The sequence below is a fragment of the Actinokineospora auranticolor genome (assembly GCF_002934265.1).
In the GTDB taxonomy this organism is placed as follows: domain Bacteria; phylum Actinomycetota; class Actinomycetes; order Mycobacteriales; family Pseudonocardiaceae; genus Actinokineospora; species Actinokineospora auranticolor.
The window spans coordinates 114,012-168,758 of the sequence record NZ_PTIX01000017.1 but is presented as its reverse complement, the minus strand read 5'-3'; the positions used below and the strand labels follow the sequence as shown (position 1 = coordinate 168,758).

At 72.2% G+C, this 54,747-nt stretch carries 49 protein-coding genes (1 of these 49 cut by a window edge); 36 read left to right on the top strand and 13 right to left on the bottom strand.

The genetic code is table 11. From position 1 onward, the window contains the following. Positions 1-324 precede the first annotated feature (324 nt). Positions 325-1,446, bottom strand: a complete 1,122-nt coding sequence (locus tag CLV40_RS26405) for a cytochrome P450 (RefSeq protein WP_104481677.1) — start codon at positions 1,444-1,446, stop codon at positions 325-327. A gap of 81 nt (positions 1,447-1,527) precedes the next feature. Between CLV40_RS26405 and CLV40_RS26400 the strand changes: the two genes are divergently transcribed. Next, entirely contained in the window at positions 1,528-2,574 is a 1,047-nt protein-coding gene (locus CLV40_RS26400) for a TetR/AcrR family transcriptional regulator (RefSeq protein ID WP_104481676.1), read from the top strand. An 82-nt stretch (positions 2,575-2,656) separates the two neighbouring features. Here the strand turns inward: CLV40_RS26400 and CLV40_RS26395 are convergent, their stop codons facing one another. Together CLV40_RS26395 and CLV40_RS26390 are read right to left on the bottom strand one after the other, a co-directional pair. After that, complete coding sequence (locus CLV40_RS26395; RefSeq protein ID WP_104481675.1) at positions 2,657-3,868, bottom strand: cytochrome P450; 1,212 nt, start codon at positions 3,866-3,868, stop codon at positions 2,657-2,659. Continuing rightward, entirely contained in the window at positions 3,865-5,130 is a 1,266-nt protein-coding gene (locus tag CLV40_RS26390) for a cytochrome P450 (protein ID WP_104481674.1), read from the bottom strand. The genes CLV40_RS26395 and CLV40_RS26390 overlap by 4 nt, the downstream gene beginning before the upstream one ends. Positions 5,131-5,343: 213 nt before the next feature. Between CLV40_RS26390 and CLV40_RS26385 the strand changes: the two genes are divergently transcribed. The 8 genes from CLV40_RS26385 (at position 5,344) to CLV40_RS26350 (ending at position 12,787) form a co-directional block, all read left to right on the top strand. Next, entirely contained in the window at positions 5,344-6,585 is a 1,242-nt protein-coding gene (locus tag CLV40_RS26385) for a cytochrome P450 (RefSeq protein ID WP_104481673.1), read from the top strand. Between the two features lie 10 nt (positions 6,586-6,595). Next, positions 6,596-7,789, top strand: coding sequence for a cytochrome P450 (locus CLV40_RS26380; RefSeq protein ID WP_104481672.1), 1,194 nt, complete (start codon positions 6,596-6,598; stop codon positions 7,787-7,789). Between the two features lie 124 nt (positions 7,790-7,913). Beyond that, the gene (locus CLV40_RS26375; RefSeq protein WP_104481671.1) at positions 7,914-9,545 is read left to right on the top strand and encodes an AMP-binding protein; all 1,632 of its coding nucleotides are present in this window, start codon (positions 7,914-7,916) and stop codon (positions 9,543-9,545) included. 16 nt (positions 9,546-9,561) lie between these two features. After that, entirely contained in the window at positions 9,562-10,353 is a 792-nt protein-coding gene (locus CLV40_RS26370; protein ID WP_104481670.1) for a ferritin-like domain-containing protein, read from the top strand. Further along, positions 10,350-10,853, top strand: coding sequence for a PaaI family thioesterase (locus CLV40_RS26365; protein ID WP_104481669.1), 504 nt, complete (start codon positions 10,350-10,352; stop codon positions 10,851-10,853). The genes CLV40_RS26370 and CLV40_RS26365 overlap by 4 nt, the downstream gene beginning before the upstream one ends. 10 nt (positions 10,854-10,863) lie before the next feature. After that, positions 10,864-11,118: an acyl carrier protein gene (locus tag CLV40_RS26360; protein WP_104481668.1), complete on the top strand. Its 255-nt coding sequence runs from the start codon at positions 10,864-10,866 to the stop codon at positions 11,116-11,118. After that, a complete protein-coding gene (locus tag CLV40_RS26355) occupies positions 11,115-11,957 on the top strand; it encodes an SAM-dependent methyltransferase (protein ID WP_104481667.1) in 843 nt (280 codons plus the stop codon). The genes CLV40_RS26360 and CLV40_RS26355 overlap by 4 nt, the downstream gene beginning before the upstream one ends. Continuing rightward, positions 11,954-12,787, top strand: a complete 834-nt coding sequence (locus tag CLV40_RS26350) for an acyl-ACP desaturase (protein ID WP_104481666.1) — start codon at positions 11,954-11,956, stop codon at positions 12,785-12,787. Before CLV40_RS26355 ends, CLV40_RS26350 begins: the two co-directional genes overlap by 4 nt. A 452-nt stretch (positions 12,788-13,239) precedes the next feature. Here the strand turns inward: CLV40_RS26350 and CLV40_RS26345 are convergent, their stop codons facing one another. Next, entirely contained in the window at positions 13,240-13,680 is a 441-nt protein-coding gene (locus CLV40_RS26345) for a PaaI family thioesterase (RefSeq protein ID WP_104481665.1), read from the bottom strand. A 222-nt stretch (positions 13,681-13,902) separates the two neighbouring features. Between CLV40_RS26345 and CLV40_RS26340 the strand changes: the two genes are divergently transcribed. The 3 genes from CLV40_RS26340 to CLV40_RS26330 are packed head-to-tail and all read left to right on the top strand — an operon-like array spanning position 13,903 to position 17,566. Beyond that, the gene (locus tag CLV40_RS26340; protein ID WP_104481664.1) at positions 13,903-14,832 is read left to right on the top strand and encodes a LysR family transcriptional regulator; all 930 of its coding nucleotides are present in this window, start codon (positions 13,903-13,905) and stop codon (positions 14,830-14,832) included. Between the two features lie 29 nt (positions 14,833-14,861). Beyond that, complete coding sequence (locus CLV40_RS26335; RefSeq protein WP_104481663.1) at positions 14,862-15,872, top strand: LysR family transcriptional regulator; 1,011 nt, start codon at positions 14,862-14,864, stop codon at positions 15,870-15,872. A gap of 2 nt (positions 15,873-15,874) precedes the next feature. Beyond that, a complete protein-coding gene (locus CLV40_RS26330) occupies positions 15,875-17,566 on the top strand; it encodes an AMP-dependent synthetase/ligase (RefSeq protein WP_104481662.1) in 1,692 nt (563 codons plus the stop codon). Between the two features lie 74 nt (positions 17,567-17,640). Here the strand turns inward: CLV40_RS26330 and CLV40_RS26325 are convergent, their stop codons facing one another. Beyond that, positions 17,641-18,171 (bottom strand): PaaI family thioesterase, encoded by a 531-nt coding sequence (locus CLV40_RS26325; protein ID WP_104481661.1) that lies wholly within the window; start codon positions 18,169-18,171, stop codon positions 17,641-17,643. Between the two features lie 200 nt (positions 18,172-18,371). On the opposite strand from CLV40_RS26325, the gene CLV40_RS26320 reads away from it, so the two are divergent. The 3 genes from CLV40_RS26320 to CLV40_RS26310 are packed head-to-tail and all read left to right on the top strand — an operon-like array spanning position 18,372 to position 27,470. Continuing rightward, on the top strand, positions 18,372-19,568 hold the full coding sequence (locus CLV40_RS26320; protein ID WP_104481660.1) for an NAD(P)/FAD-dependent oxidoreductase: 1,197 nt from the start codon (positions 18,372-18,374) through the stop codon (positions 19,566-19,568). Continuing rightward, the gene (locus tag CLV40_RS26315; protein ID WP_104481659.1) at positions 19,568-20,149 is read left to right on the top strand and encodes an SGNH/GDSL hydrolase family protein; all 582 of its coding nucleotides are present in this window, start codon (positions 19,568-19,570) and stop codon (positions 20,147-20,149) included. The genes CLV40_RS26320 and CLV40_RS26315 overlap by 1 nt, the downstream gene beginning before the upstream one ends. Positions 20,150-20,204: 55 nt before the next feature. Further along, positions 20,205-27,470: a type I polyketide synthase gene (locus CLV40_RS26310; protein ID WP_219824120.1), complete on the top strand. Its 7,266-nt coding sequence runs from the start codon at positions 20,205-20,207 to the stop codon at positions 27,468-27,470. Here CLV40_RS26310 and CLV40_RS26305 read toward each other — a convergent pair. Further along, a complete protein-coding gene (locus CLV40_RS26305; protein ID WP_104481658.1) occupies positions 27,439-27,741 on the bottom strand; it encodes a hypothetical protein in 303 nt (100 codons plus the stop codon). The genes CLV40_RS26310 and CLV40_RS26305 overlap by 32 nt on opposite strands. Positions 27,742-27,979: 238 nt before the next feature. Between CLV40_RS26305 and CLV40_RS40425 the strand changes: the two genes are divergently transcribed. The 6 genes from CLV40_RS40425 to CLV40_RS26275 are packed head-to-tail and all read left to right on the top strand — an operon-like array spanning position 27,980 to position 36,046. Continuing rightward, positions 27,980-30,046 (top strand): beta-hydroxydecanoyl-ACP dehydratase, encoded by a 2,067-nt coding sequence (locus CLV40_RS40425; protein WP_219824119.1) that lies wholly within the window; start codon positions 27,980-27,982, stop codon positions 30,044-30,046. After that, positions 30,043-31,584, top strand: coding sequence for a PfaD family polyunsaturated fatty acid/polyketide biosynthesis protein (locus tag CLV40_RS26295; RefSeq protein WP_104481657.1), 1,542 nt, complete (start codon positions 30,043-30,045; stop codon positions 31,582-31,584). Before CLV40_RS40425 ends, CLV40_RS26295 begins: the two co-directional genes overlap by 4 nt. Before the next feature lie 10 nt (positions 31,585-31,594). Next, the gene (gene accA, locus CLV40_RS26290; RefSeq protein WP_104481656.1) at positions 31,595-33,286 is read left to right on the top strand and encodes an acetyl-CoA carboxylase carboxyl transferase subunit alpha; all 1,692 of its coding nucleotides are present in this window, start codon (positions 31,595-31,597) and stop codon (positions 33,284-33,286) included. Then, positions 33,286-33,789 carry an acetyl-CoA carboxylase biotin carboxyl carrier protein gene (locus tag CLV40_RS26285; protein ID WP_181043748.1) on the top strand — a complete coding sequence of 168 codons (504 nt, stop codon included), beginning with the start codon at positions 33,286-33,288 and terminating at the stop codon, positions 33,787-33,789. The genes accA and CLV40_RS26285 overlap by 1 nt, the downstream gene beginning before the upstream one ends. Beyond that, entirely contained in the window at positions 33,789-35,147 is a 1,359-nt protein-coding gene (gene accC / locus CLV40_RS26280; RefSeq protein WP_104481655.1) for an acetyl-CoA carboxylase biotin carboxylase subunit, read from the top strand. The genes CLV40_RS26285 and accC overlap by 1 nt, the downstream gene beginning before the upstream one ends. Further along, positions 35,138-36,046 carry a PDR/VanB family oxidoreductase gene (locus CLV40_RS26275; RefSeq protein WP_104481694.1) on the top strand — a complete coding sequence of 303 codons (909 nt, stop codon included), beginning with the start codon at positions 35,138-35,140 and terminating at the stop codon, positions 36,044-36,046. The genes accC and CLV40_RS26275 overlap by 10 nt, the downstream gene beginning before the upstream one ends. A gap of 12 nt (positions 36,047-36,058) precedes the next feature. Here the strand turns inward: CLV40_RS26275 and CLV40_RS26270 are convergent, their stop codons facing one another. Next, entirely contained in the window at positions 36,059-36,433 is a 375-nt protein-coding gene (locus CLV40_RS26270; RefSeq protein WP_104481654.1) for a hypothetical protein, read from the bottom strand. Between the two features lie 399 nt (positions 36,434-36,832). Between CLV40_RS26270 and CLV40_RS26265 the strand changes: the two genes are divergently transcribed. The 3 genes from CLV40_RS26265 to CLV40_RS26255 are packed head-to-tail and all read left to right on the top strand — an operon-like array spanning position 36,833 to position 38,591. After that, positions 36,833-37,387: an RNA polymerase sigma factor gene (locus CLV40_RS26265; protein WP_104481653.1), complete on the top strand. Its 555-nt coding sequence runs from the start codon at positions 36,833-36,835 to the stop codon at positions 37,385-37,387. After that, entirely contained in the window at positions 37,384-38,142 is a 759-nt protein-coding gene (locus tag CLV40_RS26260; protein WP_245931580.1) for a methylated-DNA--[protein]-cysteine S-methyltransferase, read from the top strand. The genes CLV40_RS26265 and CLV40_RS26260 overlap by 4 nt, the downstream gene beginning before the upstream one ends. Continuing rightward, positions 38,139-38,591: a hypothetical protein gene (locus CLV40_RS26255; protein ID WP_181043747.1), complete on the top strand. Its 453-nt coding sequence runs from the start codon at positions 38,139-38,141 to the stop codon at positions 38,589-38,591. The genes CLV40_RS26260 and CLV40_RS26255 overlap by 4 nt, the downstream gene beginning before the upstream one ends. On the opposite strand, the gene CLV40_RS26250 is transcribed toward CLV40_RS26255, so the two are convergent. Continuing rightward, entirely contained in the window at positions 38,557-39,162 is a 606-nt protein-coding gene (locus tag CLV40_RS26250; RefSeq protein WP_104481651.1) for a hypothetical protein, read from the bottom strand. The genes CLV40_RS26255 and CLV40_RS26250 overlap by 35 nt on opposite strands. Beyond that, positions 39,159-40,190, bottom strand: coding sequence for a TRM11 family SAM-dependent methyltransferase (locus CLV40_RS26245; protein WP_104481693.1), 1,032 nt, complete (start codon positions 40,188-40,190; stop codon positions 39,159-39,161). Before CLV40_RS26245 ends, CLV40_RS26250 begins: the two co-directional genes overlap by 4 nt. 111 nt (positions 40,191-40,301) lie before the next feature. Here CLV40_RS26245 and CLV40_RS26240 point away from each other — a divergent pair, with 111 nt between their 5' ends. From CLV40_RS26240 to CLV40_RS26220, 3 genes are all read left to right on the top strand, one after another. Continuing rightward, entirely contained in the window at positions 40,302-40,883 is a 582-nt protein-coding gene (locus CLV40_RS26240; RefSeq protein WP_104481650.1) for an ArsR/SmtB family transcription factor, read from the top strand. A gap of 14 nt (positions 40,884-40,897) precedes the next feature. Then, the gene (locus CLV40_RS26235; RefSeq protein WP_104481649.1) at positions 40,898-41,596 is read left to right on the top strand and encodes an SRPBCC family protein; all 699 of its coding nucleotides are present in this window, start codon (positions 40,898-40,900) and stop codon (positions 41,594-41,596) included. A 1,466-nt stretch (positions 41,597-43,062) separates the two neighbouring features. Then, the gene (locus tag CLV40_RS26220; RefSeq protein ID WP_245931582.1) at positions 43,063-43,461 is read left to right on the top strand and encodes a DoxX family protein; all 399 of its coding nucleotides are present in this window, start codon (positions 43,063-43,065) and stop codon (positions 43,459-43,461) included. Between the two features lie 281 nt (positions 43,462-43,742). Here CLV40_RS26220 and CLV40_RS26215 read toward each other — a convergent pair whose 3' ends face one another. After that, complete coding sequence (locus CLV40_RS26215) at positions 43,743-44,093, bottom strand: hypothetical protein (RefSeq protein ID WP_104481647.1); 351 nt, start codon at positions 44,091-44,093, stop codon at positions 43,743-43,745. Positions 44,094-44,244: 151 nt separating this feature from the next. On the opposite strand from CLV40_RS26215, the gene CLV40_RS26210 reads away from it, so the two are divergent. The 9 genes from CLV40_RS26210 to CLV40_RS26170 all read left to right on the top strand — a co-directional run bounded on the left by CLV40_RS26210 (position 44,245) and on the right by CLV40_RS26170 (position 52,631). Then, a complete protein-coding gene (locus CLV40_RS26210) occupies positions 44,245-45,102 on the top strand; it encodes a helix-turn-helix domain-containing protein (protein WP_104481646.1) in 858 nt (285 codons plus the stop codon). A gap of 215 nt (positions 45,103-45,317) precedes the next feature. Further along, positions 45,318-45,872, top strand: a complete 555-nt coding sequence (locus tag CLV40_RS26205; RefSeq protein ID WP_146108252.1) for a hypothetical protein — start codon at positions 45,318-45,320, stop codon at positions 45,870-45,872. 70 nt (positions 45,873-45,942) lie between these two features. Beyond that, positions 45,943-46,404 carry a hypothetical protein gene (locus tag CLV40_RS26200; protein ID WP_146108251.1) on the top strand — a complete coding sequence of 154 codons (462 nt, stop codon included), beginning with the start codon at positions 45,943-45,945 and terminating at the stop codon, positions 46,402-46,404. A gap of 430 nt (positions 46,405-46,834) precedes the next feature. Further along, positions 46,835-47,977: an efflux RND transporter periplasmic adaptor subunit gene (locus tag CLV40_RS26195; RefSeq protein ID WP_104481643.1), complete on the top strand. Its 1,143-nt coding sequence runs from the start codon at positions 46,835-46,837 to the stop codon at positions 47,975-47,977. Further along, positions 47,974-48,669, top strand: a complete 696-nt coding sequence (locus CLV40_RS26190) for an ABC transporter ATP-binding protein (protein ID WP_104481642.1) — start codon at positions 47,974-47,976, stop codon at positions 48,667-48,669. The genes CLV40_RS26195 and CLV40_RS26190 overlap by 4 nt, the downstream gene beginning before the upstream one ends. Continuing rightward, entirely contained in the window at positions 48,666-49,865 is a 1,200-nt protein-coding gene (locus CLV40_RS26185; protein ID WP_104481641.1) for an ABC transporter permease, read from the top strand. Before CLV40_RS26190 ends, CLV40_RS26185 begins: the two co-directional genes overlap by 4 nt. A gap of 23 nt (positions 49,866-49,888) precedes the next feature. After that, positions 49,889-50,437, top strand: coding sequence for a hypothetical protein (locus CLV40_RS26180; protein ID WP_104481640.1), 549 nt, complete (start codon positions 49,889-49,891; stop codon positions 50,435-50,437). Next, entirely contained in the window at positions 50,434-51,129 is a 696-nt protein-coding gene (locus CLV40_RS26175; RefSeq protein ID WP_104481639.1) for a response regulator transcription factor, read from the top strand. Before CLV40_RS26180 ends, CLV40_RS26175 begins: the two co-directional genes overlap by 4 nt. Continuing rightward, complete coding sequence (locus CLV40_RS26170) at positions 51,126-52,631, top strand: sensor histidine kinase (RefSeq protein ID WP_219824118.1); 1,506 nt, start codon at positions 51,126-51,128, stop codon at positions 52,629-52,631. The genes CLV40_RS26175 and CLV40_RS26170 overlap by 4 nt, the downstream gene beginning before the upstream one ends. Before the next feature lie 45 nt (positions 52,632-52,676). On the opposite strand, the gene CLV40_RS26165 is transcribed toward CLV40_RS26170, so the two are convergent. The 3 genes in view from CLV40_RS26165 to modA are tightly spaced (at most 17 nt apart) and all read right to left on the bottom strand, a layout consistent with a single transcriptional unit that may run on beyond the window. Next, positions 52,677-53,726 carry an ABC transporter ATP-binding protein gene (locus CLV40_RS26165; protein ID WP_104481638.1) on the bottom strand — a complete coding sequence of 350 codons (1,050 nt, stop codon included), beginning with the start codon at positions 53,724-53,726 and terminating at the stop codon, positions 52,677-52,679. Next, positions 53,723-54,490, bottom strand: coding sequence for a molybdate ABC transporter permease subunit (gene modB / locus CLV40_RS26160; RefSeq protein ID WP_104481689.1), 768 nt, complete (start codon positions 54,488-54,490; stop codon positions 53,723-53,725). Before modB ends, CLV40_RS26165 begins: the two co-directional genes overlap by 4 nt. A gap of 17 nt (positions 54,491-54,507) precedes the next feature. Beyond that, positions 54,508-54,747, bottom strand: partial view of a molybdate ABC transporter substrate-binding protein gene (modA, locus tag CLV40_RS26155; protein ID WP_104481637.1) — the 3' portion only. 540 nt of this gene lie beyond the right edge of the window; 240 of the gene's 780 nt are visible here — the last part of the coding sequence; its start codon lies beyond the right edge, outside the window; the stop codon is at positions 54,508-54,510.

The window sequence follows — 54,747 nt, the reverse complement described above, 5'->3', positions numbered from 1 at the left end:
GCGGATTTTTCCCCCTGAACGCCAAGCGAGAGCGTTATCGGAGACCCGCGCGGAAATCAACGAGAGACACCTCGCGGCCCGAAGGCACCGAACGTGCCCCCGTGTGGCCAAACGTGGACGCCATAAACGCTACCCCACCAAAAAGGGCAAACATCAAGGCGTTCGACATCAGGGTCCGGCCACCATCAGAATCCTCGCACCTAGCTTAAGTTAGTGGCATTGCCCCTCCGGCCCGTCCGCCGGTGTTTCGCCGGAGACGCCGGTGACGTTATCGCCCAACCCCCGCCGCTTCGCTCGAACGGCCGGGATAACGGCTGTTTCCCGCTATCGGTCGCCGATTACCGCGGGCAACGAACTCAAGCGCCAGGTTCCGCCATCCGGCGCCCGGACGCCGGTGCCGACTTTCAGGCCGGGGAATTCGCGGAACAGGGAAAGCAGGGCGATTTCGGTCTGCACGCGCGCCAGGGACGCGCCCAGGCAGAAGTGGGGTCCGTGCGCGAAGGAGAGGTGCCCGATGCCGCCCCGGGCGGGGTCGAACTCGTCGGGTCGGGCGAAGAAGCGCGGGTCGCGGCTGGCCGCGCCGATCGCGATCGTGACGGCGGCGCCGTCGGGGATCACCACGCCATCGACCTCGACGTCCCCGACGGCGAACCGGGGGACGGTCAGCAGTTGCGGGCCGCAGAAGCGCAGCACCTCCTCGACCATTCCGGGGCCGATCCGGTCGGGGTGCGCGGCCAGCACCTCGATCGCGTTGGAGATCAGGTTGCCGGGGGTCTGACCGGCCAGGATGAGGTGCCAGGCGAGGGTGATGAGCTCGTCGTCGGTCAATTCGCCCGCGATCAGCGACGAGAGGACGTCGTCGGCCGGGTTGGCCTTCTTGTGGGAAATGAGTTCTCGGGCGCTCTCGATGATTTCCGGGATGGCGTTGATGAAAGCGGGGCCGTATCCTGCGGAAATCGCGGCCCCGTATTCTCGCCACCGTGGGCGGCTTTCCTCGTCGACCCCCATGAGTTCGCAGATGACCTCCATCGGGAGACGGGCGGCGAAATCGGTGACGAGGTCGACCGGGTCGGACAGGTCGGCCAAGAAACCGTCGACGATCCGCTGCACGCGGTCGCGCAGGGCGTCGGCTTGGCGCACGGAGAAGCCGGGGGCGGTCACCCGGCGCTGGCGGGTGTGCTCGGCTCCGTTCATCTCGCCCATGGTCCGCAGGTACCGCAGGCACGAGTCGGGGATGCCGGGCGGGCGCAGGAAGCTCCGTTCGTTCAGCTCGAACCGCGGGTCGGCGAGGACCGCGCGGGCCGGGGCGTGCCTGGTCACCGCCAGCAGGTCGGACATCCCGGGGATCGCCAGGCGGACGACGGGGGACTGCTCGCGGGCCCGGCCGTAGACGGTGAACGGGTCGTGCAGGACGGCGGGGTCGGACAGGTCGATCTCGGGCAGCATGCTCGGGCTCCAGATGTTCAATTCAGATGTTCATATCATCTGGATACCGACAGTATCCTGTCCGTCAAGACCGGAGGTGCCATGACCCGCCTGACCAGGGCGCAGACCCAGGAGCGCAACCGCGCCCGGGTCATCGAGGCCGCCCACGCCGAGTTCGCCGAACGCGGCTTCCGCGACGCGAAGATCGACGCGATCGCCGAGCGCGCCGGCCTGACCAGGGGCGGGGTGTACTCGAACTTCCCGGGCAAGCGCGCCCTGTACTTCGCCGTCCTCGCGGGCATGGCGGAAACGACCCGCCCCTTCGCCCAACCGGGCACCGACCTCGCAACCGCCCTAGGCGCCTTCGCCGCGGGCCGACTCGGGCGGCTGGACGAGACGGGGATCGCGGCCCACCTCGACGCGGAGATCACCGCCGACCCCGCCCTGCGCCTGGCGTACCGCGCGCTGCTGGGCCTGAACGCCCTACTCCTCGGCCTGGCCATGGAACGCCTGGCCCCACCGGAAAAACCCCCGGGCGCCCCCGACCCGCGACGAGTCCGCCAGGCGGAGGCAGTGCTGACCACCTTGCACGGCGCCACCCGACTGGCCACCACGGCCCCGGGCTTCGTCGAACCATTCGACGCAATAGGCGCCTGCGAAAACCTGGCAACCCTGAGTCTCGACGACTGGTGGGCCCCGCCGCAAGAACCGGCGCGGGTCGATGAGGTGGACCTGCCGTGGGCACCGCGTGCGGTGGCGGATCTGGTGAGTGGGTCCTCGGTGGTGGTGGAGGACGGGGTTGTCGCGGTGCTGGGGTTGCACCGGGCGCCGGTGATCGAGGAGTCCGCCCGGGCCGGGCTGCCGGTGACCGCCGTACTGGTCACCAACCAGCCGGATGAGCTACTTCCCTTGGCCCACATGGTGATCGCGGAGACCACGACGTGCGTGCGCCAGGCATTCCCCCGGGAGTCGTGGCCCACCCTCAAGGTCACCTGCGACCCGACGATCGCCCCGGCCGTAGGCCTCACCGCCACCAGCGACGCCACGGAACTGGCGGTCCGCGTGGAAAACGGCCGAATCACCGCCAAAGCAGAAGGCCCCGGCGCCTGCCACGCGGTGAGCGCCCGGAAAACCTGGGTGACCGCGTAGCTTGAGGCGCCGGGCGCCGCGTGAATCCGTTGCCCCCAAGGGGTCCCAGAGGCGCCGGGTCGCCTCTGGGACAGGGGGAGGGTCAGGACAGGCGGACGGGCAGGGACAGGATGCCCCGGTGGATCAGGCTCGGCTGGTACTCCACGGTTTCCGTGGCCAGGGTGAGGTCGGGGGCCCGGTCCAGCAGCGTGCGGAACGCGGCCTCCGCCTCGATCCGCGCCAGCGGCGCGCCGACGCAGTAGTGCAGGCCCAGGCTGAAGCCCAGGTGGCGGCGGGCCGGGTGCTTGCCGTAGTAGCGGGTGATGTCCAGTTCGGCGGCGTTGTCGAAGACCAGGTCGTCGCGGCTGGCGGAGGCCGTCAGGACGACCACGCCGTCCCCCCGCCGGAACTGGCGGTCGCCGACGACCGTGTCGGTGAGCGCGACCCGGATGGTGAACTGCGTCGGCGCGTCGTAGCGGAGCATCTCGTCGATCGCCGACGCCATCAGCTCCGGGCGCGCACGCAGCAGCGCGAGCTGGGCGGGGTTGCGCAGCAGCGCCAGCATGCCGTTGCCGATCAGGTTGATCGACGTCTCCATGCCCGCCACGAGGAGCAGCACGCAGAGACCGAGGATCTCCTGCGAGCTGAGCTGGTCCCCCGACTCCTCCACCGCGATCAGCTCGCTCAGCAGGTCGTCGGTCGGGTTGGCGCGCTTCTGCTCGATGAGCTGGTGGAAGTACCCCAGCGCCTCCCGGGCCGCGAGCCCCCGGGTCTCGATGTCCGATGCGGACAGCAGGTGGTCCGGGTCGCTGCCCCGGGCGATGGCCAGCTGCCAGGACCGGAACAGGGGACCGTCCGACACGGGCGCGCCGAGCAGTCGGCCCGGGATCATCGCCACGGCGAGGGGGACGGCGAGTCCATTGAGGACGTCGAGCTCGCCGGTCTCCATGGCCGCGTCGACCAGCTCGTCGACGACGCTCTGCGCCAGGGGTACCATCTCCGACACGGTGCGGGGCGTGAAAGCCTTGTTCACCAACCCGCGCAGCCGCCCGTGCTCCGGCGGGTCCATGCGCACGAACGAGCCGGGGATGGCCGCCACGGTGTCGCGGAAGGGGCTGATCCCCGCCGAGTAGCCGTGGCCCCAGTCGGCACCGGTCAGCACGGCCGCGCACTCGTCGTACCGGGTGACCAGGGTGACCGGCACGTCGTCGAGCAGGTGCGGGAGCAGGGCGCCCTCGGCGCGCAGGCGGTCGTAGCTCGGGTACGGGTCGCTGTTGTCCTCGACCCAGAAGGCGGGGACGGAGAGCGCGGTCATCGCGTGGGCTCCTCGGGGGTGACGCGGACGAGCAGTTCCGACATACCGCGCACCACCAGGTTCGGCCGGTACGGCGGCGGGTCGTGGGGCAGGTCGAAGGCGGCGACCCGGGTCGCGATGGCGCGCAACGCCATCTCCATCTCCAGTCGGGCCAGCGGGGCGCCGATGCAGTAGTGCAGCCCCAGGCCGAACGACAGGTGCCGGTTGGCGCGGTTGCCCGCCGCGTAGCGGGTGATGTCGAAGCGGTCCGGCTCCGGGAAGGCCCTCGGGTCGCGGTTGGCGGATCCGAAGAGGACGATGACCGCCTCGCCGGGCGCGAACACCTGGTCGGAGACCGTGATCTCCGTGCGCGCCGTGCGGGTCGTCAGGTGCACGGGCGCGTCGTAGCGCAGGACCTCGTCCGCCGCCGCGACCGCCAGGTCCGGGTTGGACTTCAGCAGCGCGAACTGGTCGGGGTCGCGGATCAGCGCCAGCACGCCGTTGCCGATCAGGTTGACCGTCGTCTCGTGCCCGGCCACCACCAGGATCAGCAGCGTGCCGAGCAACTCCGTCGGGCTCATCGTGGCCCCGTCGGCCTCCGCCCGCACCAGCCGCGTGATCAGGTCGTCCTGCGGGGCCTTGCGCCGCTGGGCGATCAGGTCGCCGAAGAAGTCACGGAACCGGTGCACCGCGGCGGTTCGCGCCGCGAGTTCCGCGGGCGACAGCAGCACGTCCGGGTCCAGACCGCGGGCGATCCCCGCCGACATCTGCCGGACCTCGTCGTGCGCCTCGGCGGGCACACCGAGCAGTTCGCACACCATGGTCAGCGGCAGCGGGTAGGCCAGCGCCTCCAGGATGTCCACCGGGTGGTCGCCGCCCTCGGCCAGCAGCTTGTCGAACAGGTCCGCGACGACCTGCTCGGTCCGGCCGCGCAGCCCCTCGATGGTGCGCATGGTGAACGCCTTGCTGACCAGCCCGCGCAACCGGGTGTGGTCCGGCGGCTCCATCCACAGGAACGACCCGGGCAGCTCCACATCGCTGTCGGGGTGCAGCAACTCGGACTCTTCCGCGTGGCTCCAATCCGGGTTCTGCATGATCAGGTTGGCCTCGTGGTACCCGGGCACCAACCGCGTGCCCAGCGGCCCGGGGATGAACGGGCCCGCCTCGCGCAGCACCGCGTAGCTGCGGTACGGGTCGTGCCGCCAGTCCGGGGCGACGGACTGCAAGACGGCCAGTTGCACGGGGGTGAGGGCGGAGGGATCTGCTGCGTGGTCTTCCTGCACCGAACGGCTCCAGTTCGTCGACGTCCCTGGCGGAATGCTCGGTGCCCCCGGCCGACCGGGTCAACGGTCCCCGACCAGCGCCAATCGCGCGATAGCCGATTCGTGATCGCCCGGGGCGATGACGCTATTGGCAGGCCTTATCGAGCGGGTGTGGACGGCGCCCATTCACGTGCGATTCACGCCGATGCCACAGACCGCTGATTCGCTCACGGCGTGATCCCACCGGCCTCGACGTCCCAGGCGGAAGCCTTCGGCAGACTGCTCGACCCGGCCAACCGCGCCGATCCCTACGCGCCCGCCGCCGAACTGCGCGCGCTCGGTCCCGTGCACCGGACCCCGCTGGGCCTGCGGTTGCTGACCCGGCACGCGGATTGCGCCGCCGTGCTGCAGAACTCCGCGTGGAGCCACGCCGCCGAGGCCGCGCAGCTGCACCCGAGCGTGCCCGACGAGGACGCCACGCGCGAGATGCCCACGTCCTTCCTGTGGATGGATCCGCCGGACCACACGCGGCTGCGCACCTTGGTGTCCAAGGCTTTCGTGCCGCGCATGGTGACCAGGCTGCGCCCGCGGATCGAGGCTCTTGCCGAGTCCCTTGTGGACAACGCGCTGGCAGCGGGGGACTTCGACCTGGTCCAGGAGATCGCCTACCCGCTCCCGCTGACCGTCGTCTGCGAGCTGATGGGCATCCCCGCCCAGGCGCACCCCGACGTCCAGCGGTGGGCCCAGGACTTGGCCCGCGGTTTCGACCCCGACCCGCTGATGACCCCCGAGGCGCACGCCGCGCGCAGCGCCGCCGCCCGGGACTTCATGGCCTACCTGCGCGGGCTCGTCGACGAGCGCAAGTCCGACCCGCGCGACGACCTGCTCACCGCGCTGTCCCAGGTGGAGGACCGCGGCGACGTCCTCACCGAGCTGGAACTGCTCAGCACCTGCCTGACCACGGTCGTCGCGGGCCACGAGACCACGGTCAACCTGGTCGGCAGCGGACTGCTCGCCCTGATGCGCAACCCCGACCAGCTGGCACTGCTGCGCGCCCGCCCCGAGCTGATACCGTCCGCGGTGGACGAACTGCTCCGCTACGAACCGCCCGTCCAGCTGACCACCCGCGCGGCCACGCGCCCGATGACCTTGGCGGGCGACGAGTTCGCCCCCGGCGACGGCGTGGTCGTGCTCATCAACTCGGGCAACCGCGACGAGGCGGTGTTCGACGACCCGGACCGCCTCGACGTCACCCGCTACCACGACCGGACCCCGGCACCCGCCCGGCACCTCGCGTTCAGCCTCGGCATCCACTACTGCCTCGGCGCCCCGCTGGCCCAGCTGGAGATGCGGGTCCTGCTGGAAGTGCTGTTGCGCAAGGTGTCCGATCTGGAGCCGCTCACCGACACCCCGCCGTACAAGCCGAACCTGGTCGTGCGCGGCCTCGCCGCGCTGCCGACCCGCTTCACCGCCTAGAGGAGGGGCCATGGTCTCGCCGTTCGACCCCGAGGTGCGCGCCGACCCCGCCGCGGCCTACCGCGCCCTGCGCGAAGCCGGTCGGCTGCACGACTACGTGCCCGGCATCCACCTCGTGCCCCACTACGCCGATTGCGACGTCATCTTCGGCGACCCGGACTGGGGTCACGGTTACTTCTCCGGCATCAACCCGTTCCGCCCCGGGATCGACCCGAAGACGCTGCCCGGCTCCTTCTTGTTGATGGACCCGCCGGACCACACCCGCCTGCGGTCACTGGTCACCAAGGCGTTCACGCCACGGGCCATCGCGGGCCTGCGCACCCGGATCACCGAGATCGCCGACGACCTGCTCGACCACGCGATCGGGTGGGGCGAGGCGGATTTCGTCACCGACATCGCCTACCGGCTGCCGCTGACCACCATCTGCGAGCTGCTGGGCGTCCCGGCCGCCGACCACGCCGTGTTCGGCCAGTGGGCCTCCGCGATCAGCCGCGGCCTCGACCCGGACGCGATGCTCACCGACGAGGAGAAGTCCGCCCGAGCCGCCGCCGTCGCCGCGTTCCACGGGTACTTCACCGAGCTGATCGCCGAACGCGCCCGCACCCCGGGGCCGGACCTGCTCAGCGGGCTGGTCGCGGTCGCCGAGGGCGAGGACCGGCTCAGCACCAAGGAAATCGGCGACATCGGCGCGCTGCTGCTCATCGCGGGCCACGAGACGACCATGAACCTCATCGCCAACGGCGTGCTCGCCCTGGCGCGGGAACCCCGGCAGCGCGAGGTCTTGGCCGACAACCCGGACCTGGTGCCGATCGCGGTCGAGGAGTTCCTGCGGTTCGACACCCCGGTCCCGTTCCCGACCCGGGTCGCCATGCGGGACCTGGAGTTCGCCGGCCGGTCGTTGCCGCGCGGCACCGGGGTGATCCTGCTGGCCGCGTCGGCCAACCGCGACCCCGAGGTGTTCACCGACCCGGACCGCCTCGACGTGCTGCGCTTCGACCCCGCGCGCGGCACCCGCAAGCACCTGGCGTTCAGCCACGGCCCGCACTTCTGCCTCGGCGCCCCGCTGGCCCGGCTGGAGGCCACCGTGCTGTTCGACCGCCTCCTGCGCCGCGCCCCCGACTACGAGCTGCTCGACACCGCGCCCCGCTACCGGTCCAGCGTGTCCATGCGCGGCCCCGAATCCCTCCCGGTCCGCTTCCGCTGACCGGGCGAGTCCACCGAGAAGTCCGCCAGACCCGGGCGCCCGCCGTTCCCGCCCGACCTGGGGCACCCGCCGATCCCGCCCGATCGGGGCACCCGCTGATCCCGACCCGCGAAGGAGTCCCGCCGTGACCACCACGCTGCACGCGATCCTCGACGGCGTCGCCGCCGACCACCCGCACGTGCGGGCCACCTTCCCGGCCGAGCGCGAGTCGATCACCTACACCGACCTCGCCGCGTCCGCCCGCGCCATGGCGGCCGGGCTCGTAGCGCGCGGTGTCGAGCGGAACGAACCCGTCGGCATCCTCTGCCCCAACGCCCCCGAGTTCCTCCAGTCCCTCTTCGCCGTGAGCGCGGCGGGTGGCGCCGCGACCCCGTTGCCCCTCCCGCTCGGTATGCGGCACGCGGGCGCCTACCCGGCCCGGCTCGCCGCCATCGCCGAGGTCGCGGGGATGCGCCGAATCCTGGTGTCGCACCGGTTCGGCGCGCTCGCCGACGGACTCCGGGAAGCCGTGCCGGGCCTGGAGATCATCAGCACCGCCGACGCCGCGGGTCCGGGCGAGCTGCCCGAGGTCGGCCCCGACGACCTGGCCATCGTCCAGTTCACCTCCGGCAGCACGTCGCTGCCCAAGGGCGTGCGCCTCACCCACGCCAACGTGGTCGCCGGGCTGCTCGCCATCCGCGAGGGAATCCAACTGGGGCAGGGCGACGGCGGCGGCTTCTGGCTGCCGCTCTTCCACGACATGGGCCTGTTCGGCACCCTCTCCGCCGTCCTCATCGGCATCCCGGCCCACGTCTGGTCCCCGCTGTCGTTCATCAAGGACCCGGCCCGCTGGCTGCGCGAGTTCCTCGACAGCGGCGCCACGATCACCGCGATGCCCAACTTCGGCTACGACCAGCTCGCCGCCATCTCCGACGACGACCTGGCGGGCCTGCGCATGGACCACTGGCGCGTCGCGTTCAACGGCGCCGAGCCGATCTCCGAGGCCACCGTGCGCGCGTTCGTCGAGCGGTTCGCCCCCGCCGGGTTCCGCCCGTCCACCATGTTCGGCGTCTACGGCATGGCGGAGGCGACCCTGGCCGTCACCTTCCCGCCGCTGGGCCGCGCGCCGCTGTTCGAGCACGTCGACCGCGACAAGCTCGCCGACGGCGGACGGGCGGTCCAGGTCGAGCACGACGCCCCCGGTGCCCGCGCCGTCGCGGGTGTGGGCGAGCCGGTGCGCGGTGTGCGGCTGCGGATCGTCGACCCCGAGGCGGGTGCCGAACTGCCCGAGGGCCAGGTCGGCGAGATCCTGATCCAGGGCGATCCGGTCACCCCCGGCTACCTCGGCCTCGAGCAGTCCCTTGTGGACGGCTGGCTGCCGACCGGCGACCTCGGCTACCGGCGCGGCGCTGAGGTGTTCGTCACCGGCAGGCGCAAGGAGATGATCACCGTGCGCGGCGCCAACTTCTACCCGCAGGACGTCGAGGCCGTCGCCCGCGCCGTGCCCGGGATCTTCAAGGGCCGCTGCGTCGCCGTCGCCGCCCCCGGTGGCGCCGAGGTCATGTGGCTCATCGCCGAGTGCGGCCGCAAGGGCGACGAGGCCGCCGCCGTGGCCACCGCGCTGCGCACCGCCGTGTCCACCGAACTGGGCCTGGCTGCCGTCGAGGTGCACCTCGTCGCGCCCCGAGCGCTCCCGCGCACCAGCAGCGGCAAGTTCCAGCGGCTCGCCGCCCGCGATCTCGTGACCTCCGTGACCTCCGTGACCGAAACCGCTTAACCCCCTTGGAGTGCCCGTGCACAGCTACGACGTCTTCCGCCACTACGAGCGCCTGCACTGGAAGCTCAGCGACCTCCAGGTCGACTCGATCGACCGCGACCTGGTCAAGCCGGCGTACATCACCCTGGCCAAGAGCGCGACCATGGGTGAGTCCAACGTGATCGCCGCCGTGCACGGCTTCCTCAACGAGTTCGTCGACGACTACGACTTCTCCACCTTCGCCGTGGTGTGGGGCTACCAGGAGGTCCAGCACCACTACGCGTTCCGCTCGTGGCTGGCGGGCGTCGGCGAGTCCGTGGACGACCGGGCCGTCGACGCCATGCGCGCGCCGTACGCGCCGGGCACCAGCCCGTCCGCGACGCTGGCCACCAACATCATCTCCGAGCTGACCGTGAACCACGTCTACCGCGCGGTCGCCGCGTGGGTCGAGGAGCCGGTGCTCAAGGGCCTGCTGCTCAGCGCCAGCCGGGACGAGGCCGGGCACGCCCGCGAGTTCATCCACTACACCACGAAGCGGCTGGAGCGCAAGCCCGAGGAGCTGCCCTCGGTGCTGGAGACGCTGTACGTGTACAGCTCCGAAGCGAAGATCAAGCACCCGGTGAGCACCTTCAAGTCCGGCATCGGCGAGGGCCTGGAAGAGCACGAGACCATCGACACCGGCTTCGAGCTGTTCCTGGAGAAGGTCGCCGCCGACGGCGAGCTGGACGTGCTCCAGGACAAGATCCGCCGCACCTTCGGCAGCATGACCGGCCTCGACCTGAGCAGCAACGCCAAGGTGCGCCGGGCGCTGGCCGAGGCGCTGGCGTGAGCGTGCAGGTGCCGTGGTCGGTGCTGCCGGACTACCGCTGCTTCGGCTGCTCCCCGCACAACCCGCACGGCCTGCGGCTGGCCTTCCACCCGCGCCCCGACGGCCTGCTGGCCCGCTTCACCCTCGACCGGGGCTTCGAGTCCTACCCCGGTGTCGTGCACGGCGGCCTGGTCGGCGTCATCTGCGACGAGACGATCGGCAACCTCATCGTGCTGGAGCGGCACAAGCCCGCGTTCACGGTGTCGATGCGGACCCGGTTCGTCACCCCGCTGCTCGTCGGCCGCGAGTACCGCTGCGTCGCGACGCTGCGCGCGGACGGGGAGGAGCTGTTCCACGGCTCCGCCGAGGTGCTCGACGCCGACGGCGGCGTGTGCGCGACCGCGTCCGCCGTCTACCAGCCCTTCGCCCTCGACCAGGTGCGCCACCAGCTGACGCTGGACGACGCCGAGGTCGACCTGCTTTCCCGCGCCATCAACCCCACCGCCATCAACCCCCGGTAGGAGCACCGAGATGACCACCAGCCTCACCGAGATCACCGCCACCGTGACCGGCATCGCCGCCGCCGAGATCGGTGTCCCGGCCGCCGAGCTGGCCCCCGAGACCGACCTGCGCGGGGTGGAGGGCGTCGACTCGGTCAAGGTGCTGCGGATGATCGCCAAGATCGAGCGCGAGTTCGACATCGAGCTGGAGGACGAGGACGTCTTCGGCGTGTCCACCGTCGCGGAGGTCGCCGCGGTCGTGGAGAAGGCGCTGGGCGCCAAGTGACCGCCGCGCCCGCCCACGCCGAGACCAACCAGCACTACGACCTCGACCCGGAGGTTTTCGGCCAGTTCCTGGACCCGCTGCGCAAGTACAGCTCCGCGCTCTACGCGTCCCCGGAGCAGCCGCTCGCCGAGGCGCAGGAGAGCAAGCTGCGCTACGTCGCCAACCACCTCGGATTGCGCGGCGGTGAACGGATCCTGGACATCGGGTGCGGCTGGGGCTCGCTGATCCTGTTCATGGCCAAGGAGTTCGGCACCCGCGCGCTCGGCGTCAGCCCGGCACCGCGCCAGCACGAGTACATCGCGCGCCGCGCCGCCGAACTGGGCGTGACCGACCTGATCAGCACCCAGGTGGGCCACTTCGAGGTCATGGACCTGCCCGCGCGCTCCTTCGACGCGATCAGCATGCTCGGCTCGATCGTGCACATGCCCGACCTCGACGCCGTGTTCGCCAAGGCCAAGGGGCTGCTGCGCAAGGGCGGACGGCTGTACGTGTCCGAGAGCTGCTTCCGCAGCGACGCCGTGCACGCCGCGTTCGACCGCAAGGCGGGCACGGACTTCGTCCGCGAGGACATCTTCGGCTGGGGCGACATGCGCCCGCTGTCGGAACTCGTCGCGGGCGCCGAGCGCGCCGGGTTCTCCATCGTCGCGGTGGACGACCTGACCGCGCACTACTACCGCACCATCGAGGCGTGGATCGCCAACGTGGCCGCCGCAGCCGACAAGCTCGACGCGCACGAGCCGGGCCTGGCCGCCAAGCTGAGCCACTACCTGGAGGTCGCCAACGCCGGGTGGGGCTACACGACCAAGCACTACGCGCTCGTCTGCGGGAACCACCGATGAGCCTGCTGCCCGCGCGCGAGGTCGCCGACGCGGTCGACAGCTTCATGGCCGCCTCCCCTGCGGCCCGGGGCTGGGACGTGGAGACCGCGTTCGACTGGTCCGCCGCCGACGCCAACCGGCTGTCCGAGGGGGAGGTGTCCGCGGTCCGGTTCATCACGCTGATCGAGGACCACCTGCCGGGCTACTTCGACATCTACCACAAGCACTTCCCGGTCGACGGCGAAGTGGACCCGTCGGTGTTCGTGCACAACCGCGAGCTGTACCACTTCACCATCCGGTGGGCGTTCGAAGAGGACACCCACGCCCGCGCGCTGACCAGGTACCAGGTGGCGTCGGGGATCGCGGAGCGCGAGGCGCTGTGGGCGGAGCTGGCCGAGGAGGGGCGCAAGGAGTTCGCGCTGCCCCTGGCGCACCCGGTCCAGTTCTTCGCCTACGCGCTGGTGCAGGAGAAGGCCACGCAGATGTACTACCAGCACCTGCGCGACGTGGTCGCCGACCCGGTGCTCAAGGCGGTGCTGACCAGGCTGTCCCGCGACGAGGCCCGGCACTTCACGTTCATGGCCGATGTGGTCACCCGCTACCTCAGGGCCTACGGCGACGACGTGGTCGACCCGATCCGGGACGTGATCGCGGGTTTCCGGATGCCGCTGGCCGACACCCTGCGGGGCTACTGGCGGTGGGCGCTGAAGATCGCCGACGTGGCGAAGTACGACCACACGGAGGCCTACGAGCACCTCATCAAGGTGATCGACCGGGCGGTGGACACCAAGTCCGACCGCCAGGCCGAGCTGACGCGGTTCATCGCCAGTTGCACATCCCTCCCGGCGTGATAACCGGGAGTTCACGCAATTGTCGAGGAAATGTCGAAAATGGTCCGGGACCCCGCCCGTGGTTGACCCCGCGGGGCCCCGGACCATTTTCGCTCCGTCAGCCGAGGCCGCCGGTCAAACCGCCGAGCAGGCTCGTGACCAGGCCGAGCACCGTGTTCAGCAGACCCGTGACGATACCGAGCAGATCACCCATGATGTGAACTCCTTCCCGGTTTTCCCTCGTCGGAGATGCCACCCCGACACCATTGTTTGTACGGTTTGGACCGACTTGTCCGCGAGGAAATACCCACTCTGGAGTGTCACCCGATAGGGTGGACTAACGAAACGCGATCATGACCTGATCAGGGGTAACTACACCCACCTGCGGTTTGTCAAATAATGACGAACCCTCGTCTGTGGACTAAGATCCACCCGTCCGATACGGAGCGGGTCACGCTGTGCGGCCGTGTGGGTTAAGCCTTGGGCTGGAAGAGCATGCACGTGCAGGAGCCGTGGGCGACCAGCTTCCCGTCGCCGTCGTGCACCCGCGCCTCGGCCGTCGCGGTGCTCCTGCCGACGTGGATGGTGGTGGCCGTGCAGGTGAGCCGGGAACCGTCCATTCGGACCGTCCGGATGAAGTTCACCTTCAGCTCCAGCGTCGTGTAGAGCACCCCGTCGGGAAGGCGGGTGAACACCGCGCTGCCCATCGCGGTGTCCATCAGGGTCGTGATCACACCGCCGTGCACGACGTACATCGCGTTGATCGTCGCCGGGTTCGGGTCCAGGAAGTAGACCGCCCGGCCCTCCTCCAGCTCCTGCACGGTGACGCCCAGCGACACCCCCACGCCCTGGCCGCTGGTGACGCCGTGCGCCAGGACGGTCCGCAGTTCCTCGATCCGGGTGGACGCGCTCATTCGAACCCAAGCCTCTCCGCAGGTTGTGGACCCGCCGAGTCGACCAGCGCCGGGTGTCGCCCGCGTGAACGGCGCGTGGCCGGTCGCGGAGTCCGATCGCGTGATCGGCCGCCGTGATCGCCCGCCCCGAATCGGTGGGTCGGGATTCACCGACCGTTCGCCGAAGACCGTCCCGGCGTTACCGAACCTCGTTCACTGTGGGACGGGAGGAGGGAGCGCCCGATGGAGTTCAGGTACCTGGTGTCCTTCCTCGCCATCGCCGACGAGCTGCACTTCGGCCGGGCCGCGGCCCGCGTGCACCTCACGCAACCCTCGCTGAGCCAACAACTCCAGCGCCTGGAGCGCACCCTCGGCGTCACGCTCGTGGTGCGCAGCTCGCACGAGGTCCGCCTGACCCCGGCGGGGGAGGCGCTGCGCGAACACGCCGACGTGATCGTGCGCCTGCTCGACCGCGCGGGCCGGGCCGCGCGCGAGGCCGCCCAGGGGCGGGTGGGCCAGGTCCGGGTCGGCTACAACTTCACCGGCTGGCAGGAACTGCTGCCCGCCGCGCTGGCCCGGATGCACCAGCGGTTCCCGGACGTCGCGGTGGAACTGCGCGAGCAGCGCTCCGGCCCGCAGCAGGCCGCGGTGGCCGGTGGCGAGCTGGATGTGGCGTTCCTGCACGGATCCCCGAACACCGCCGACCTCGCGCACCGGTTCCTGATGTCGGTCCCGATCGTCGCGCTCGTCGGCACCGCGCACCCCTGGGCCGCCCGCGCGTCGGTGCGCTTCGCCGAACTCGCCGGGCAGCGCTGCATCCTGTTCGGCCGCGACCAGAGCCCGGCCATGCACGACGCGATCCAGGCCGCCGCGGAGCGCACCGGCACCCGGCTACGGGTCGAGGATCACGTTGATGACCTCGCCGCCACCGCTATCGTGGTGGCGACCCAACCGGTCGTCGGGTTCGTCTCCGCGCACCGCGGCGACCACGCCCGCGCCAGCGGGCTGGGCTCGGTGCCGGTGCCGCTGACCGATCCCACTCCGAAGGTCGACCTGCACGCGGTGTGGCGCGCGGGCGACCAGTCCAGGGCCGTCCGGGCCTTCCTCGGCTGCGTCCTCAACGATAGTGCGGGAATCGAGTTCCACGACAACGGCGTCGAACTGTCCTGTTAGGAAGGCTTGTCCCCCGAGGAGCCCCTGCCATGCAGTTCCAGCAACTGGTGTCGTTCCTGGCCATCGCCGAGGAGCACAACTTCGGTCGGGCGGCGCGCAGGCTGCACCTGGCCCAGTCCTCGATCAGCCTGCACCTCAAGCGGCTGGAGCGCGAGGTCGGCGTCGAGCTGGTCGCGCGGTCCTCGCACCGGGTCAGCCTCACGCCCGCGGGCGAGGTGTTCCTCGACGAGGTGCGGCAGGTGCTCGACCTGGCCGACAGCGCCGTGGCGGCGGCCCGCGCGGTCGCCTCCGGACGCGCGGGCACGCTGCGCGTCGGGTTCAACTTCGCCGCGGGCAGGCTGGTGCTGCCGCCCGCGCTGGTCCGGATGCACGCCGAGCACCCGGACCTGCGCGTCGACCTCACCGAGAAGCGCAGCGGACCGCAGCTGCGCGCGCTGGCCGACGGCGAGCTCGACGTCGCGCTGGTCTTCGGCGCGCCGACCGCCCCCGGCCTGGTGTCCGCGCAGGTGTCCCGCGTGGACCTCGTGGCCCTGGTCACCGAGTCGCACCCGTGGGCCCGCCGCGACCGGGTCCGGTTCCGGGAGCTGGCCGGGCAGCCGTGCGTCCTCTTCGGACGCGAGCAGTGCCCGGCGATGTACGACGAGCTGCGGGCCATCGCCGGGCGCACCGGCACCGAACTGGCCGTGGTCGCCGAGATCGACGACCCGCTGGCCACCGCCGCCACCGTGCGCGCCCGCCGGGTCGTCGGCTTCGCCTCGGCCCCGCGCTGGGACCAGAACGGGCTCGCGGGCCTGGTGACCGTGCCCATCGTGGACCCCGTGCCGAGCCTGGCCATCCACGCGGTGTGGCGGCGCGACGCCGAGACGCTGCCGGTGCGGGCGCTGCTGCGCTGCCTGGCGGCGGGTGATCACGCTGACCTATCGACCGTTCGCCCCTTGGTCGTTGCCCAGCGGGCCGCCGGGGCTCGAGGATCGGAGCCGCGTCGGACGACGCGAGCCCGTGCCATGGCCGGGGCCCGCCCCGGCCGCAGAATGGAGTGACCGTGCGCGAGACAACCGCCCCCACAGTCGCAGCGGAGTGGTCGGTCCCGGCCCTGGTCGAGATCGCCGACCACGACACCCTCACCGCCGCGGTGTTCCACCGCGCGGTCGACGACCCCGCGCGCCCGGTGTTCAGCACCCGGGTCGCGGGTGACTGGGTCGACGTCGGCCACGGCGAGTTCGTCGACCGGGTGCGCGAGGTGGCGGGCGCGCTGCTGGCCGCCGGTGTCGCGGCGGGTGACCGGGTCGCGATCCTCGGACCGACCGGCGTGGACTGGGCGGTCGCCGACTTCGCCGCGCTGGCGATCGGCGCGGTCGTCGTGCCGATCTACCCGACCGCGTCCGCCGAGCAGGTCCGGCACGTGCTGGCCGACGCCACCCCGTCGGTCGTCTTCGTCGTCGAGCGCGCGCGGGACGTGGTGCTCGACCTCGTCGACGACCTGAAGCGCGTGTGGACACTGGGGGAGCGCCCCGAGGGCACCGCCGACCCGGCCCTGTTCGAGCAGCGCCGCGCGGCCGTGCGCGCCGACGACGTGGCCACGATCGTCTACACCAGCGGCACCACCGGCACGCCCAAGGGCTGCGTGCTCACGCACCGCAACATCCTGCACGCGGCCGTGAACGTCGTGCGGCTGCTGCCCGAGCTGTTCCTCGCCGAGGGCGCCTCGACGCTGCTGTTCCTCCCACTGGCCCACGTCTACGGTCGGGTGGTGCAGTTCGGCTGCGCCTGGGCGGGCACCCGCACCGGCCTGGTCGGCGACGCGGCCGAACTGGTCGGGCAGCTCCCGGTGTTCCGGCCCAGCTTCCTGGTCGGCGTGCCGTACGTGCTGGAGAAGATCCGCAAGGCGGTCCGGCAGCGCCCCGGGTTCGCCGACGTCGAGGCCGAGCTGGTCGCGTACGGCGCCGCGGTCCGCGCGGGGGTCGACCTGCCCGCGCCGACCGGTCCGGCGGTCGACGGGTTGACCGCGCTGCTCGGTGGCCGGCTGCGGCACATGATCTGCGGCGGCGCCTCGCTCGACACGTCCACTTTGGACTTCTTCACCGGGGTCGGCCTCGAGGTGATCGGCGCCTACGGCCTCACCGAGACCACCTCGACCGTGACCATGAGCGCCCCCACCGCGAACCGGCTCGGCGCGGTCGGCCGCCCCGTGCCGGGGACGACGGTCGCGGTGGCCGAGGACGGCGAGATCCTCGTGCGCGGCCCGCACGTCTCGCCCGGCTACTGGCCCGACGCCACGGGCGCGCCGGACTGGGTGCACACCGGTGACCTCGGTGCGCTCGACGCCGACGGGTACCTGCGGATCACCGGGCGCCGCAAGGAGATCATCGTCACCAGCGGCGGCAAGAACGTGGCCCCGGCGCCGCTGGAGGACCGGCTGCGGCTGCACCCGCTGGTGTCCAACTGCATGGTCGTCGGCGAGGGCCGGTCGTACGTCACCGCGCTGATCAGCGTGGACCCCGCGGTCGCCGAGAAGTGGACCGGTGATGTCGAGGCCGCGCTCCAGGAGGCGGTGGACGCGGCCAACGAGCTGGTGTCGCGCGCGGAGTCCATCCGCCGCTTCCACGTCATCACCGGGGACTTCACCATCGCCCGCGGCCACCTGACCCCGTCGCTGCGGCTGCGCCGAGCGGCCGTGGAGGCCGATTTCGCCGCCGAGATCGCGTCGCTCTACGCGGCCGAACGCCCCGCGTGATCATTCCCATATTTGTTCGACCGCTGTGAATGACGATCGGCCGACCGCGTATTCGCGGTCGGCCGATCGTGCTATCAGTTGGCTTTCATCCAGCACACGTAGTCGAAATCGACCTTGCCGACCAAAGTGCCACTACCGTCGTGCAGGAGAGCTTTTCCGGTCATTTCGTACCGCTCGGCGGTGGTCTCCGCCACGATTCGGGAGCAGACCGCGGCCTCGACGGTCCCGGTGGCCCGCACCCGACCGGTCGCGGGCCGCAGGAAGCTGACCTTGCTCTCGCGCAGCACGAAGCTCTGCACGGCCGCGATGCGCGTCGCGACGGCCCCGGAGAAGGCGGCGGCGCAGGCCACCTCGGCGGCCAGCCACATCGCACCGGCGTGCACGGTGCCCAGGTGGTTGCGCATGGTGGGCAGGTCGGCGACCTCGGCGACGGCCTCGGTCGGGCCCAACTCGGTGACCCGCACGCCCACGTGGTTGTTGAACGGCACCACGGCGTCCACCATCTGGCGGATCCGCTCGTAGTCGGGTCGGCCGTCCACGACGGCGGCGGCCAGCGCGGACTGCGCGGCGTTCACTTCGGCGGAGAACTTGCTCTTGGGAGGCATGTCGTGGAAGTAGACTACGCGATTCTGGACACCGGGTTAACCGATGCCGTGCGGGGCGGTAAATAACGCCGGTCGAAAATGGGCTCGATCGTCGCGATAGATGGCGTGATAGCGATGCCCGATGAGCGTTGACCGGCCTCGGACGGCTTGCGTAGAAATGTCGGTGAATGCAATCGAAGCCCAGCTCGGGAGTCAAACCCATGTATGACGCGATCGTGGTCGGCGCCCGCTGCGCGGGCTCGCCGGTGGCCATGCTGCTCGCCCGGCGCGGCTACCGGGTGCTGCTGGTGGACCGCGCCACCCAGCCCGCGGACACCGTGTCCACCCACTACCTCCAGCAGTACGGCCTGGCCAAGCTCAAGCAGTGGGGGCTGCTGGACACCCTGGTGGCCGCCGATGTCACCCCGATCACCCGGATGGTCATCTCCTACCGCGAGAACGTCATCGCGGGCTTCGCCGACCCGTACGAGGGCATCGAGGCCACCTACGCCCCGCGCCGCACCTTGCTCGACCCGATCCTGCTCGACGGCGCCCGCGCCGCGGGCGTCGAGGTCCGCGAGGGCTACACCGTGCGCGAACTGCTCTTCGAGGGCGACCGCGTGGTCGGCGTCAAGGGCTCGACCGGCGGCGGCGAGCCGACCGAGGAGCGCGCCCGCATCGTGATCGGCGCCGACGGCAGCCAGTCGTTCGTCGGCAAGGCCGTCGGCGCGGAGATCTACCGCACCATCCCGGCCGCGTCGTTCGTCTACTACTCCTACTGGTCCGGTCTCAAGACCGACTTCCACAGCCGCATCGGCGTGGACCAGCAGGTCGGCGTCTGGCCGACCAGCGGTGGCCGCACGCTGCTGGCGATCATGAAGCCGCTGGACCGCTGGGACGAGTTCCGCACCGACGTCGAGGCGAACTTCCTCCAGGTCGTCAAGGACATCGTGCCGGACATCGCCGAGCAGGTCGCCGACGCCGGGCAGCGCGAGGAGCGCTTCACCGGCATGCGCTACCCGGACAACTTCTACCGCCGCTCGCACGGCCCCGGCTGGGCGCTGGTCGGCGACGCCGGCTACCACAAGGACCCGATCACCGGGCAGGGCATCAGCGACGCCTTCGTGCACGCCGAGCTGCTGGCCGACCAGGTCGAGCTGGGCCTGTCCGGGCAGCGGCCGCTGGACGAGGCGGTCGCCGACTACGTCGCGGCCCGCGACGAGCGCACCGCGTCGGCCTTCCAGTTCGCCGCCACCGTCGGCGAGCTGGCGCTGCCCGCGCAGCTGGAGGTCATCTTCGGCGCGCTGGCCGCGCACCCGGACAACGCCAAGGCGTTCTTCAACCTCATCGCGGGCGCGACCACCGGGGAGCAGTTCTTCCACCCCGACCACGTCGCCACGATGCTCGGCCGCGCCTGATGCCGGTCCGCCTGCTGACCCTCGGCGACAGCTTCGCCGAGGGTCGGGGCGACCCCAGGCCGGACGGCACCTTCGGCGGCTGGGTGCCGCCGCTGGCCGAGTCGCTGGGCATCGCCCCGCACGAGGTGGTCAACACCGGCGCCTACATGGCCACCACCCAGGACGTCATCGACCACCAGCTGGCCCGGGCGCTCAGCGCGGACGCGCCGCTCTACGGGGTCACGGTGGGCGGCAACGACCTGGTGCGCAGCTCGTTCGACGAGGTGGCGTTCCGCCGGAACCTGCGCCACATCCTGGGCGGCCTCGGCCTGCGCGGCGCCCGGGTGTTCACCATCAACTGGCCCGACATCCCGGGCAAGCTCCCGGGACTGGCGCCCGCGCAGCGGCAGGCGCTGCGCGCCCGGTTCGCCGCGGCCAACGACTTCATGGACAAGCTCACCGCCGAGCTGGGTGTCGTGCGCTACGACATGGTCGACACACCGCTGACCCGCGACCCCGCGATGTGGGGACCGGACGGCATGCACCCGAGCCCGGCGGGACACCGGGCCATCGCGGCGGGATTCGCCGAACTGCTCTCCTGACCGGCCACCAGTCCACTCAGGACTTCCCGGCCAGTGCCCAGCCGAAGGGACGCTAGTGACTTCCGACCAGCAGCACCGCACGGCCGACACGCCCATCGCCATCGTCGGCGTGTCCGGTCTGTTCCCGATGGCCAGCGACCACCGGGTCTTCTGGCAGAACGTCGTGGACGCCGCCGACTGCACCGAGGACGTGCCCGCCTCGCGGTGGCGGGTCGAGGACTACTACGACCCCGACCCCACCGTGCCGGACAAGACCTACTGCACCCGCGGCGGGTTCGTGCCGGACGTGGCGTTCAGCCCGCTGGAGTGGGGCCTGCCGCCCAACCAGCTGGAAGTCACCACCGTCGTGCAGATGCTGAGCCTCGGCGTGGCGCGGGACCTGCTGCGCGACGCGGGCGCGGTCGGCTCGGACTGGTACGACCCGTCCCGCACCGGCGTGGTGCTCGGCGTCGCGGGTCCGACCACGCTGTCGCACCCGCTGGCGGCGCGGCTGTCCACCCCGGTGCTGCGCGAGGTCGTGCGCGCGTGCGGTCTGTCCGAACAGGACGCTGAGCAGATCGCCGCGCGCTACGCCGAGGCGTTCCCGCCGTGGGAGGAGAACTCCTTCCCCGGCCTGCTGGGCAACGTGATCGCGGGGCGGGTGGCGAACCGGCTCGACCTGGGCGGGATGAACTGCACGGTCGACGCGGCCTGCGCGTCGTCGCTTTCCGCGGTGCACATCGCGATCGGCGAGCTGGTCTCCGGCCGCGCGGACATGATGATCACCGGCGGCGCCGACACGGAGAACTCCGTGTTCGGCTTCATGTGCTTCTCCAAGACCCAGGCGCTGTCCAAGTCCGGCCGGATCAAGCCGTTCGACGACTCCGCCGACGGCACGCTGGTCGGCGAGGGCATCGGCATGCTGGCGCTCAAGCGCCTCGCCGACGCCGAGCGCGACGGCGACCGGGTGTACGCGGTGATCCGCGGCGTCGGGTCCTCGAGCGACGGTCGGTTCAAGAGCATCTACGCGCCGCGCGCGGAGGGCCAGGTCGTGGCGCTGCGCCGCGCGTACGCCGACGCGGACTGCGCCCCGGACTCCATCGGCCTGTTCGAGGCGCACGCCACCGGCACCCGCGTCGGCGACAAGACCGAGCTGACCGCGCTCAACGACCTGCTGCGGTCGGTGACCGACGAGCGGCACTTCGCCGCGATCGGCAGCGTGAAGTCGCAGATCGGCCACACCAAGGGCGCGGCGGGCGCGGCGAGCCTGATCAAGCTGGCCATGGGCCTCTACCACAAGACGCTGCCGCCGACGATCAACGTCAGCAAGCCGAACACCACGATCGACTTCGACAGCGCGGCCTTCTACCTCAACACCCGCACCCGCCCGTGGATCACCGACCCGCGCCGCCCGGTCCGCCGCGCGGCGGCGTCGGCGATGGGCTTCGGCGGCACCAACTTCCACGTGGTGCTGGAAGAGGCCACCGGTGACCGCTCGGTGACCCGGACCCTGCACGAGACCGCCCGGGCCTGGCTGTGGCACGCGCCGACGCGCGAGGAACTGCTGGCGCTGCTGAAGTCCGGCGCCGCTGCGGCATCCGGCCCGATCCCGGCCGACCACGCGCGGATCGGGTTCGCGGGGTCGCTGGAGGAGCTGCTCCCGGTCGCCGTGGCGCAGCTGTCGTCCTCGGCCGCCGAGCAGTGGACGCACCCGTCCGGTGTGTACTACCGGCGGCGGGCGCTGCCGGTGGTCAAGGTGGGCGCGCTGTTCGCGGGCCAGGGCAGCCAGTACGTCGACATGGGACTGTCGGCGGTGCTGAACAACCCCTTGCTGGGCGGTGCTTTCGACGAGGCCAACGCGGTCTTCGAGTCCGGCCAGCTGCTGTCCGAGGTCGTCTACCCGGCGGCCTCCTTCGACGGCACCACCGACGCCGACCGCGAGTTGGCGCTGCGCCGCACCGAGTACGCGCAGCCCGCCATCGGCGCGCTGTCCGCGGGGCAGTTCCGGTTCCTGGCCGAGTTGGGGCTGGAGTGCGCGGGCTTCCTCGGGCACAGCTTCGGCGAGCTGACCGCGCTGTGGGCGGCGGGCTCGCTGGCCGACGCCGACTTCTTCCGCCTCGCCCGGGCCCGCGGCCTGGCGATGGCGCCGCCGTCGGCCGACTTCGACGCGGGCGCGATGGTCGCCGTCGACGCGACCCGGGAGGCGGTCGAGGAGATCCTCGCCGACCACCCCGAGGTGTCGGTGTGCAACCACAACGCGCCGGACCAGGTCGTTGTGGGCGGCGCGACGATCGCCGTGGCCGACTTCGTCGCCGCGTGCAAGACCCGCGGTGTGACGGCGAAGGTCCTGCCGGTCGCGGCGGCGTTCCACACCTCGCACGTCGGCCACGCCGTGGAGGTGTTCCGGGCCGATCTGTCCGATGTGGACTTGACGGTCCCGTCCGGCCCGGTCTACGCCAACACCGCGGGCGCCTCCTACGGCGAGTCGGTGGAGCAGAACCGGGCGGTCCTCGCGGAGCAGCTGCGCAACCCGGTCGAGTTCGTGGCAGGCCTGCGGGCCCTGGAGGCCGACGGCTGCACCGTCCTGGTCGAGTTCGGCCCCCGGCGGGTGCTGACCGACCTGGCGACCCGGACCCTGGGGTCGGACGTGGTGACCATCGCCGTCGACCAGGGCAGGAAGGTCGACAGCGACCTGTCGCTCAAGCGCGCGGCGGTCCAGCTGGCGGTGGTGGGCGCGCCCGTCACCGACATCAACCGCCACGACGCGGCGCCGCTGGAGGTGGTGGCGCCCAAGGGGATGACGGTCACCCTCACCGGCCGCGACTACGTCCCCGACAGCCGCCACACCGCCTACGCCACCGCCCTCGACGGCTCGTACCAGGTCGTGACCCACGCGGAGCCCACCTCGAACGGCGCCGCCCCCACCTTCACCGCGCCGCTCCCCGCCGCCCCTTCGGCTCCCGCGCACGCGTCCCGATCCGCCGCCGAGCCGCTTCCCGCTGCCTCCGCTTCGGTTCCCGCCCACTCCGCGTCCGCTCTCTCCGCGTCGCTCCCCGCCGCTGCGACGGCTTCGGTTCCCGCCTACGCCGCGTCCGCTGCTGCCGCCGCTCCCACGTCCCCCGCGGCCACCGCGCCGTTCACGCCGGTGCCCGCTTCGTCGAACGGCGCCGCCGCGGCACCGGTCGCCGCCCCGGCCTCGGCGGTCGCCGTGGCCACCGAGACGGCCGTCGTCCCGGTGCCCGACCCGCTCCCCGCCGCGAACGCCTACCACCCGGTCGTGACCGGCTTCGGTGAGGTCGCGGCCCGCCACCTGGACCTGCACACCCGCTACGTCGAGGGCCAGCTCCGGGTCGCCGACGGCCTGGTCTCCGCGCTGCGCACCACCCCGGACCCGAGCCCCGGCCTGCACTCCGCCGTGGACGCGATCACCGACCAGAGCGTCGCGATCGGCGCCGCGCACATCCGGGTCAACGAGATCCTGGCCGCCTTGACCGAACTGGAGTTCTCCCCGAGCCGCGTCGCCCAGCCGGACCCGTCGCTCGCCCAGTTCCCCCCGGTCGCCCTCACCACCCCCACGCCCCCCGCTGCCCCGGCTGTCCCCGCCCCGGCCGCGTCCGCTTCCCCGGCCGTCCCGGCCCCGGAACTCCCCTCACCCGCCCCGGAACCCCGCCATGCAGAACCGGCCGCCTCGACTCCTCCCGCGTTCGAGCAGCCCCCACCCCCGCCCGCCCCGGCTGCCCCCCAACCAGCCACCTCCCGGGCGCAAGCACCCGAACTCCAGTCGGCCCTCCTCGCCATCGTGGCCGACAAGACCGGCTACCCGTCGGACATGGTTGACCTGACCATGGACCTGGAGGCCGACCTCGGCGTCGACTCCATCAAGCGCGTCCAGATCCTCGGTGCCCTGGGCGAGCGTTTCCCCGAACTCCCGGCGGTCGGCCCGGAGCAGGTCGCGGAACTGCGGACCCTGGCCGACGTGGTCGCCCACCTCACCGCCGCCCCGTCCACCGCCACCCAGGCCCCGGACATCAGCGGCGCCCTTGTGGAGATCGTCGCCGACAAGACCGGCTACCCCCCGGACATGGTCGACCTGACCATGGACCTGGAAGCGGACCTGGGTGTCGACTCGATCAAGCGCGTGCAGATCCTCGGCGCCTTGGGCGAGCGTTTCCCCGAGCTCCCGGCGGTCGGCCCGGAGCAGGTCGCGGAACTCCGCACCCTCGCCGACGTCATCACCTACCTCTCCGCAGGCGCACCCACCGGCGCCCCGGCTCCGGACATCAGCGCGGCCCTGGTCGGCATCGTGGCCGACAAGACCGGTTATCCGGTGGAGATGGTCGATCTGACCATGGACCTGGAAGCCGACCTGGGTGTCGACTCGATCAAGCGGGTGCAGATCCTCGGCACTCTCGGCGAGCGCTTCCCGTCGCTGCCCGCGGTGGGCCCGGAGCAGGTGGCGGAACTCCGCACCCTGGCCGACGTCATCGCGCACCTCACCGCTGGAGCGCCCGCCGCCACATCGGCTCCGGACGTCAAGTCGGCCCTGGTGGACATCGTGTCGGAGAAGACCGGTTATCCGGTGGAGATGGTCGATCTGACCATGGACCTGGAAGCCGATCTCGGTGTCGACTCGATCAAGCGCGTGCAGATCCTCGGCGCCTTGGGCGAGCGTTTCCCCGAACTCCCGGCGGTCGGCCCGGAGCAGGTCGCCGAACTGCGCACCCTCGCCGATGTCATCGCGCACCTCGGCGCCGGGCAGGCATCGGACGTCAAGCAGGCGCACCACACCTCGGCGGCGCCCGTGGCCGCACCGGCCCCGGACATCAAGTCGGCCCTGCTCGACATCGTCGCGGAGAAGACCGGCTACCCCGTCGAGATGATCGACCTCACCATGGACCTCGAAGCCGACCTCGGCGTCGACTCCATCAAGCGGGTCCAGATCCTCGGCACCCTCGGCGAGCGCTTCCCGTCGCTGCCCGCCGTCGGCCCCGAGCAGGTCGCCGAGCTCCGCACCCTCGCCGACGTCATCGGCTACTTCGGCGCCGAGGACGACCCCGAGGACGACCCCACCGCGCGCCGGGCGCACCTCGAACTCGTCCGCATCCCCCCGGTCGACGAGGCCGCGGGCGGCTACGCCGAGAACCCCGTCGCCGTCGTCAGCGCGGCCCCGCGGCACGCGGAGGCGTTGCGGGAACGCGGGTGGACGGTCGTCGGACCCGAGGAAGCGTCCACAGTGGACCAGATCGACCTCTGCCTGGTCGGCCTGCCCACCGACGCCACCTGGGCGGGCAACGTCGAGCTGCTCACCAGCCACCTCCTGCTCGCCAAGGACGTCGTCCCCGCGCTCCGGCGGACGATCGACCGCGGCACCCGCGCCGCCTTCGTCTCCGTGACCGCCCTCGACGGTGCGCTCGGCCACGAGGGCGCCGCCGCCCCGGCCGACGCGCTCGCCGGTGGGATCGCCGGGTTGGTCAAGACCCTGCGGCACGAGGTGCCCGGGCTGTTCTGCCGGGCCGTCGACACCAAGCTCGACGACCCCGAACTGGTCTGGCGGGAGATCAACGACGCCGCGGCCGAACCCGTCGAGGTCGGCATCGACAGCCTCGGCAACCGCTGGACCGCGGTGTTCAGCGAGCGGCCGGAGGGGCCCGCCGAACCGACCCTCGCGGACGACGACGTCATCGTCGTCACCGGTGGCGCCCGGGGCGTCACGGCCGCGTGCGTCCAGGCCCTGGCCACCCGGGGGCGCGGCGAGTTCGTCCTCCTCGGCCGCACCGCGCTGACCGAGCTCCCCGACTGGGCGCACGCCGACGACCTCAAGCCCCGGCTCATCGAGCAGATGCGCGCCGCGGGCCCGGTGACCCCCAAGGACGTCGACCGCCGCTACCACGAACTCCTGGCCCAGCGCGAGATCCACCAGACGCTGGCCGCGGTCGCGGAGCACGGTGTCCAGGTCCGCTACCTCGCCGTCGACATCACCGACGCCGACGCGGTCCGCGAAGCCCTCGACGGCATCCGGCCCACCGGGCTGGTGCACGGCGCGGGCGCGCTCGCCGACGCGGTGATCACCGACAAGACCCCCGAGCACCTGGCCAAGGTCCTGGGCCCCAAGCTCACCGGCCTGCGCGCGGTCCTCGACGCCGTCGACGAGTCCCGGCTGCGGCACATCGTCCTGTTCGCCTCCGTCGCGGGCGTCTACGGCAACACCGGCCAGGCCGACTACGCCGTCGCCAACGAGGCGCTCGGCAGGCTCGCCGCCACCTGGAAGCGGTCGGCCCCGCACCGCAGGGTCACCGCGATCAACTGGGGCGCCTGGGACGGCGGCATGGTGACGCCGGAGCTGTCCGAGCTGTTCAAGGCGCGCGGCATCCCGCTGCTGCCGGTCGCGACCGGGTCGGCCATGTTCGCCGAGCAGTTCGCCGACTCGCACCTGGGCGACATCGAGGTGCTCGTCGGCCCGGCCGCGCCGCTGGCCGAGACCGCCGCGCCGCGCCCGACCGCGCCGCTGCGCGCCCGCCGCGACGTGCGGGCCGTGGGCGGCGACCCGGTGATCGACGCGCACCGGATCGGCACGCACCCGGTGCTGCCCGCGTCCGCCGCGCTCGGCTGGATCGCCGGGGCGCTGGAGCGGGCCAACCCGGGCCTGCGGGTCGTCGAGGTGCGCGGCTTCGAGGTGCAGCGCGGCCTGGTGTTCGACGGTTCGCTGGCCCCCGAGTACTGGCTGGAGGCCACGGCGGGCGTCGTGGACGGCGACCGGCTGCTGGTCAACGCGTCGGTGGTGAGCGGCCAGCGGTCGCACTACCGCGGCACGTTCGTCCTGTCCGCCACGGTGGCCACGGCGCCGCGCGGCCGGGCCTACGAGGTCGGCGGCGGCACCCCGACGACGGCCTACGAGGACGCGGACCTCTTCCACGGCCCGCTGCTGCAAGGCGTGCGGCGCGTGCTGGAGCACGACCCGCGCCGCTTGGTCGCCGAGTGCGCCTTGGCGGACGAACCGGTCGGCTTCGGCGCGTACCGGTCGGCGCTGCACAGCCCGGTGCTCGGTGACGTGGTGCTCCAGGCCGCCGCCGTGCTGGGCGTCTGGTTCCTGGACGCGGGCTGCCTGCCGCTGTCGCTGGGCCGCTGGGAGTTCTTCGCCCCGCTGCCCGACACCACCCCGTTCATCGCGGTGGTCGACAACCTCCGCGACACCCAGATGACCGTGACCGTCGACGTGTCCATCCAGAGCCCGGACGGCCAACTCCTCCAGCGCGTGACCGACGTGTCCGTCGTGACGACCCCCGACATGCGCGACAAGTTCACCGAGGCCGTCACCCGCCGCACCACCCCGGAGCCCCGATGACCACCTTGACCTTCGACGGCACCCCCTTCGACTTCCTCCCCGGCGCCGCCACCACTTCCCCGACCACCACTTCCCCGACCACCAGTTCCCCGACCGACACCACGCCGACCGGCTCCGCCGTGACGATCCCCGCCTCGGCCACCCCGACCGGCTCAGCCGCGATGGCCTCCGCCCCGGCCGGCCCGACTGGTTCCGCCACGACGGTCTCCGCCGCGGCCACCCCGACCGCCGCGTCGCCGACCGGCTCCGCCCCGGCGACCGCGTGGACCACCGGCTATCCCCAGCCCACGGCCGCCCCCGCCGGGAAATCCCCCGATCCGGTGACGCCGTCGCCCGCCTCGCGGCCCCACACCCCGGCCCCCGCACCAGCGATTTCCCACGAAATCACCCCCCGGGCCTGGGGGACCCCCGAAATCAACGCTACTCCGGGGGACCGACAGAACCCGGGGTTCGACGACGAGGCCTGTGGACAACTCCGGCCCGCGCCCGGGGACCACGCCGCCCAGGTCGTGGCACGGCTGCGGGAAAGCCTGGTGGCCGCGCACGCCTCCGCGCTGGCCGCGCAGGAGGCCATGCAGTACGCGCGACTGGCCGAGGTGACCCGGTCCGCCGGGCTCCCCGCCCGGTACGCCGCGCCCCAGATCGACTCGCGGTCCAACGGGTCGGGCCCGCACGCCCAGCACGGCACGGCTCGGATCGCTTCCCCGCCCGCCGCGGACCAGCAGACCGCGCTCCCGGCCGCGGTCGTGCCCACCCCGATCCAGGGCCCCGCACGGCACTTCGTCGTCACGATCCAGCCCGACGCCGTCGTCGCCACCGAGATCACCGCCCCCGGCGAGCGCCGCTACCCCGAACCGGCCACCACCGAAGGCGCGTTCAAGGCCCTGGCCCGCACCACCGCCTCCGCCCTCACCCGCCAGGACCTCGACCACCTCCGCGCGGGTGCCATCGCCACCGTCTTCGGCCGCCCCTACGACCAGCAGGGCCTCAACCCCGAGATCCGCCTGCACACCCCCACCCACGGCGCCCTGACCCAGGTCACCCACACCACCCGCCGCGCGGGCGAGTGGAACCACGGGACGCTGCACGCCACCGCGCACCTCACCGACTTCACCGTCACCGCCGTCACCGAGGTCGCGCTGCAAGCCGCGCAGGTCATCGCGCTCAACCTGGGCCTGCACCTGTGCCTGCCCGACGCCGAGTTCACCGCCCAGGGCGCCGAGGTCGAACTGGCCGCCCCGGTCACCGGCGACGTCGACGTCGCCCTCGCACTGTCCGATCTGGACATGATCCCGCGCCCCCGCCTCACCGCCGAGGTCACCCTGCACGCCAACGGGATCACCGTCGCCAAGGTGCACGGCCTCAAGCTCGAGGTCCGCGAACGCCCCGGCGTGCCCATCGGGCCCGAGCAGGGCGGCGCCATCCCGCGCGACTTCGGCAGGCGCAACGCCGACGGGAAACCCGCGCTGCTCAACGAGTTCCACATGATCCACAGCTCGCGCGGCGACCTGGCCATCACCCTCGGCCCCGAGTTCGCGCGCACCGCGGGCCGCCGCGCCACCCGCATGCCCAGCGGCGGGCTCCGGCTCTGCGACCGGGTCATGCACGTCGACGGCGAGCGCCACAAGCTCGCCCGGGCCGCGGGTGACACCGAGTACGACTCGCCCGCCGACTCGTGGTACTACGCCGAGACCGCGAACGCCTCCATGCCCAACGTCATCTACATGGAGACCTCGCTGCAGTCCGCGCTGCTGCTCGGCTACTACCTCGGTGCCACCCTCACCGACCCCAACGACGACTTCAGCCTCCGCAACCTCGACGGCTCCGCCACCGTCCTGCGCGAGGTCGACCTGCGGGACAAGACCATCCAGCAGCACTCCGAGCTGACCAACACCAGCGTCCTCAGTGGAGCGGTGCTGCAGAGCTTCACCTACGAGCTGTCCGTCGACGGCGAGCCGTTCTACCGCGGCGAGTCCCTGTTCGGGTTCTTCAACGAGCGGGCGCTGGCCAACCAGACCGGCCTCGACGGCGGCGCGTACGTGCCCACCTGGTTGGAGCGCCAGGCCTCCGCTCCCCGGGTGCGCACCATCGCGGTGGGGCGGCGCGGGACCGACGGTCCCGCCCGCTCCACCGCGCACCTGCACCTGATCGACGAGGTCCAGGTCGTCGACGGCGGCGGCGACCACGGCCTCGGCTACCTGCGCGCGGTCAAGCCGATCCGCGAGACCGACTGGTTCTTCCGCCGCCACTTCCACCTCGACCCCGTGATGCCCGGCTCGCTCGGCGTCGAGGCGGTCATCCAGGCCATGCAGGAGTGGCTGGTCGACGCGGGCCTGGCCGACGGGCTCGTCGCGCCGGAGTTCGTCCTCCCGGCCGGTCTGCCGCTGTCCTGGCGCTACCGCGGCCAGATCCTGGCCACCGACGGGGAGATGACCCTCGAGGTGCACCTCAAGCGGGTCGAGCGCGGCGACCAGCGGGTCCGCGTCGTCGCCGACGCGAGCGTGTGGAAGCCCGGCATGCGCATCTACCAACTCGACGACGTCGCCGTGGAGTGCCGCGGCGTGGGGGCGAAATGACCGCGCTGACCCAACCCCTGGCCCGCACCGCCGCCGAGGTCTACTCGGTGCTCGCCGACCTGGAACGGCCCTGCTTCGTCGTGGCGCAGGGCGGGGTGGGCGCGACCAACGACGAGCGCGTCGCCCGCTCGTCCGGCACGGTCCTGGCCGCGGTCCCCCCGATGACCCCGGAACGCCTGGGCGCGCCGGACTTCACCCGCGACCACGGCGTCCGCCTGGCCTACATGGCGGGCGCCATGGCCAACGGCATCGCGTCCCCCCGGCTCGTCGCCGCCATGGCCCGCGCGGGCTACCTCGCCTCCTACGGCGCCGCCTCCACGGTCCCCGGACGCGTCGCCGAGGCCCTCCAGGAGATCGCCCGGGAAGCCCCGGGCGCGCCCTTCTCCTGCAACCTCATCCACAGCCCCAGCGAACTCGCCATGGAGCGCTCCACGGTGGACCTGTGCCTCGAGCACAAGGTCCGCTGCGTCGAGGCGTCGGCGTTCCTCGACCTGACACCGCAGATCGTCCGGTACCGGGCCAGCGGCCTGTCCCGCGAGCGCGGCGTCGAGAACCGGGTCATCGCCAAGGTTTCCCGCGCCGAGGTCGCCGAGCGCTTCATCCGCCCCGCCCCCGACTCCATCCTGCGCGGCCTGGTCGAGGCGGGTGACATCACGCACGAGCAGGCCGAGCTGGCCCGGTCCGTGCCGGTCGCCGACGACATCACGGCCGAGGCGGACTCCGGTGGTCACACCGACCGCCGCCCGCTCCCGGTCCTGCTGCCCGAACTCCTGCGCCTGCGCGACTCCCTCCAGTCCGCGCTCGGCTACGCCAAGCAGGTCCGCGTCGGCGCCGCGGGCGGCATCGGCACCCCGTCCGCCGCCTTCGCCGCGTTCGCGATGGGCGCCGCCTACGTGGTCACCGGCTCGGTCAACCAGTCCACCGTGGAGTCCGGCCAGTCGCCCGCGGTCAAGCGCCTGCTGGCCACCGCGGACGTCACCGACTGCGAGATGGCGCCGTCGTCGGACATGTTCGAGCTCGGCGTCGACGTGCAGGTCCTCAAGCGCGGCACGATGTTCGTCGGGCGCGCCAAGAAGCTGTTCGACCTCTACCGCCGCCACGACGGCATCGACTCGATCCCGCCCCGGGACCGGGCCGAGCTGGAGCAGAAGGTCTTCCGCCGCCCGCTGGAGGACGTCTGGGCCGACACGGTCGAGTACTTCAGCGCCCGTGACCCCGAGCAGGTCGCGCGCGCCGAGGGCAACGAGAAGCGCCGCATGGCGCTCATCTTCCGCTGGTACCTGGGCCTCTCCTCCCGGTGGAGCATGTCCGGCGACCCCGAGCGCGCCGCCGACTACCAGGTCTGGTGCGGGCCCGCCATGGGCGCGTTCAACTCCTGGGCCGCCGGGACGTTCCTGGCGCCGGTCGAGAACCGCGCGGTCGCCGACGTGGCCGCGCAGCTCATGCGCGGCGCCGCGTTCGCCGCCCGGGTCTCGGCGCTGACCGGCGCGGGCGTCCGGCTGCCCGCCGCGTGCACGACCTACCGCCCGGCTCCCTGAGGAGGACACGGTGACCGAACCCCGAGGATCGGTGTGGCTGCTCTGCCCGGGCTGCCGCGAGATGGTCTACGGCAGGCGCTTCGCCCGCGCGGCCAAGGTCTGCCCGCACTGCGGCCACCACGCCGTGCTCAACGCCCCCGAACGGCTCTCGCACCTGCTCGACGAGGGCTCGCTGCGGCTGCTCGACCTCGCGGTCGGTGACCACGACCCGCTGCGGTTCGTCGACTCCGTCGCCTACCCCGAGCGGCTGCGCACGGCCCGCTCCGCCACCGGTCTCGACGAGGCCGTGGTCTGCGCGCGCGGCACGATCGGCGGGCACGCGGTCATCGCCGCCGTCATGGACTTCCGCTTCCTGGGCGGCAGCCTGGGCGCGGCCGTCGGCGAGGCGATCACCCAGGCCGCCGAGACCGCGCTGCGCGAGCGCACACCGCTGCTGCTGGTCACCGCGTCCGGCGGGGCGCGGATGCAGGAGGGCGTCATCTCCCTCATGCAGATGGCCAAGACCAGCCAGGCGCTCGGCCAGCTCGACGAGGCGGGCATCCTCACGCTGACCCTGGTCACCGACCCGACCTTCGGCGGTGTCGCCGCGTCCTTCGCCACGCTCAGCGACGTCATCATCGCCGAACCCGGTGCGCGCCTCGGCTTCGCGGGCCCTCGGGTCATCGAGCAGACGATCCGGCAGAAGTTGCCCGAGGGCCTGCAGACTGCGGAGTTCCTGTTGGAGCACGGCATCGTCGACGTCATCCGGACCCGCGACCAGCTCCGCCCAACCATCGCCCGGATCCTCGCGGTCGCGTCTCGGCGCGGTGAGGCGAGTCCGGGCGAGGCCGGTCCCGAGCTGATCACCGATCCGGCCCACCTGCCGGAGCGGCACCCGTGGGAGGTCGTGCGGCTGGCCAGGACCCTCGGACGACCGACCACTGTGGACTACATCAACCTGGTCACGCACGGCTTCGTCGAACTCCACGGCGACCGGCGCGCGGCCGACTGCAAGGCGATCGTCGGCGGACTCGCCTACCTCGACGACATCCCCGTCGTCGTGGTCGGCACGCAGAAGGGCCGCACCGCCGCCGAACTGGCCGAGCGCAACTACGGCATGCCCAGCCCCGCCGGGTACCGGAAGGCCGCGCGGCTCATGCGGATCGCGGCCAAGCTCGGGCTGCCGCTGGTGACGTTCATCGACACGGCGGGCGCGTACCCGGGTGTCGACGCGGAAACCGACGGGCAGGCGGTCGCCATCGCGGAGAACCTGCGGCTCATGGCCGGTCTGCCGGTGCCGTCCGTCGCGGTGGTGACCGGTGAGGGCGGCAGCGGCGGCGCGCTCGCGCTGGCCGTCGCGAACCGGGTCCTGATGTGCGCCAACGCGATGTACTCGGTGATCACCCCGGAGGGCTGCGCGGCCATCCTGTGGAAGGACGCCGCCGCGGCGCCCAAGGCGGCGGAAGCGCTGCGGGTCGACGCGCGGTACCTGCTGGAGCAGGGCGTCGTCGACGGCGTGGTGCCCGAACCCGAGGGCGGCGCGCACACCGACCACGGGTTCGCCGCCGCCGCGATGCGCACCGCGCTGACCAGCACCCTGCGGGCGCTCATGCCGCTGGACGCGATGAACCTCGTCCCGCGCCGCCACGCCCGCTTCCGCCGGTTCGGCGTCACCGCCCCGGACCTGCTCGACCAGGACATCGCAGAGAGGGAGAGCGCCTGATGACCGCCATGGAGAGCGCCGTGGGCAGCCCGGAGCAGGTGTTGGACGCCGTGCGGGCCAACGCGCTCGCGCTGTGCGCGCAGTCGGCGCGGCCGGTGAGCTGGATCAAGGTGACCGCGGGCGAGGTCGGCGTCGAACTGTCCTTCGCGGACACCGTGGTCGCCGTCGCCCCGTCGATCGGCCCGGCCGAGGTGCCCGCCCCCGTGCTGGCGTTGGCACCGCGCGCGGCCGAGGTCGTCGCCGAGCCCGAGGTGGCGGTGCGGCACGTGTCGTCGCCGACCGTCGGCGTGTTCTACCGGTCGCCGGAGCCGGGCGCGGACCCGTTCGTCACCGAGGGCAGCGTGGTCGCGCCCGGGCAGCAGATCGGCATCGTCGAGGCGATGAAGCTGATGATCCCCGTCGAGGCGGACGGCGCCGGGCGCGTGGTGGAGCTGCTGGTCGCCGACGGGACCCCGGTCGAGTACGGCGAGGCGCTGCTGGCCTACACCCCGGAGACGGCCTGATGTTCGGCACCGTCCTCATCGCCAACCGCGGTGAGATCGCGCTCCGGGTCGCCCGCACCTGCCGCGAACTGGGCATCCGCACGGTCGCGGTCTACTCGACGGCCGACCGCGACTCGGCCGTGGTCCGGTTCGCCGACGAGTCCGTCCACATCGGACCGCCGCCGTCGCGGGGCAGCTACCTGCACATCCCGGCGGTGATCGAGGCGGCCAAGCGGACCGGTGCCGAGGCGATCCACCCCGGCTACGGGTTCCTGTCGGAGAACCCGGACTTCGCCGAGGTGTGCGAGGACGAGGGCATCGTGTTCATCGGCCCGCCCGCCGCGGTGATGCAGAAGCTGGGCGACAAGGCCGTGGCCCGCTCGATGATGGTCCAGGCGGGGCTCCCGCTGCTGCCCGGCAGCACCGAGGCCATCGACACGGTCACCGAGGCGCAAGCGCTTGCGGACAGCATCGGCTACCCGGTCATCATCAAGGCCGCGGCGGGCGGCGGCGGCCGCGGCATGCGCATCGTGCGCGACGCCGCCGACTTCGCCCGCGCCTACCGCGACACCCGGCTCGACGCCCAGGCGGTGTTCGGCGACGGGCGGGTGTACGTCGAGCGGTACCTGGAGTCGGCCCGGCACGTGGAGATCCAGGTGCTGGCCGACCGGTACCGCAACGCCGTCCACCTGGGCGCCCGCGACTGCTCGGTGCAGCGCAGGCACCAGAAGCTGGTGGAGGAGTCGCCGCCGCCGGGCCTGCCGGACTCGCTGGTCGCCGAGATGGGCGCCGCCGCGGTCCGTGCGACCGTGGCTGCCGGGTACGTGGGTGCCGGGACGTTCGAGTTCCTCGTGGACACCGAGAACCGGTACTACTTCATGGAGGTCAACTGCCGCCTCCAGGTGGAGCACCCGGTGACCGAGATGGTGACCCGCCTGGACCTGGTGGCGGAGCAGCTGCGCGTGGCGGCCGGGCAGCCGCTGGGCTACGGGCAGGAGGACGTGGCGTGTGCCGGCCACTCGATCGAGTGCCGGATCAACGCCGAGGACCCGGCCCGCGGCTTCGCGCCCGCCCCCGCGACCGTGCGGTCCTTCGTCGCCCCGGGCGGCCCCTTCGTCCGCGTCGACACCCACCTGTTCGACGGCTACCGCATCCCGTCGGCCTACGACTCCCTCCTGGCCAAGGTCGTCGTCTGGGGCCCGGACCGCGCGGTCGCCCTGGCCCGCATGCGCGCCGCCCTGACCGAACTGCGCGTCGACGGCCCGGGCGCGGCGACCACCGCGGAGTTCCTGCACTCGGTGATGGACAACCCGGTGTTCCGGGAAGGCAAGCACGACACGTCGTTGGTGGGGGACATGCTGTTCGGAGGATCCCGGTGATCGAGGTAGCGGTCGCGTCCCGCTCGGTGGTGGCGGACGGGGTGGTGGCCCTGGACCTGGCGGGTATCAACCTGCCCGCCTGGGAGCCGGGCGCGCACATCGACGTCGAGGTCGGCGCGGGTGTGCTGCGGCAGTACTCGCTGTGCGGGGAGGTCGGGGCGGACCGGTACCGCATCGCCGTCCTCAACGCCCCCGCGGGCCGCGGCGGCTCCCGCTTCATGCACGCCCTGCGGGTCGGCGACATCGTGCGGATCAGCCCGCCCCGCAACAACTTCGCACTGGTACCCGCCGAGCGGCACCTGTTCATCGCGGGCGGCATCGGGATCACACCGTTGCTGCCGATGCTCGACCGCTGCGTCGACTGGCGGCTGGTGTACGGGGGTCGGTCCCTGGCGAGCATGGCCTTCGCCCGGGAACTGGTGGAGCGCTTCGGTGACCGGGTCGTGCTGTGGCCGCAGGACGAGCTCGGCTTGCTGGACTTGGACGTCGAACTGGGAAACCCCACACCCGACACCGCGGTTTACTGCTGTGGTCCCGAAGGACTGCTCGGCGCGGTCGAACAAGCCTGCGCCTCCTGGCCGACGGGCTCCCTGCGGGTGGAGCGGTTCGCGCCCCGGGAGGACTCGGGGGAGCGCTCGGGGTTTGAGGTGGAGGTCGCGTCGACCGGGCAGGTGTTGAGTGTGCCCGCTGACGTGAGCGTGCTGGAGGTCGTGGAGGAGAGCGGGATCCCGGTGGTGTCGTCGTGCGGCGAGGGCACGTGCGGCACCTGCGAGACGACGGTGCTGGACGGCGTGGTCGACCACCGGGACTCGGTGTTGTCGGCGGCGGAGCAGGAGTCCGGCAAGACGATGATGATCTGCGTGTCGCGCGGCCGGGGCAGGCTCGTCCTGGACCTGTGACCCGTGGGCGGATCAGTCGCGCTCGTCGTCCGAGTCCTGTGCGCGGCCGGGCGTCGCGATCACGACCCAAGCGGCGAAGGCGGCGAGCAGGACGAAGAACAACGTGTTGATGAAACCGGGAACCTGTTCGAAGATCTCCCCGCACGGCCACCGCTGGGGAAGGTAGGTGGGCCCGTGGGACGGGTCCGGGTAGAGGCAGCGGTAGTCGGTTCCGCTGCCGAACACCTTCAGGGCACTGAAGGCGCACACCGCGGTCGCGCCGATCAGGGTCGCCTTCGCCCGGATGCCCCACGGACGCGCCACCTCGCCGGTCCGTCTCGCGACCACCGCGAACAGGTGCCACAACAGCACCACCGCGACCACGACGCCCACCATGGCGATGAACATCGACTACCCCCTCATCCACCCCGCACCGACAGGGGCACCCAACTCCTCGACACGCGACCGGCCGGGCAATCCACGCCACCACACCGTCGTCCAGCGAGTTGTCCACGGGCCTGGGCATCGTAACCCGGAGTCGGGCTCCGTGGTGGCGACCGGGCAGCCGAGCGAGGCGTGCGGGTTTTCGCCCGAACAGGGAGTCCCGCCCCCGTTACCGAGTGCTCCCACGTCGTCGCAACGACCCGGGGCCGCGCTGCCTGCCCCACCCGTAGTCGCGCCACGACCACTTCCGGGGACCCGGGCGCCCAGCTCGGTCCGGTCCGCGAGGGCGCCCCACAGGCGGTACCCTGCGGTCGACCCGAGGCGCGGGTGCAACGGCTGGCGCGGTGGCGGTGTTCACCTGGTATGACCGACCCAGACGCGGCCGTCCTCGCCGCCATCGCCGACGACCTCGACGCGGGGTTCGCCGAGTTGGTCCGCACCCACCAGCGGGTGGTGCTCTCGGTCGCCCTGCGGGTCGGCGGCCGGGACGCCGAGGACCTGGCCGCCGAGTGCTTCCTGCGCGCCTACCACGCGCTGCGCGGCTACGACCGGTCCCGCATCCTCGCCCTGCGCCCCCGGTCGTGGCTGCTCACGATCCTGCTCAACACCTGGCGCAACACCGTTCGCGCGGCGAGCAGGCGGCCGGTGGTCGCCGTCGCCGAGCTGCCCGAGCGGGCCACGGCAGGCCCCAGCGTGGAGCAGCAGGTGGCGGACGCCGAGACCCGCGGCGAGCTGGCCGCGCTGGTCTCGACCCTGCCCGAGAACCAGCGGGTCGCCGTGGTGCTGCGGCACGTCGTCGACCTGCCCGTGGCCGAGATCGCCGCGGTCATGGCGGCACCGGAGGGCACCGTGAAGTCCCACATCTCCCGCGGCCTGGCCCGGCTGCGGGAGCAGTACGCGAAGGAGGTCGTCCGATGATGGCCCACGACGAGACCCCCGACCAGCTGACCGCCGCGCTGGGCGGCCTGGCCGCCCCCCTGTCCCTCGACCTGACCACCCGGCTGTTCGGCCGGTGGACGACGGTCCCCGGCCCGGTCGGCGAGCTGTTCCTCGCCTACACCGACGTCGGCGTCAGCTACATCCGCACCGCCGCGTCCGTGCGCGGCCGGGCCGAGGTCTTCCGGGAGCACTTCCACCAGCGGTTCAACCGGCCGCTGCAGCACGTGGCGGCCGTGCCCGCCGGGCTCTTCCCCGACGCCGCGCGCGCCCAGGAGGCGCCGGTCGACCTGCGCACGCTGACCTCCTTCGAGCGGGACGTGCTCACCGCGACCCGCGAGATCCCGGTCGGCCAGGTCCGCCCGTACGCGTGGATCGCCAAGGCCATCGGCCGCCCCAAGGCCGTGCGCGCCGTCGGCACCGCGCTGGGCAACAACCCCGTGCCGGTGCTGATCCCGTGCCACCGCGTGGTTCGCGCCGACGGCCACCTGGGGCAGTACGTCTTCGGCGCGGATGTCAAGGAGGACCTGTTGCGCGCCGAGGAGTCCAATGTGGACGAGATGCGCGCGCTGGCCGACGCCCGCCGCGCGGTGGTCGGCCACGACGGCGTCGTGTGCTACCCGTCGTGCGACCGGATCCGGTCGGTCCCGGCGGCCTCCCGGCGGGCGTTCCGCACGGTCGCCCAGGCGGTGCAGGCGGGCTACCGGCCGTGCGAGCGGTGCGGACCGGTGGCGTGACGTCCGCCGAACTGGCCACGGTCCTGGCCCTGGTCAAGCGGTTGGGCACGCTGGTCAACCTCGGCCACGGTCGGGACCCGGCCTCGGTCGCGTCGGCCCGGGCGTTCCTCGACGCCTGGGACGGCGAGATCGGCGCGGTGGTGAGCTGGCCCGCGACCGCGGCGTCCTGGCTGCGGTCCGCCTGCCGCTTCGCGGGCGGCGCCCCGGACGCGTGGGTGATCGCCGACCAGGCCCGCTCCTGGACCGGCATCGGCGGGCGCCTGGCGGCGATGCCGGAGTGGCGTCCGGGTAGGACAGTGGCTTTCGCCGGTATGGCCTGGGATGGGCTGGCAGGCGTCGAAGGATTGCGCGGCGCGGGCGCGGACGGTACTGAGTGGACTATCCTCGACCGGAGTGTGACCTGGTGTCGGAACCTCAGTGGCCCAGGAACATCAGGTCGTTCGCGGTGAAGGCGTGGTCCGGGAATCCGGGGAGCTGCCGCTGGAATGTTTCCTCAAGCAGGCCCGGGCTCGCGGTGAAACGCGGTTCGAGCGCCGATTCCACCGGGATGAGCGCGAGCCCCGGGTGACCGTGCACCCGGAAGTCGACCCGCGCGATGACGATCGGTCGCTTCACGTAGATGGCCGCGTCGAACGCGGGCCCGCAGGCGAGGTCGATCCAGTTGTCGTCCATGCCGGGCGCCCATTCGAACATGTGGGTGATCCGGCGCGCGTAGGCTTCCGCCTCTTTCTCGCTCCACACAAGGGATCTCACCGGGGTGAGGATGTGGTCGATGTCGACGACGGTGCGCGGGCGCGGCGGGCCGGGCGGCTCGGTCAGGAACCGGACCAGCAACTCTTCGGCGGACTCGTGGGTGTGGTTCGCCTGTCCCGCCGCGCCCAGCGCGACCAGCAGGTCCCAGTGGAGGTCGCTGAACTCGTTGTGCCCCAGCACCCGGGACCTGGCCCAGGCAGTGGCCTCTCCCGGTGTCACCGCGCGGCTGACCAGGTTCTCCAGCCACCGCCGGAGATCGGCGGTCAAGGCTTCCTCGCCACCACGATGTCGCGCACGATGGCCTGGTCGACGCGGTGGCTGAAGCCCAGGTACGGGCCCTCGTCGAGGGGTTCGAGGTTGGCGGCGGCCAGTGCGTCCACAAGGGACGCTCGGGGAACCACGTTGGTGTTCCACGAGATCGCGAGGGCCCCGCCCGGCCGCAGCAGGCCCACCCAGCCGCCGATCGCGGCGCGGATCAGCTCGAGCGGGCCCCGGTGCAGGGCTCCCGTGGCGCGGCTGCCGTGCTGGACGCCGTAGGGGGCGTCGGTCGCGATGACGTCGAAGGTGCCCGCGCGGTGGAACCGGTTGGCCTCGGTCGTGTCGGCGTTGACGTAGTCCAGGTCGAGGGCGTCGCCCGCCTTGTACGACTCCTTGGTGACCCCGATCGAGGCCTGGAACCGGCGGGCGATGACCTTGCCGTCACGGCGCACGCGGGTGGTGTCGGCCTGGTGCTTGACGCGCTTGCGCTTGAGCCAGGTCTGGATGAACTGCGCGTACGCGTCGAAGTCCTTGCCGTCGACGTCGATGCCCGCGGTGTCGTAGCCGTAGGTCAGGGCCTGGTTGAGCGTGGTGCCGCGCCCGCACATCGGGTCCAGCACCCGCAGCCGCCTGGTCAGCATGTCCTGGGCGGACGCGGAGGAGACGACCGCCAGGTTGAGCAGCAGCTTGGTGAAGTGCTCGTTGGTCTTACCCGGGTACTTCTGGATGGTCACCAGGTCGTCGTCGAACTTGTCCAGCGGGGTCAGCTCCACCGGGGCCAGCAGGTCGCCGCGCCGCTCGAACAGCGCGTACGCCGACGACAGGTTCGCCAGCCGCGCCGCGTCGTCCGGGCCCAGGTCGGGGCAGGTGAAGCCCAGGTACGGGACGCCGCTGAGCCGGACCGGGGCGATGTCGCGCACCCGGCCGCCGAGCAGGCGGTCGCTGAACACCGCCAGCTCCGCCGCCATGAGGTCCACCGACGACTCGGCGTAGACGCGGTTGAGCGCGGGTCGCACGAGCAGGACGTGGGTGGTCATGGGCTCCCGATTCGGTGTGTTCGCGGTGGTCAGGGCCATGATACGGCGCCCGGGTCACCGACAACCCACTTCATCCTTGACAAGAAAAGTTGTCGGTGACAGGCTAGGCCCATGTTCGACGTAGCGGTGATCGAGGACCCGGCGGCTGCCGAGGTCACGCTGGACCCGGTGCGCGCCCGCCTGCTGGCCGCGCTCGCGGAGCCCGGCTCGGCCAGTTCGCTGGCCGCGGCCGTCGGGCTGCCGCGGCAGAAGGTGAACTACCACCTGCGGGCGCTGGAGAAGCACGGCCTGGTGGAGCTGGTCGAGGAGCGGCGCCGGGGCAACTGCACCGAACGGGTGCTGCGCGCCACGGCGGCCTCGTACGTGATCTCGCCCGCGGCGCTGTCCGCGGTCGAACCCGACCCGGCCCGGGCCCCCGACCAGCTCTCCGCGCGCTGGCTGCTGGCCCTCGCGGCCCGGTTGGTGCGCGAGCTGGGTCGGCTCATCGCCGGTGCCACCGCCGCCAACCAGCGGCTCGCCACCTACGCGATCGACTCGGAACTCACCTTCGCCACCGCCGCCGACCGCGCCGCGTTCGCCGGTGAACTGCAAGAGGCGGTGGCCGACCTGGTCCGCCGCCACCACGCGGAGGACGCCCCCGGCGGGCGCAAGCACCGCCTGGTCGTCGCCCTGCACCCCAGCCTGAAGAACTAGAAGGAGCTTGTGCCATGTCGAAGCAGTTCGAGATCCGCCGCGAGGTCGTCCTCGAGGCCACCCCGGCGCAGATCTTCGCCGCGGTCACCGAGAACCAGGGGTCCTGGCTGTTCCCGATGCCGTACCCGCCCGCCGACGGCACCGTCGACGCGCAGGGCAGCCGGGTGACCAAGTGGGACCCGCCGCACGAGGTCGCCGTCCGCACCGAGGGCCCGGACGGCTGGTTCAACGCGCTGGAGCACGTCATCGAGGCCCGCGACGGCGGCACGGCCGTGCTCCGGTACGTGCACAGCGGCATCTTCACCGACGACTGGGACACCCAGTACGACGGCGCGGGCAAGCACACCGACTTCTACCTGCACTCGCTCGGCCAGTACGTCAAGCACTTCCCCGGCCGCGGCGCCACCTACGTCGCCGCCGACGGCCCGGCCGCCTCCCACGCCCCGGGCGCGGTCGACGTCCTCCGCCGAGCCCTGGGCGTGACGGCGGTGGGGGACCGGGTGCGGATCGAGGGGCTGGGGGTGGACGCGGAGGTCGACTACCTGGAGGGCCAGTTCATCGGCCTGCGCGACGGCGACACCCTGTACCGCTTCTACTGCCGCGAGCCCTGGGGCGCCCCGGTGTCGCTGGCGCACCACCTGTTCACCGAGCCCGCCGACCCGGAGAAGACCACCGCCGCCTGGCAAACCTGGCTCGACGCCGTCTACGCCTGATCCCCACCTCGCCCGCGATCTGGGGGTCGCGGGCGGGGACGCCTCCCCTCCCTGGTGCCTGGCCCGTTGCCCGCGGCCTCGCTCCACGGTCCCGCCCCTCACTCCCCAGCGCCCGCGCCTTGCCCCCGCACCCCAGGCAGCCAACCCTTCTCCGGCGCGTCGTGGGCCTGCGCGTTCTCCTCCGGCCAGGTGCCCCCGCTCGCCCCGAGGCCGCACCGCTCACCCCCAGTTCTCGAGCCCCTCTGCTCGACGCGTCTGCCCTCACGCCTGCCAGCCAAGTGCCCACCACCCCCCGGCATCCCGCTCGCCCGGCGCCCGCCCGCAACAACCACGGCCCCTCCCAGCCAGCCTTTCCCCAACGCGTCGAGGGCCCGCTCGTTCTCCCGATCCACCTCGAGTCCGCGTTGGCCGGCCCGCTCGCGACATCCGCGCCCCTGTCCGCCCCAGATCCGCGCCGCAGCACTCACCCCAGCGCCTCACCTCGAAGCGCCGGCGCCCACACCTGCCTGCCAGGCGCTCCACCCCACACGAACCCCCAACCGCATCCCGCTCGCCCGGCCACGCCCTAGCTCGCCGACCACAACAACCACGCTCTTCCTCGACGCGTCGTGGGTCCGCGCGTTCTCCTGATCCACCCCGGATCCGCGTTGGCCGGCCCGCTCGCGACATCCGCGCCCCTGCCCGCCCCAGATCCGCGCCACAGCGCTCGCCCCCAATGCTCGAGCCACCTCGACTCGAAACGCCGCCCCCACACCTAACTGCCAGGCGCTCCACCCCGCACGACCCCGACCACATCCCGCTCGCCCGGCGTCCCCAGCACCCGCCTTCCCGCGCCCCTAGCTCGCCGACCGCGACAACCACAGCCCCAGGCAGCTCGCTCTTCCGCAACGTGTCGTGGGCCCGTGCGTTCTCCTGGTCCACCTCGGATCCGCCTTGGCTTGCTCGCAACATCCGCGCCTGCCCCCACTCGCCCCGAGGCCGCACCGCTCACCCCACCGCTCAAGCCCTCGATTCGAAGCACCTGCCCCCGCACCGGCCAGCCAACCCACCCCACCCTCGCCCGGCTTCCCTTGCTCGCCCGGCTTCCCTTGCTCGCCCGGCTTCCCTTGCTCGCCCGGCTTCCCTTGCTCGCCCGGCTTCCCTTGCTCGCCCGGCTTCCCTTGCTCGCCCGGCTTCCCTTGCTCGCCCGGCTTCCCTTGCTCGCCCGGCTTCCCTTGCTCGCCCGGCTTCGTCGATTCCTCAGCGCCCTCCAACCCCAAGCGTCCCAACGCGTCCGCAGTGGCGTCCCACCCGACCACCACTCGAGCCCTCGCCGATCCCAGGAGTCTCCGATGAACACGCGACCCTCGTCCGACGACACCCACGCCAAGATCGACACCGCCCGGCCCGGACGACAGACCCCACCCTCCCAGGGGGGCACCCCGAAACCAGTCTATTGGCCGGGTGGTGGTGGGGAACCGCGCAAGCTGAGCCTGTGGACAAGTCAGGCGCATGTGGACAACCGCCTCGCGCCGGTTGTGCTCGCGGCGGTGCGGGTCGTGGTCGGCTTCCTCTACCTGTCCCGCGGCCTGCAGGGCTTCGGGCTCTTCGGGGGGATCGACGGGGTCGGCGGCGCGGTGGACCTGTGGACGTGGCCCGACTTCTGGGGCAGCGCGCTGGAGGTCGCTGGTGGGGGACTCGTCGTCCTGGGGTTGTGCACCCGCACCGCCGCGTTCGTCAGCTCCGGTGTGATGGCCTACGCCGTCCACGCCCCGATGGGGTTGCTGCCGCTGCAGAACATGGGCGAGCAGGCGGCGTTGCTCTCGTGGGTGTTCCTGCTGATCGCCGTGCTCGGCCCCGGCCGCTTCGCGCTGCGCCGGGGGTAGCGGGCCACGGGCCCCGGGCGCGAAACCGCCCGGGGCCTTTCCGCGTGGTCCTAGGACCATTCCGGTGGTCCGATGTTCGTGGCAAATTGCCAGTGTGTGCCATGACGTGGTTCACGCGGTCGAGGAAAGCGCAGGTAATCGTCACATATTCGTGGCCTACAATTAAACACAACATCAGTGATTTCGGCGGTTGCGAGTAGGGCTCCACCACAGCAAGCTGACCTGAACGGCCACCGATGGGATGACGAGTCCTAGGACCACCTGCCAGATTCCGCCGGTGCTCACGGGATCCACAGGGTGCTCGAGCGGATCACCAGGTTCGGGGCCCCCGGCTCGCCCGGGGCGGGCAGCGCGAGCAGGTCGGTGACGACCTCGGTCAGGTCCGTGCCGTCCTTCATCCACACCACCCCGTCGCCCACCAGCCGGTTGGCCAGGACGTGGTGGCGGTCGAAGACGAACACCGCGTCGGTGTGGCTGTCGGTGCTGTTGGTCGCGGCGACGGCCACCAGGTCGTCGTTCTCCTGCAGGAGGTGGAAGCGCCAGTCGTGGTCGCGCAGGTCGAGGAGAATCGCCAGTTCCGGGAACCGGCGCACCGCCTCCGCCGCCGTGATGGGATCGCGCGTGGCTGCCATGTGAACTCCGCTCTCGTGTGATCTACAATCGGAAACCGATTGCCCAGAGTTTGTGACCTCGAGCCGGGTCCGGCCACGCGATTGCAGGCCCTGCAACTGGTTATTCCAACGGTGTGGGTGGTGACGGGTTGTCACCAGACGGGGAGAACACATGTCGAAAACGCCGAAAGCGGTCGCGCTCGGTCGGGCGCTCCGTCAAGCGCGGGAGCAGCGGCGGGTCTCGTTGCGGGACTTCGCCTTCAGGATCGACCGGGACGCGCCGACGCTGTCCCGCTGGGAGACCGGTGACCGCGTCCCCCGGCCGGAGCAGGTCGCCCGCATCCTCGCCGCGCTGCGGGTCCGGGGTGAGCGCTTCGACCGGATCATGGCCCTGACGCAGGGGATCGACCTGCCGCAGTGGATCACGACGGACCCGGTGGAGCGCGGCGAACAGCGCGCGGCGTACCTGGCGTATGAGCAAGGTGCATCCGGGATAGTGCAGATCAGTCCCTTGCAGATACCGGAACTCCTGCAGACGGAGGAGGTGGCGACCGCGATCGCGACGGCCTCCGGCGTCCCGCTGCCGGACGTCCCCCGCCGCACGGCCGACACGCTCGGCCGTGCCACGGCGGTCACCCGGCAGCAACCCGCCCGGCTCACCGCGCTGATCGGGTTGTCCGCGCTGCACCAGAACGTCGGCGGCCCGGAAGCCGGGTTCGAGCAGCTGCGCCACCTGGTCGAGATGGCCAAGCTGCCCAACGTCGAGGTGCTCGTCGTCCCCTTCGGCCTCGGCTGGCACCCAGCCCTCGACGGCGCCTTCTCCCTGCTGGAGTCGTCGGCGAGGGACACGGTCGCCTTCGTCGAGACCCGGGTGACCACGCTCTGGCTGCACCGGTCGGAGGACGTCCGCACCTACCAGCGCGACGCCGACGCGATCCGCGCCCTGGCCCTGAGCCCGCTGGAATCGCTGCGCACCATCACCGACACCGCCCAGCGGCTGCGCGCGAGCGGGAAGGCGCGCGCGAACTGACCATCCGATAAGGACTGTCGCTTGTGGCCGCTTGAGATCGGTGCCGCCGGGGTGCGCCGGCGGCACCGCGAGATCCGCCGATCGGCGACAGCCCGGGCAAGAGCAGCGCGGTGGGGCAGTCGGCCTGATTTCGTGGGACAGCGACGTGCGGAAGCGGCCACGAAGACCCGGCGGTGGAGGAGGATGGTCAGGGTAGGGGGACATGGTGGGGCAGCGTGATCCCTGGGCCGCGGGAGCTGTTCGACAGGGCCCTGGGTAGCGGCACCCGTTCGGGAGGAACCGTCGTGGTCGTGTTGGGCAGGCAGTGGTGGCTCACCCTCTTCTGGGCCTTCCTCACCCTCCTCTGCCCGCTCTTCGTTCTCGCCACCTACCAAGATCTCCATGACCGCGCCGATCCCGTCTTCCTCGGCACCACCGTCGTCGCGACCGGCTTGGCCCTGTGGTGCGCGAACCTCGTGCGCGCCGTGGGTCCGGTGCGGATCAAAGACGGACGGCTCACCTGCACCACCACGTGGCGCCACCACCGGATCGAGCCCGCGGAGATCTCCGGCTGGCGGTGGGTCCGTCCGCCCCGATCCTCGCTGGCCCGGTTCCTCGGGCTGAGCTACCTGGCCGTCAAACTCGTCGACGGCCAGGTGCTCCCACTGCGGTGGCACCTCGTCCGGTTTCCCTGGGGTACGGGCACCCCCGCCCACACCGCGCTCCTGGACTTCCTCGGCGCCGAGAAGTTCAGCTCCCGCCGGGTGCCCTGGTCCGTGGAGATCGGGTGAGGATTCGAAGGAGATCAAGCCGTTCGCCGCCGAATTGAGGTGTTATCGGAGGTGGACCGGGGAGGATCTGATGCGCGTAGTGGGCCTGGTGGTGATTTCGGCGCTCTTGTTGACCCTCGCGGGCTGCACCGGCACGCGGCTGTTCGGCGGCGACGGGGTCGGCGGCCCCTGCCTGGAGGAGCACGACGCCACCGCCGCGCGGCTGCGGCAGAACGAGATGGTCACCGACGTGATCCCGCCGGGCGCGGTGCCCGGGGAGGTCTGGGTCATCAAGCCCTGTGACGACGAGGGCTACTTCGGTGGCGTCGAGATCCGGATGTCCGGGGCCGACGGCGGCATGCCGCGGACCCGCGCTTTCTACCGCGCGGAAGCGGCCAAGCGCGGGTGGGAGCCCAAAGACGGTCGCGGGGATGGCCTCTGCTTCGAGCACCCTGACGAGCCTGACGTGCTCCTGCTGGTCAACTCCGTCTCCGACGACACCTTCTCCGTCATGCTCGCCTTCGGCCCCCGCCCCTGGACCTGCGCGACCTGAACGGTTCCCCGATCACCACCAGGGAGTTGGCATCGCCGCCCGACCCTCGACCACACCGGGTTCAAGCTGCGCGTGGTCTCAAGGGCGTCACCCCGGCATGGCACGGCATCCAGTCCTGGTGCGTTTGCGGCAATTCCGCCCACTCGCTCGACCGATGGACAATGGCGTCCATATCCGGAGTCGCGCATGCGTCTGCTCGTAGATCGCTCTCGTCGGCACAGTGCGCAGTGGTCTTTTTCGCTGTCCATCGTGGACGGTACGAGTTCGCTGAGTGATCCGCGCTTGATGCCCCTGAGGGGGCCGGTCGAAGTGATCGGGCGAGAACGTCGGGCGATGCCCGTGGTTGTTCGGCCAGGTCGAGCGCGGTTCACAGGAAACTGCCGGCTTTCTCGTAGGTGCGCCACAGCGACGCGCGCGAGGCTTTCGGGTCATGAGACGTGGGTTGGTGGTGAACGGCATCTTGGCCGTCGTGCTCGTGGGGGCGGCGGTGGCGGGGTACTTCGTGTTGTTCGGCGGTGGCACCGAGACAGCGGCCGCCGCGCAGACGCGGACGGCGGCGGCGCAGACTCGGGACGTCAGCGAGACGGTGACGGCTGCCGGGACGGTGGCCAGCGGGTACACCGGCACCGCCTCCTTCGGCACGTCCGGCACGGTCGCCGCGGTGAACGTCAAGGTCGGCGACGTGGTCACCAAGGGCCAGACCCTCGGCACGCTGGAGACCTCCGAGCCCAAGCTCCAGCTCACCATCGCCCAGAACAACCTCAACCAGGCCGTCACCAACCGCGGTGACGCCGAGGCGGCGGGGAAGGACACCGACCAGCTCGACAACCAGGTCAACCAGGCCGTTCTCGCCCGTGACCAGGCAAAGGCCGCCCTCGCCGCGACGACCCTGACCGCGCCCGGTGACGGCACCATCACCTCCGTCGGTGTCACCGTCGGCGCCAAGGCGGGCTCGGGGGGCGGTGGCAGTTCGAGCACCACGACCACGACCGCGTCCGGCGACTTCGTCATCACCGACCTGAAGAACCTGACCCTGCACGCCGACGTGGCCGAGAGCGACGTCAGCAAGCTCAAGGTCGGCCAGGCCGCCACGGTCACCGTCAACGCCCTGCCGAACCAGCCCATCCAGGCCGCCGTCGCCGCGGTGGACCTGCTGCCCACGTCGTCGAACAACGTCGTCCAGTACGGCACCACGCTGACCATGACCAGCCCACCCGCCACCCTCAAACCCGGCCAGTCGGCCAGCGTCTCGATCACCGTGGCCAGCGCGACCGGCGCGCTCGCCGTGCCGTCCGCCGCCGTGCAGACCGTCGGCACGACCAGCACCGTCACCGTGCTGGAGAACGGCCAGGAGACCCGCCGCACCGTCGAGGTCGGTGTCCGGGGCGACTCGTACGCCCAGATCACCTCGGGCCTCAGCGAGAACGAGCAGGTCGTGCTGCCCCAGGTCGCCACCGGCACCACCCAGCAGGGCAACAACAACCGCAACGGCAACGGCGGCTTCGGCGGTGGCGGGTTCGGCGGCGGGGGCGGCGGCGTCCCGGCGGGCGGGCGCACCGGCGGCGGGCGATGACCCCCGCGATCGAGGTCCGCGACCTGCGCAAGACCTACGGCAGCGGCGACACGGCCGTGCACGCGCTGCGCGGGCTCGACCTCACCGTCGACCGCGGCGAGTACCTGGCGATCATGGGCGCGTCCGGCTCCGGCAAGTCGACGCTGCTCAACGTGCTCGGCTGCCTGGACGTGCCGACCTCCGGCCGCTACCTGCTCGACGGCATCGACACCGCCGAGTTCGGCGAGGCCCAGCTCGGCCTGCTGCGCAACCGCAAGATCGGGTTCGTGTTCCAGTCGTTCAACCTGATCCCGCGCACGACCGCGCTGGCCAACGTCGAACTGCCCCTGGTCTACGCGGGGGTGCGGCGCGCCGAGCGCAGGCTGCGGGCGAACGCGGCGCTGCGCCTGGTCGGGCTCGCCGAGCGCGCGCACCACCGGCCCAACGAGCTCTCCGGCGGCCAGCAGCAGCGCGTGGCGATCGCCCGCGCCCTGGTCACCGGCCCCGCGATCGTGCTGGCCGACGAGCCGACCGGCAACCTCGACACGCGCAGCAGCCAGGAGGTCATGGGCATCCTGGACCGCCTGCACGCCAGCGGCCGCACGGTCGTGCTGATCACCCACGAGGACGACGTCGCCGCGCACGCCAACCGGGTCGTGCGGGTCGTCGACGGGCGGATCGTGGAGAACCGGTTCACGGGGGTGCTCGCGTGAGGTTCACCGAGGTCTTGGCCTTCGCCGTGCGCGGGGTCACCGCGAACAAGCTGCGCTCCGCCCTCACCACGCTCGGCATCCTGATCGGCGTCGCGTCGGTGATCCTGCTGATCGCGGTCGGCAACGGCGCGTCGGTGTCGGTGCAGCAGAGCATCGCGGGCCTGGGCACGAACGTGCTCACCATCTCCCCGCAGCGCGCCCAGGCCGGGTCCAGCGCCCGACCGCTGACAGTCGACGACGCGACCGCGCTGGCCGACCCGGTCGAGGCGCCCGCGGTGAAGTCGGCGTCGCCGGTCGTGTCGACCTCGGCGACCGCCGCGCACGCGGACGTCAGCCACAGCGTCTCGCAGTTCCTGGGCACCGACCCGGCCTACTTCGAGACCACCAACAGCGCCGTCGCGCAGGGCTCGCCGTTCAGCGCCGACGACGTCGCCCAGGGCCGCAAGGTCGTGGTCATCGGCGCGACCGTGGCCACCGAGCTGTTCCCCGGCGCCGCCCCGGTCGGCCAGACGATCCTGGTCAACAACATCCCGTTCACCGTGGTGGGCGTGCTGGCGAGCAAGGGCTCCAGCGGACTCCAGGACGCCGACGACACCGCCGTGGCGCCGCTGAGCACCGTGCGCAACGCGCTCACCGGCTACGGCAGCCTCTCGCAGATCGTCGTGCAGGCCACCGGCCCCGACGCGCTCACCGCGGCCCAGGCCCAGGTCACCACGATCCTCGACGGCCGCCACGGCATCGGCTTCGGCGGCACGGCCGACTACCGGGTGCTCAGCCAGGAACAGCTGCTCACCGCGCGCACCGCCACCACCGACACGTTCACCGTGCTGCTGGCCGCCGTCGCGGCGATCTCGCTGCTGGTCGGCGGGATCGGCGTCACCAACATCATGCTGGTCACGGTCACCGAGCGGATCCGGGAGATCGGCATCCGCAAGGCCGTCGGCGCCCGGCGCTCGTCGATCCTCGGCCAGTTCCTGCTGGAGGCGACGATGTTGAGCCTGTTCGGCGGCGCGCTCGGCGTGGCCGCCGCGTTCATCGGCGCGCAGTTCACCATCGCGGGCATCACGCCGGTGATCGTGCCGTCGTCGGTGCTGCTCGCCTTCGCCGTGTCCGCGCTGATCGGCCTGTTCTTCGGCAGCTACCCGGCGGGTCGGGCCGCGCGCCTGCGCCCCATCGAAGCCCTCCGGCACGAGTGACCCCAGGAAAGAAGGAGTGGACCGTGACCACACCAGTGGACCCGGAGCAGACGCTGGCCCAACCGGTCGGCGGTGACCTGGACCGCGAGCTGCGCACCGCGGGCAAGGGCGTGAGCAAGGTGACCGTCGGGCTGGGCATCGCCGCGCTGGTGCTGCTGTCCTTCGGCGGCGGCGCGCTGGCGCACAAGGCGTTCGCCTCGAACGGCACCCCGTCGGCGACCGCGGGTCCCCGGGCCGGTGGCTACGGCGGCGGGTTCCCCGGCGGCTACGGCGGCCGTGCCGGGCAAGGCGGGCAGAACGGGCAAGGCGGGCAGCCCGGCGCGGGTGGCATGGGCGGCCGGGGCGGCACCGCGGGCACCATCGACCACGTCGAGGGCACCACCGTGTACGTCAAGACCCAGGACGGTAAGGTCGTCAAGGTGTCCACATCGGACTCCACCGTGGTCGACCTGGTCGACGTGGGCAAGCTCGCCGACCTGGCGCCCGGCGACACCGTCGTCGTGCAGGGCCAGGCGGGCGACGACGGCTCCGTCACCGCGCGCACCCTCACCCGCAGGCAGGCGGCGGGGTGAGCGGCCGGGCGTCGCTGCTGGTCGTGGAGGACGACGCGGCCATCCGCGACCTGCTCGCCACCAGCCTGCGCTTCGCCGGGTTCGACGTGGCCACCGCCGCCACCGGCGACGACGGCCTGCGCCAGGCCGAGAAGCTGCGCCCCGACCTGGTGCTGCTCGACGTGATGCTGCCCGACCGCGACGGCTTCGACGTGCTGCGCAGGCTGCGCGCGGGCGGTCAGGGCGTGCCGGTGCTGTTCCTCACCGCGCGCGACGCCAACCACGACAAGATCACCGGTCTGACCCTCGGCGGCGACGACTACGTGACCAAGCCGTTCAGCCTGGAGGAGGTCATCGCCCGGGTGAACGCCGTGCTGCGCCGCACCCGCCCGGTCGAGGGCGAGCCGGAGCGGCTGCGGGTCGCCGACCTGGAGCTGGACGTGGACAGCCACGTCGTGCGGCGCGGCGGCAGGCCGGTCGAGCTGTCCCCGACGGAGTTCAAGCTGCTGCACTACCTGCTGCGCAACGCGGGCCGGGTGGTGTCCAAGGCGCAGATCCTCGACCAGGTGTGGAACTACGACTTCAACGGCGAGGCCGGTGTGGTCGAGTCCTACATCTCCTACCTGCGCCGCAAGGTCGACGACGGCACCGGCGGCGCCGTGCGGCTGATCCACACCGTGCGCGGCTTCGGCTACGTGCTGCGGGCCCCGTGACGGCCGTCGGCCGGGTCCGGGCCGCGTTCGGCAGGCTGCCGCTGCGGGTGCACCTGGTGCTCGTGGTGGTGGTGCTGGCCGCGGCCGGGCTGCTGGGCACCTGGGCGATCGGGTCCCAGGTCATGCGCGACTACCTGCTCGGCCAGGTCGACGCCCGGCTGGACCGGATGAGCGCGCAGGCCCAGCGGCAGCTGGCGGGCGGGTTCACCCTGCCGCGCGGCAACCGGGACTTCGCGTTCCCCCAGCTGGAGGTCGTGCTCCTGCGGCGCGCCGACGGCAGCGCCGTCGACCTGGGGCGCCGGGACAGCACGACCCGCCCGCGGCTGCCCGCCTTCGGGTTCGCGGGCTCGTACGCCACGGTCGACTCGGCGGACGACTCGGGCCCGCGCTGGCGGGTGCTGGTCCGCCCGCTGGTCACCCCGGTCGTGGTGGACGGGACGGTCATCGCGAGCACCTCGGGGAGCACGGCGGCCGAGGTCGTCGTGGCCGTCGGCCAAGCCGACGTCGACGCGGCCGTGGACGACCTGCAACGCACGTTCCTGCTGATCAGCCTGGGCGCGCTGGTCCTGCTCGGGGTCACCGGGTACGCGCTGGTCCGGCGCAGCACCCGGCCGCTGGAGGAGGTCGAGGTCACCGCCGAGGCCATCGCCGCGGGCGACCTGTCCCGGCGCGTCCCGGTCCGGCGGCCGGGCAGCGAGGTCGGCAGGCTCGCGGTGTCGCTCAACGGCATGCTCGGCCAGATCGAGCAGGCCTTCCACGCCCGGTCCCGCTCGGAGGAGGCGGCCCGGGTCTCGGAGGGCCGCATGCGCCGGTTCGTCGCCGACGCCAGCCACGAGCTGCGCACCCCGCTGACCTCGATCCGCGGGTACGCCGAGCTGTACCGGCAGGGCGCGGTCACCGACGTGGGCGAGGTGATGGGCCGGATCGAGGGCCAGTCGGAGCGGATGAGCGGCCTGGTCGAGGACCTCCTGCTGCTGGCGAGCCTGGACCGCCAGCGGCCACTCGAACTCTCACCCGTTGACGTGACGGTAATCGCCGTCGACGCGGTCAGCGACGCCCGGGTCGTCGCCCCGGATCGCCCGATCGCCCTACACCTGGACGGTTCCGGCGAGCCTGCCCTGGTGCTGGGCGACGAACAGCGGCTGCGGCAGATCGCGGCGAACCTCGTGGGCAATGCGGTGAAGCACACGCCCGTGGATACCGGTGTGGAGGTGCGCACGCGGACAACGGAGACGTCGGTCGTGCTGGAGGTGGCGGACCGCGGCCCCGGCCTGACCCCCCAGCAGATCGAGCGCGTCTTCGAGCGGTTCTACCGGGCCGACCCGTCCCGCAGCCAGGACAGCGGCGGGGCCGGGCTGGGGTTGGCGATCGTCGCGGCCCTGGTGGAGGCCCACGGTGGTGTGGTCGAGGTGATCTCCGAACCAGACCGGGGGGCGACCTTCCGGGTGACGCTGCCCCGGCTGACGAGCGATCCGGCGGGAGCGGGGTCGGGAGCGGACTGACGAACCCTCCCGGCCCTGCCACACGGATCGGCGTTCTCCCGAGACTCAGGCCCGCGGGTACGTCTGGATTTCCGTCGCCTTGAGGGCGGCCCACACCCGGGTACCGGGCGCCAGCCCCAGCTCGGCGATCACCGCCGGGGTCACCTCCGCGACCACCGACGGCGCGCCGTCGAGGTGGAGGCGGACGGTGTGGGCGTGCTGCTCCATCCCGGCGACCGCCACCTCCCACGTGTTGCGCGGGCTGCCGCTCGGCCGCTCCGGGTGCAGGCTGATCGCCGTCGGGGGGAACGCCGCGTGCACCGGTCCGGCGGCGGGTTCGGCGACGATCAAGGTCCCGCCTGTGTCGAGGGCGACCGCGGTCCCGTCCGCCTGCCCGCGCAGCAGGTTGAGGCCGACCAGGTGGGCGACGTAGTCGGTGGCCGGTTTGCGGGCGATCACCGCGGGTTCCCCCGATTGGGTGATCCTGCCGCCCTCCACGACCACCAGCCGGTCCGCCAGGACCATCGCGTCGAGCGGGTCGTGGGTGACCAGGACCGCGCACCCCGGGAACTCGCGCAGGTGGCGGCCCAGTTCGGCGCGGACCCGCGGCCGGGTGCCCGCGTCCAGGGCGGACAGGGGTTCGTCGAGCAGCAGCAGGTCGGGGTGGGTGACCAGGGCCCTGGCGAGCGCGACCCGCTGGGCCTGGCCGCCGGAGAGCTCGCGGGGGCGGGCGTCCGCGTACGGGGTGAGGTCGACCGCGTCGAGCTGGGCCCGCGCGGCTCGGCGGGCGGCTTCCCGGTTGACGCCACGGGCGCGGAGGCCGAAAGCGACGTTTTCCAGAACCGGCATATGGGGGAATAGCAGGTAATCCTGGAATACGACCCCGACCGCGCGGCGCTCGGGCGGGACGAAGGTCGACGGGGGTTCGTCCCACGTCGTGTTCAACCGGATATGACCGCTCCGCAACGGCAGCAGACCGGCCAAGGCGCGCAATACCGTGGTCTTGCCCGCCCCGTTGGGACCGAGCAGCGCCACCGTTTCACCCGGTTGGACCAGCAGGGGGACGTCGGCCTCGAAGGTGCCGCGTCCGGTGCGCACGTGGGCGTCGAGGGTCATCCGCCGATCCACCGCTCCCGCAGGCTCGCCAGCACCGCCACCGACACCGCCAGCAGCACCACGCTGAGCACGATCGCGGCCTCGGGGTCGGTCTCGAGCGCGAGGTAGACCGCCAGCGGCATCGTCGTCGTCTTCTCTGGGAAGTTGCCCGCGAAAGTGATCGTGGCACCGAACTCGCCGAGCGCGCGCGCCCAGCACAGGACCGTGCCCGCCACGACACCCGGCGCCACGGACGGCAGGGTGACGCGGCGGAACGCGTACCACCGCGAAGCGCCGAGGGTGGCGGCGGCTTCCTCGAACCGGGGGTCGGCGGCGCGGAGCGCGCCCTCGACCGAGATGACGAGGAACGGCATGGCGACAAAGGCTTCCGCGACGACGACCCCGGCGGTGGTGAACGGCAGCGAGACACCGAACCAGTCGTCGAGCACCTGTCCGACCGGGCCCCGGCGGCCGAGCGCGAACAGCAGCGCGGCGCCGCCGACGACCGGGGGCAGCACGAGCGGAACCGTGACCAGCGCCCGGATGAAGCCGCGCCCCGGGATGTCGCCGCGGGCGAGCACCCAGGCGAGCGGTACCCCCATGAGTACGCAGAGGACGGTGGCGAGGGTGGCGCAGACCAGCGAGAGTTCAAGCGCGTCAAGGACTTCAGGGCTGGTCAGGCGTTGGGGGAGGGTCGACCACGGTGCCTTGGCGAGGAGGCCGATGAGGGGGACGACCAGGAACGCGAGGCCCAGTACCGCGGGGACGACGAGTACCGGCGGCATGGACCCGCGGTTGGCCCTCACGCCGCGGCGAACCCGGCGTCAGCGAGCACGGACTTGCCCTTGTCCGACAACACGTAGTCGACGAACGCCTTGGCCCCCTTGGCGTTGGGCGCTTTCTTGAGCGCGGCGATCGGGTAGTCGTTGACCGCCTTGTCGGCCTCGGGGAACTCGATCCCCTCGACGGAAGCCCCCGCCGCCTTGACGTCCGTCCGGTAGACGAGTGCGGCGTCGACCTCACCGAGCCGCACCTTGGTGAG

Excerpts from the sequence above, each read along its gene's own strand:
- CLV40_RS26320 (WP_104481660.1), top strand. The coding sequence starts at position 18,372 with ATGTATGACGCGATCGTGGTCGGCGCCCGCTGCGCGGGCTCGCCGGTG.
- accC (WP_104481655.1), top strand. The coding sequence starts at position 33,789 with ATGTTCGGCACCGTCCTCATCGCCAACCGCGGTGAGATCGCGCTCCGG.
- CLV40_RS26265 (WP_104481653.1), top strand. The coding sequence starts at position 36,833 with ATGACCGACCCAGACGCGGCCGTCCTCGCCGCCATCGCCGACGACCTC.
- CLV40_RS26245 (WP_104481693.1), bottom strand. The coding sequence starts at position 40,190 with ATGACCACCCACGTCCTGCTCGTGCGACCCGCGCTCAACCGCGTCTAC.
- CLV40_RS26210 (WP_104481646.1), top strand. The coding sequence starts at position 44,245 with ATGTCGAAAACGCCGAAAGCGGTCGCGCTCGGTCGGGCGCTCCGTCAA.
- CLV40_RS26240 (WP_104481650.1), top strand. The coding sequence starts at position 40,302 with ATGTTCGACGTAGCGGTGATCGAGGACCCGGCGGCTGCCGAGGTCACG.
- CLV40_RS26295 (WP_104481657.1), top strand. The coding sequence starts at position 30,043 with ATGACCGCGCTGACCCAACCCCTGGCCCGCACCGCCGCCGAGGTCTAC.
- CLV40_RS26270 (WP_104481654.1), bottom strand. The coding sequence starts at position 36,433 with ATGTTCATCGCCATGGTGGGCGTCGTGGTCGCGGTGGTGCTGTTGTGG.
- CLV40_RS26360 (WP_104481668.1), top strand. The coding sequence starts at position 10,864 with ATGACCACCAGCCTCACCGAGATCACCGCCACCGTGACCGGCATCGCC.
- CLV40_RS26405 (WP_104481677.1), bottom strand. The coding sequence starts at position 1,446 with ATGCTGCCCGAGATCGACCTGTCCGACCCCGCCGTCCTGCACGACCCG.
- CLV40_RS26345 (WP_104481665.1), bottom strand. The coding sequence starts at position 13,680 with ATGAGCGCGTCCACCCGGATCGAGGAACTGCGGACCGTCCTGGCGCAC.
- CLV40_RS26315 (WP_104481659.1), top strand. The coding sequence starts at position 19,568 with ATGCCGGTCCGCCTGCTGACCCTCGGCGACAGCTTCGCCGAGGGTCGG.
- CLV40_RS26325 (WP_104481661.1), bottom strand. The coding sequence starts at position 18,171 with ATGCCTCCCAAGAGCAAGTTCTCCGCCGAAGTGAACGCCGCGCAGTCC.
- CLV40_RS26235 (WP_104481649.1), top strand. The coding sequence starts at position 40,898 with ATGTCGAAGCAGTTCGAGATCCGCCGCGAGGTCGTCCTCGAGGCCACC.
- CLV40_RS26260 (WP_245931580.1), top strand. The coding sequence starts at position 37,384 with ATGATGGCCCACGACGAGACCCCCGACCAGCTGACCGCCGCGCTGGGC.
- CLV40_RS26195 (WP_104481643.1), top strand. The coding sequence starts at position 46,835 with ATGAGACGTGGGTTGGTGGTGAACGGCATCTTGGCCGTCGTGCTCGTG.
- CLV40_RS26395 (WP_104481675.1), bottom strand. The coding sequence starts at position 3,868 with ATGACCGCGCTCTCCGTCCCCGCCTTCTGGGTCGAGGACAACAGCGAC.
- CLV40_RS26335 (WP_104481663.1), top strand. The coding sequence starts at position 14,862 with ATGCAGTTCCAGCAACTGGTGTCGTTCCTGGCCATCGCCGAGGAGCAC.
- CLV40_RS26200 (WP_146108251.1), top strand. The coding sequence starts at position 45,943 with ATGCGCGTAGTGGGCCTGGTGGTGATTTCGGCGCTCTTGTTGACCCTC.
- modB (WP_104481689.1), bottom strand. The coding sequence starts at position 54,490 with ATGCCGCCGGTACTCGTCGTCCCCGCGGTACTGGGCCTCGCGTTCCTG.
- CLV40_RS26165 (WP_104481638.1), bottom strand. The coding sequence starts at position 53,726 with ATGACCCTCGACGCCCACGTGCGCACCGGACGCGGCACCTTCGAGGCC.
- CLV40_RS26380 (WP_104481672.1), top strand. The coding sequence starts at position 6,596 with ATGGTCTCGCCGTTCGACCCCGAGGTGCGCGCCGACCCCGCCGCGGCC.
- CLV40_RS26350 (WP_104481666.1), top strand. The coding sequence starts at position 11,954 with ATGAGCCTGCTGCCCGCGCGCGAGGTCGCCGACGCGGTCGACAGCTTC.
- CLV40_RS26190 (WP_104481642.1), top strand. The coding sequence starts at position 47,974 with ATGACCCCCGCGATCGAGGTCCGCGACCTGCGCAAGACCTACGGCAGC.
- CLV40_RS26215 (WP_104481647.1), bottom strand. The coding sequence starts at position 44,093 with ATGGCAGCCACGCGCGATCCCATCACGGCGGCGGAGGCGGTGCGCCGG.
- CLV40_RS26285 (WP_181043748.1), top strand. The coding sequence starts at position 33,286 with ATGACCGCCATGGAGAGCGCCGTGGGCAGCCCGGAGCAGGTGTTGGAC.
- CLV40_RS26400 (WP_104481676.1), top strand. The coding sequence starts at position 1,528 with ATGACCCGCCTGACCAGGGCGCAGACCCAGGAGCGCAACCGCGCCCGG.
- CLV40_RS26340 (WP_104481664.1), top strand. The coding sequence starts at position 13,903 with ATGGAGTTCAGGTACCTGGTGTCCTTCCTCGCCATCGCCGACGAGCTG.